Below are 56673 nucleotides of genomic sequence, written 5' to 3'. Positions count from 1 at the left end.
CCCCATAGACCTGGGCGGCGAGGGTTTCGATCACTACACTCTCGTAGGGAACAATCTCCATCACCAGACCCCGTACTGTCGCCTGAAGGCGGTACTCGGTCGGATCGGGGGCAATCGTGACATAGCCCGTCTCCGAGTCGATGTTCGCGATCATGCCGCTTACCGGAGCCAAGCAGTTTCGCCCCAGAATGCCCGATGAACGTGCCAAGACCTGACCAGCCTCAACCTTGTTGTGGATCTCGCGGCGCATAGCACGGTAGACTTGGTTGGGCGGAATGCCGAGCGCACGGGCTATGTTGATAATTTGGGGTGGCTCAGGTTTGAGCGTTTGGGCAATAGTATCCTCAGGCTCGACTCGGCTGCCCTGGCGCACTAAGATCTCGCCAGGATAGGGCAAGTGGCGTTCAATACGCGCCATTGCATTCGGAATGATGGGCGGAAGGCTCTCTGGGATGTACAGCGACATAGATTGGTTCTCGCTGTGTTCGCTTTCTGGAGGTGGGATCGGGATTGGGTTTCAGGATGTAGCGTTGTTGTACTATTTGTATGAATCGAACCTGGAACCACATCTTTCATACGTGTTCGGCTATTCATTATAGCATAGCCCTGAACGTCGTATCGCTGGTATAATTGGAGACAATTGTAGGGGCACGTTGTGGCGCGCCCTATAGAACTCAAGCTACGCTCGTAGCGGGGGTATGGGGGCTGCAGTCCCCCATGGAAAAGAGTATTTTGATGGTGTGGTTGGCCGCAAAGCGGCCAACCACACCATCAAAACCATGGGTTTGGTGCGTAGCCCCAAGAGGAAACGTTCGCCTATGGCCGACGAATCATTGGCTTACCGTGTGCGCCAGTTTAGTGCCGCGCTGCATGCCCGCGTCTCCGATGAGGAACGGCACTTAGTGGCGGCGCTCTTGCCCCGATCCGAACAGCATCTCTTCGCCCAGATGCCCGCCTACGATCAGCGCCACTGTCTCGATGTCTACCATACGTTGGTGGCGGCCAAGCATACCGATCCGCTGCTCTTGCGTGCCGCGATCATCCATGATTGTGGCAAGGTGGATGATGATGGTCGCCCGATGGGCTTGCTCTGGTATGTTGTGGCGACGGTGATCAAGCGCTGGCCTGCGCTCTACCTCGCGCTGGCCAAGGATGGCTACGGCCTGTTACGCCCGCTGCGCATTTATGCGGAACATGCCTGGCGCGGGGCGCAGATGGCAGCCCAGGCAGGCGCACCAGCCGCGATGATCGCGATCTTGCGCCACTATCATGATCCCGTTCCACAGGGTATGGCGGCGCTCTTGCAGTGGGCTGATGAGCAGCATTAGGCTCTATGTATACAATTACGCTGCCTACGTTTGCTGGTCCGCTCGATCTCTTGTTGCGTCTGATCGAGCGTGCCGAATTGGATATTACGACGATTGCGCTGGCGCAGGTCGCGGATCAGTATCTCTTGCATGTGCGTACCATGGAAGAGCCAGATCCGCACGCGCTGGCTGAATTTGTCAGTATGGCGGCGCGGCTGTTGCTGATCAAGTCGCGGGCGTTGTTGCCCCGCCCCACTAGCGCTGGGCGCACCACCTCCAACGATGAGGATGCCGACGCGGAGGCGCTGGCACGCCAACTGCGTGAGTACCAGCACTATAAGCAGTTGGCCACGATCCTGCGTGGCTGGCAAGAAGAAGATCGGCGCACCTTTCTGCGTACTGCGCCGCCGGTGCGGCCTGATCTCCCGCCGCCGCCATCTACCTTCACCCATACCGTCAGCGAGTTGATCACGGCACTCCAGCGCCGCTTACAACGCACCCTGCCGCTCGAACAACCCAGCGAGGTGGTGCTGCCGCCCCGCCGCACGGTGGCCGATGTTGCGGCCACCGTGCGCCAACGCCTCGCCCGTCAGCATTGGTTCAGTTTCGATGATCTCTTGATTGAACCGATCACCCGCCAGGATCTGATCGTGGCCTTTTGGGCGATCCTTGAACTGCTCAAACGCCGCGTGATTGTGGTTGAGCAGGATCAGACCTTCGGGATGATCAGTATTGGTCGCGGTGCGGCGCTAGATATTGAGCCACCGCTGGCTGAGCTTGGTGAAGCCAGTGACGAACATCTTGAAGCGCTACCAGAAGAGGTACTTTTATGAGTCCTCAGACTTCCGGCACAGCACGGAACGAGGGCAGTCGCCAACTGCCCCTCAGCGATCTGCTGGCGCTGGGGAGCCAGATTCGTACCGATGATACCCCGGAGAGTATTCTGCATGAGGTGGCCGAGACTTTGCGCCGCGTCGTGACCAGCCCGCAGGTCTATGTGCGGCTGCGCAATGTGGAGAGTGATGCCTTTGAGGCGGCGGCCTTTGCGGGTGTGGCTGCCGAGGTTGAGGCGCGCCTGTGCGCCGAGCCGGTGCTCCCCGGTACCTACCCGACCCTGCTGCGTCCCGAATTGCGCCTGAGTGATTCGTTCTTGCTCCCGCCGGGTAGCCCGGCCCCCAACGCCGCCGATGCCGCCGCCGCGCCCCCCGATATGGCGACGCTCTTGGTGCCCCTGCGTGGCCGTGGCGACCGTCTGATTGGGGTGATCTATATTGCGATCTCGACGCCCGCGATCTTTGATCAGGCGGCGGCGCATGTGATGGAGGCGATTGCGCGCCAAGCGGCGTTGGCGGTGGAGAATGTGCGCCTCGCGGAACGGAGCGCCCGACTGCTGGCCAAGGAGCAACTGCTGGCCGAATTGGGCCGCGATGTGAGTGCGACGCTCGATCTGAACGACATCCTGAGCCGCACGGTGGAGCGGCTGGCGTTGGCCTTCGAGAGTGGCTCGCTCTGTCTGATCGAGCCAGATGGAATGTTGGTGGTCGCTGCCGCTACTCCCGATGAGGTCGCGTTGATCGGGCAACGGATTGCGGTCGGCGATGGTATGGTGGGTTGGGTGGCTCAGCAGGGCCGTTCGTTCTTCACCGCCGATGTTACCAGTGATCCTTCGTTTGCTCCGCTCAACCCACGCCACCGCGCATGTATTGTTGCGCCGCTGCGCAGTGGCGGGCGCATCATTGGGACGCTCAATGTGGGCAGCCCAACTCATGGGGCTTTTTCGTTCGAGGATGTCGATCTCTTAGAGGCGATTGCCGCCCAGGTGGGCGGGCCGATTACGGGTGCCCAGCTCTACCAGGAATCGCAGCACCTCGCTGCCCATATCCAGCGCCACGCCGATCAACTGGCGGTGTTGAATGCGATTGCGCGTACCGCCAGCGCCACACTGGAGCAGGAGACGAGTCTGCCGGAAGTTACCGCCCAGATCCGCAACGGCTTCGGCTATGATCAGGTGGACATCTTTCTGGTGGATGACGAGACCAACGAGATGGTCATGGCGGCTTCGTGTGGTATCCTGCCCTCGATGGAGGGTAGTTACCGCCAGCACCTCAACCTGGGCCTGATCGGGCGGGCGGCGCGGAGTGGCCAGACGGTGCGGGTTGATGATGTGCATGCCGAACCGGGCTATTTTTCGGTGGCTGAGCGCAGTTCGACCCGGGCTGAGTTGTGTGTGCCGATCATGGCCAGTGGGCGCACGCTGGGTCTGATCAATCTGGAGTCGCCGCACCTGCACGGCTTCCACGATGAAGATGTGGCGATCTTGGAGACCATCGCCGATGTGCTGGCTGGTACGCTCGAAAATGCGCGCCTCTACCGGCGCGCGCAGGCGGCGGCGGTGCTGGAGGAGCGTAACCGCTTGGCTCGCGAACTGCATGATAGTGTCTCGCAGCAACTCTTCAGTATGACGCTGACTGCCCAGGCGGCGCGGGCGCAGTTGGAGAAGAACCCGCAGCGGGTGGCGCTGCAACTCGAACGTCTGCAAGAGACCGCGACCGCCGCGCTGGCTGAGATGCGCGCCCTGATCTTCCAACTGCGCCCACCGGCACTGCGCGACCAAGGGCTGGTGGCGGCACTCCAACAGCACGCCCAGGCGCTCTCGCGCCGCGAAGGCTTGGCGATTGCGCTCAGTGTCGTTGGCGATGATCGCCTCGCCCGTGGCCTCGAACAGCCACTCTTCCGGATTGTGCAGGAGGCACTCAACAATGTGGTTAAGCACGCCAATGCCCGCAATGTGGCCGTCACTCTCGAATTTGGCAGCGAGCGCATTCTCTTGCGCGTCAGCGATGATGGCCAAGGCTTCGATCCCGCAGCTACGCCATCAGGGCGCGGGCGGCATTTGGGGATGATCAGTATGCGTGAACGCGCCGCCGAGATCGGTGGCACCATGGATCTGCGTTCGATGATCGGCGGCGGCACCGAGGTGATTGTGAGTGTGCCGCGCGCCGGGCGAGTAGAATGAGAGCAGGTATCTGTTCAGACTTCTCCTAGAATCCATGTTTTGACGCAAAGACGCCAAGGCGCAAAGCTTTCAAGATAGCCCCCAAACAAAGTCTTTGCGTCTCTGCGCCTTTGCGTCAACACGAAAATTCTGTTTACCCCAAGTGTGAACAAGTACAAGAGCAGAAGGAGCCACGTATGGATATGATTACTGTCATGCTGATTGACGACCACCGTGTCGTGCGCCAGGGCTTGCGCGATTTTCTGGAATTGCAGGGCGATATCGAGGTGATCGGCGAGGCCAGTAGTGGTGCCGAGGGCGTGCAACTGGCCCGCGATCTGTTGCCCGATATTGTGCTGATGGATCTGGTTATGCCAGGGATTGATGGCGTCGAGACTACCCGCCAGATCAAGATGGTCAGCCCCAGTAGCAAGGTGATCGTCCTCACCAGTTTCAGTGACGATAACAAGGTCTTTCCGGCGATTAAGGCGGGTGCGATCTCCTACCTGCTCAAGGACATCTCACCGGAGGAGTTGGCGCATGCCATCCGTGCCGCGCAGCGCAACGAGGCGGTGTTGCACCCAGAGGTGGCCGCCAAGCTGATGCAGGAGTTTAGCGCCCCGCGCTCCTCCGAAACGACCGTAGACCAGCTTACCCCACGCGAGATGGACGTGCTGCGCCTCGTGGCCAAGGGCATGTCCAACAAGGAGATCGCCGACACGCTGATCATCTCCGAGAAGACCACCAAGACCCATCTTTCCAACATTCTCTCCAAGCTGCACCTCGCAGATCGCACCCAGGTGGCGATCTATGCGCTGCGCAAGCGGCTGGTGCCGATGGATGATGGAAACTAAAGGAGCCACCACATGCCACGTATGATCCTGCTCGGCACCGGCACCGGCGTCCCCGATGCCGACCGCGAGAATACCCACATGGTCTGGGATGCGCCGGGCGGCCCGCTGCTGATAGACGCGGGCGGTAGCACCTACCAGCGCCTGTTACGGGCGGGCCTGAACCCACAACAGCTACAGGGCATCTTGCTGACCCACAGCCACTGCGATCACATCAACGGTCTGCCGGGGTTGCTCTTCAGCATGCGGCTGGCCGGGCGCACCGATCCCTTGCCGATCTATGGCCTTGCCTCCACGCTCCATTTGGTGCAGGCGATCTTGGCCGCCTTTGCGTTAGAGAAGTACCAACCTCCGATCATCTGGAATGAACTCAGCCCCGGCCAGGAGATCGCGCTGAGTGAAGGTTGGCGCATCCACACCGCAATGACCGCGCATAGTCGGCCATGCCTTGCGTTACGGATTGAGGGATCGGGGCCGAACGAGGTGCTCTGCTACTCGGCGGATACCGAGCCATGCCTGGAGGTCGCGGCGTTGGCGCAGGGGGCCGCCGTGCTCATCCACGAGGCGACCACCCCCGCGCCCTTCCCCGGCCACACCTCGCCGCGCCAAGCGGGCGAGGTGGCGCAGGCAGCCGGGGTCGGGCGGCTCGTGCTGGTTCACTATAGCCCACACTGGACAATGCCCGAAGAGGCGGTGCTGGCTGAGGTTCGCGTCAGCGGTTATACGGGCGTGGCTGAGATTGGGCGCGAGTATCAGGTGGTGGAGATGTGACTATTCACCCACACACACGCCCAGTTGGCGGGTACCCCAACCGCGATCTTGCCGCCAGCAACCACCACCACCTGCTCAGGATTGAGCGCGTCGTGGAGCCGCGTTCCATCAGGGAGATCAACCCGCAGGTGTAGGTGGTGCGGCGTGGTGGCAGCATTCAGGGCAACCAGCGCACGCTGATGCTCCCAGCGGCGCACAAAGGCTAGTTGTTCGGCTGCCACATGGAGTTGCTGGTAATCGCCGTACCGCAGCGCCGGGGTTGCATGGCGCACCGCGATCAGGTGCGTGATGAGCGCAGGCAGATGGGGGTGTGGGGCGTGCGCTTGGGTCGTCGCCAACTCCAGCCGGGGGCGCAGGGGCCAGTCGTCGTGCGCCTTGACCCCACCCAAGCCCCATTCGCTCCCGTAGTAGATTGACGGAACCCCTGGGGCGGTGAGGAGCAAGGCGTAGAGTGGTGCGAGGTGGCGGGGCTGCCGTAACAGACTGGCCACACGAGCCACATCGTGGTTATCGGCAAAGTTGTAGAGCGGCAGATTACGGTACATCCCACCCATACCAAACTGGCGGTTGAGCGCATAGGCTACCTCAAAATAGTTCGCATCATTCAGGCTCGAAAATAGCCCTTTGTACAACTCATAGTTGGTTGCCGAATCAAGGTTGGCTCCATCCGTCAGCCGCCGATAATCACCATGAACCTGCTCGCCCAGCAGCCACGCATCGGGGCGCATCGAGCGACACAGCGCCGCGAGGTCGCGCAGGAATGCGGGATCAATCTGCTCGGCCACATCAAGGCGCAGGCCATCAATCTGAAAGGTGGCGAACCAGGAGCGCACCGCCTCAAACAGATGGGCGCGCACATCGGGGTGCTGGAGGTTCAGTTTGACCAGATCGAAGTGGCCATTCCAGGGCGTGTAGGTGAAGGGATCACCGTAGGGGCTGGATTGGGAGAAATCAACCCCCGCAAACCAATCGCGGAAGGCCGACGCCGCCCCATTGGCCCGGAGATCGCGGAAAGCCCAAAAATCGCGCCCGACATGGTTGAAGACCCCATCAAGGATGAGCCGAATCCCCGCCTGATGCAGCGCCGCCGCAAGATCGGCGAGATCCTGGTTCTGGCCGAGACGCCGATCCACCTGGTAGAAGTCGGCGGTGTCATACCCATGCGCACTCGACTCGAACACCGGGCCGAGGTAGAGCGCATTGACCCCTAGATCGCGCAGATGCGCGATCCAGCCGTGTAGCTCTTGCAGACGCGGGGTTGGCGGGCAGTGGAAATCGTTCTGTTTGGGGGCACCACACAGCCCTAAGGGGTAGATGTGGTAGAAGATGGCATCCTGTGACCAGTGGTTCATGGGTGTTTCTCCATTATACATACCAGTAGGTATAGTGAGGGCGAAGCAGCGCCCTCTAGCTGCGTTCGTCTTCTCCTGCCGCATAGCGGGCGATGCTGCGCCCCTCCTAGGAATAGATCCCATAGGAGAACTGGCGCACCGCCTGATACACCGTCTCAGCATCGAGCTGCCCATAGCCATTCAGGGCAATCCCGGCGTAGGTGTTCAGGGTACCAATAAAGGTCGCCGCATACACGCGGTGACGCCCGCGCATATTGCCATGATCCGCAACCGCCGCCTCAAACATCTGCGCAACCATGCGCTGTTGTTCGCTATTGAAGGCCAACACCACCTGGAACGCCTCGTTTTCGGGCACCATAAACCAGAACCCGATCAAGATGCGGTAGAGCAACGGCTGCTGCGCGGCAAACTCGAAGTAGGCCCGCGCCACCTGTTCTAAGCTCAGTGGCATGTCGCCCGCATAGGTGGTGGCCACGGTCAGTGCGGCGAGGAACGAGCGCCCGCGTTCCTGCACCAGCGTTTCGAGCAGGCCGCGTTTGCTGCCGAAGTAGTGGTAGAGCGTCGGCTTGGTGATGCCTGCGGCGTTACAGATCTCCTGCACGCCTACGCCGTCGTAGCCGTGCTTGGCGAAGAGTTGTAACGCTTGATCAAGAATATGGCTGCGGTTATCTTTCTCCATACACCTAGTATACCGAAAGGTATACTAGGTGTCAAGTCATGGTACAATGGCGCCCATGGAGAGATCACCATCCAGCATTGCGATTGACGCCAGCCGGATTGCCGTGGCCCAGCGCACCGGCACCGAGCGCTACACCTACGAACTGATCGCCGCCTTGGCGCGGATTGACCGCTTCAATACCTATACGCTCTACACGAATGGTCTGCCGCCTGCATTGCCGCCGCTGGGGCCAAACATGGCGCTGCGCAGCCTGCGGCTGCCGCGCCTCTGGACGCATGCGCGCCTGGGGCCAGCGGTGCTGCGTCAGCAACCCGATGTCTTCTTCGTTCCGGCGCATGTCATCCCGCTCGTGCATCCGCCCGCCTCGGTCGTCACCATCCATGATCTGGGCTACCTGGCCTTCCCGCAGGCGCATACGGCTCGCCGCCGCCTGGAACTGCACCTCACGACCGCCTGGAGTTTGCGGGCGGCGCGGCAGACGATTGCGATCTCGCAGGCCACCAAAGATGATCTGGTGCGCCACTACGGCGCCGATCCGGCGCGCATCCGGGTGGTGCATCACGGCCTCAACCCGGCCTTCCAGCCGGTGCGTGATCCGCAGGTGCTCGCGGCGGCTCGTGAACGCCACGCGATTGGGCGGCGCTACTTCTTCTATGTGGGCACACTTCAGCCGCGCAAGAACCTGGAGCGCCTGATTGACGCCTTCGCCCAGGTGGCGGGGCTGCCCGAACTCGCCGATGTGGAGTTGGTGATTGGTGGCGGGCGTGGCTGGCTGAGCGCGGGCATCGAGCAGTGCGCCGCCCAGCACGGCCTCAGCGGGCGGGTGCGGCTGTGCGGCTACCTCCCCGATGCTGACCTCGCGCCGCTGATGAGCGGGGCTTTGGCGTTTACCTTCCCCTCGCTCTACGAGGGCTTCGGCATGCCGGTGCTAGAGGCCATGGCCTGTGGGGCACCCGTGCTCACCAGTACCACCTCGTCGCTCCCCGAAGTGGCCGGAGATGCCGCGCTACTCGTCGCCCCCACCGATACTGCGGCGATTGCAGCGAGCCTGCTGCGCCTTGCCAGCGATGCCGATCTGCGCGACGAGTTGCGCCAACGCGGCAGCGCACGGGCGGCCCAATTCACCTGGGAGCGCTGCGCCCGCGAGACGTTGGGGGTGTTGTTAGAATCGTAGGGGCGCGTCGCGACGCTCCTCCTGGCGGGGGCTTGGGGGAGGCGAAGCCGCCCCCGAAGAACTTTCTTTCTCGTATGTTGGCGGCGAAGCCGCCAACATACGAGAAAAAAATAAGATCTCCCTAATCCAAATATCCGCGCAGCTTCTTGCCCAAGTGCGGGTGGCGCAACTTACGCAGTGCGACCGCCTCGATCTGGCGGATACGCTCACGGGTGATCCCGAACTCAACCCCGACCTCCTCAAGGGTGCGGTAGCGCCCATCCTTGAGGCCGTAGCGCAGTTGAATGATCTTGCGCTCACGTTCGGGCAACTTCTGCAACACCTCTTCGATCTGCTCACGCAGCATCGCGGCGGCGGCGGCCTCCGAGGGCGTCGAGATGCGATCATCTTCGATAAAATCGCCCATCCGCCCCTCACCCTCTTGGCCGACCGGCATCTCTAGTGAGAGCGGGTGCATACTGGCCTCTAGGGTGCGGCGTACCTTCCCGGCTGAGATCCCCATCGCCTCGGCGATCTCTTCGGGGGTTGGCTCGCGCTGCATAGATTGTTGGAGTTTGTGCGACGTGCGCTTGACTTGGCTGATTGCCTCGCCCATGTGGACAGGCAAGCGAATCGTGCGGCTCTGATCGGCAATTGCGCGGGTGATCGCCTGCCTGATCCACCAGGTCGCATAGGTCGAGAACTTATGCCCCTTGGTATAATCAAACTTCTCAACCGCGCGCATCAGGCCGATATTGCCCTCCTGCACCAGATCCATCATGGTCAGGCCATAGGAGGTGTATTTTTTGGCAATCGAAACCACCAGACGCAGGTTGGCCTGGATGAGATGCTGGCGCGACTCACAGCCGAGCGCATAGGAGCGTTCAAGCTCCATCCGCTCACGACCACTGGTATACTCTTCGCGGTCAATGCGGTGGCGGGCAATATCACCAGCCTCCATACTCTTTGCCAGCTCGACCTCCTTTTCGGCGGTGAGCAGCGGCACTTGACCGATCTCCTGAAGGTACATACGTACCGGGTCATCAAAGGCAATATCGGCCAAATCGGGTAATTCAGCCAGCGCCTCATCATCGGCAGGCTGGGGTGCCTCCAACTCTGCTGCCGACTCGACCACCTTCAGACCCTCAGCCTGCATGGTAGCGTAGAGTTGGTCAACTTCGGCCACATGCAGTTCCGGCTGTGGGAACGCCTCAAGGATATCGTTGTAGGTAAGATAACCGCGCGCACGCGCCATCTCAAGTAAGCGTTCCATCATCGATCCCAACTCCTGTACGGGCGGTTGAATGAGCGTGGTCATCCCTTGCCTGTCGCAATGATCTGACAATCCCAGGCTATAATGCGTAGATGCAGCTATCTGTATGCGCCCATGTGTGGGTATTTCCTGCTACTAGCATACGGGATATGTCAAGTCATGTGCGCTTCATAGAAGCATCCTGCGGGGGGACGCGAGCTATACCAATATGCCAGTGGGGTGCTACCTCATGTACGATACAGCGTCGTATCAGGTGTGGAGATGTCGAAAGGCCGGAGCGCAGTTATCCCACGCTCAGGCCCCTCTCGCTGGCGTGTGTTGCCATAGCGGCAATAAGATGGGGCTGAGCGTAACCTCAAACCCCAGCAATATCCACACAATGGAGGGACGCAGACAGGGCACCCCATTGGTCTTTCTTTGGGTACTATAGCATTATGCAATGGTTAAAGTCAACCCCCTAGTTTGCTATCGTTTGGTAGTTATTGGTTCTAAACCAACAGGATTTCGCGGTACAATGGATCATGCTCGCTTCTACGACGCCAGATAGAGGCGATCATACATACGAACGAAAGGCTCTGCTTCATGCTTCTGACTGCTGCCCGCCGTGCCTACCTTGATGAGTTGCACTATGCGGTCATTGCTACGGTGAACGCCGATAACAGTATCCAACAAACGGTGGTCTGGTATGTATTGGATGATAGTGATGAGATCCGTTTTAGTGTCGGTGCGAATAGTGTCAAGGTGCGTAACCTCGTGCGTAATCCAACAATTAGTGTGATGATTGCTGATGGTAAACGCTATCTGACGCTCCAAGGTCAGGCGACGGTTGAGACCTTTGACCCCGATCTGCGGCGACGCTTAGCATTGCGCTACCTTGGCCCTGAGGGTGCTGAAGTGTGGCTCCAGCGCCGCCCCGATGCGCCACGGATGAGCGTGCGGGTGCGGCTTGAGAAGGCGTATGGGCAGGGGGTTTGAGGGGTTCATGACGAGGGTACACAGACGTATCCGCTGCGGCGCTTGTGACGCTATACTATAGGGGGACTTATGCCGGTCGATCATGCACAGATCGTTTTGGAGCGCTGCTCGAAGTTGGGAACCATCAGTGAGGAAGAAGGGCGGCTGACGCGGCGCTCCTTCACCCCCGCGATGCGCTCTGTTTATGGTCTGATAACGGGATGGATGCGAGCGGCGGGGATGGTGATCCACGAAGATTGTATTGGGAATCTGGTGGGTACCTATACGGCTAATCGCTCGGCAGCACGGACGCTGATCATCGGTTCGCATCTCGATACGGTGCGTGATGCGGGCAAGTTCGATGGCATCCTGGGTGTGATGATTGGCTTGGCGGTGGTTGAGCGGCTTCACCAAGCTAAGCGGCGCTTGCCCTTTGCGATTGAGGTGGTTGGTTTTATTGATCAAGAGGGTCTGCGCTTTGGTAGCTCCTTTTTGGGCAGCCGGGTTCTGGCCGGGAGTTTTGATCCGGCGGCGCTCTTGCTGCATGATGAGAATGGCACAACGGTGGCTGATGCGGTGCGCGAGTTTGGTGGTCATCCCGACTTGATCGTGCAGGAGGCGCGGCGTCGCCAAACCTTACTCGGTTACCTTGAGGTGCATATTGAGCAGGATACGAACCTGGAACGTATGAACCTGCCGGTGGCGGTTGTGAGTACGATTGCCGGGATTAGTCGGGCTACGCTGACCTTTATGGGCACACCGGGCCACGCCGGTACGATGGCGATGGATCAGCGCCACGACGCTCTGTGTGGTGCTTCTGAGTTTGTCGGCGCGGTGGAGTCCTATGCGCGGGAGATTTCGGGTTTGATGGCGACGGTGGGTGAGTTGTGTGTTGCGCCTGGCTCGCGCAATGTGATTCCTGGCACCGCGACGTTGAGCCTCGATCTGCGCCATCAGGATGATCAGGCGCGTTTGAGCGCGTTGGCCCATCTGCACTGGCGGGCCAGGGCGATTGCTTCGGAACGCGGCCTGAGCCTGCGGTGGGATGAGGCGCAGGTGCAGGGTGGCACGACGATGGCTCCCGATATGCGCAATCGGCTGTCTGCTGCGATTGGTGCCGCCGGGTATACCCCGGTGGAGATGCCGAGTGGGGCATGCCACGATGCGTCGGTGATGTCCGGGATTACCGATTCGGCGGTGCTCTTTGTGCGTTGTAAGGGTGGGATGAGTCATAATCCTGCCGAGTCGGTGACGCTTGAGGATGTCGCGGTGGCGATTGGTGTGCTTGAGCGGTTTATGAATGATTTGGCGGGGTAGGGTTGTGGTGAGTTTCCCGGAAGCCTCAGCTTCCGGGAAACTGGCTGGAAGGGTGGGTATGATGCGAAATAACCCGGTTTTCCTGTTTATATTGCTCTGGCTCCTAACTGCCTGTGGCACGGCTAGCCCTCCATCTGTCACCAGCATTCCACCCACGCCACTTCCACCCACCTCGCTGCCGCCCACCAGTACCAGCATCCCGCCTTCCCCGGTGCCGACGTTGGCGCAGAAGCCGACCGATTCGCCTAGTCCTCTTCCGGCGACTCCTGTGCCTGTGCCAACCGCGACGCTGGCGGTGGCGACGGGTTTGCCCGCGCCGGTCTATCTGATCAACTATCTGAACCCCAATGAACAGATCGTGCGTCTGGAACCCGATGGCGCTACGCTGACCCAGATCAGTTTTGAGTCCCAGCCGGTGCGTGATCTGAGTGTGGCGCAGCGCACCGGCACGCTGGTCTACTTGGTGGGTGACGAGCAGCAGCAGACACTCGTGGCGCTCGATGGCTCCGGGCGGCGCGAGTTGCTCAGCGGGCAGTTGGGGTTCCCACGTATTAGCCCCGATGGCCAGACGGTGGCGCTGCGCATCACCGGGCAGCCCGATGCCCCCGATGGGATCTGGGCGCTGCCGGTGCGCGGCGGGCGGCCTAGCCTCGTCCTCGCCGATGGGCCGAATGCTTCTAGTGGCGATGAGGTGTGGATCTATACGCCGGTTGCTTATGCGCCCAATGATTCACGTCTGTTGCTGTGGGCCTATGATGCGGCTGGCCCGGCGATTCCAGGTGGCCAAGCGGTGGTGATCGCGGCGGGCCAGATCCGCTTGCGTACCTGGACATGCTGCGAGTGGCCGGTGTGGAGTACCGATGGCACGGCGATCACCGTCACGGGCGGTGGCCCCGGCCCCGATATGCGCTATGGCCTGGTGGTGATCGATCTGGTGAGCGGGGCGGAGCAGCCCGTTTTGGAGCAGAGCGAGGATTCAGTGCCGTTGGTGACCGGGGCACGCCAGTTGGCCGATGGCCAGATCTATGCGCTGCACCAGCAGGCTTCGTATGATGATTTCAGTTGGGAATTTCCCTTCACGCCCCAACTGGCGCGGGTGGCAATGGATGGCCGAGTGATCCCAGTACATCCCCAATCCTTCCCGCTGAGCGATGCGCTCTGGCGCGAGGATGGTAGCGGAGCCTTGTTGACGGTGTGGGACGCGGTGTTGGAGAACCCGATTGCCGGAACATTGACCTGGGTGCCGAGCATGGGCGGGGCGGCGCTGCGTACCGAGGTGGTTGGTTCGCAGGCCCACTGGGCCGACACCGATCAGCCGCTCTATGCCGGGGATTGCAGTCTGCTGCCGCAGATTGGCTGGCAACCCCCGGCCAGCCGGGTCTTTTCGGCGGGGGCTGCCGATCTGCAAGCGCGCCTGAATGCCCTCGGCTTGCAGGCCGGGGCGCCAGATGGCTACTTTGGCGATCAAACCCGCACGGCGCTCGAAGCATTCCAGGCCAGCCGTAACCTGCCCACCAGCCCCACCCTGGATTGTGCGACGTGGCAGGCGTTGTTGGGGCGGCGGTGAGTCTACTCCACCGTCACCCGGCACCCACAGGCAAGATCAATGCTCACCGGGGCAGTGAGCATGCGCCGGGGGCAACCCGGACGCTCGTGGTAGACCTGGCCATTCCGGGGGTCGGTGATGACGACATCCTGCACGCCATAGGCGAGATAGAAGGGCGCACCATCCGGGCCAAGGTCTTTCTCTTCGTAGCCCAGACTGATCACCTCAACCACGGCTGCGGGGATGATCTCTAGCGCCTCGTCGGAGTCGGGTGGCTCGCTACAGAAGATGGCCAGATCGGGGCGCTTGATGGATCGGTCGGGATCGCCAAAGCGGATGAGGGTATCGGCAAGCGCAAAGCAGCCACAGCCGCCCGGATGGCCGGGAATAGGATGTAGTGAGCGTTCAATGCGCTGGAGTGCCTTCTGGTGGCGGCTTGCGGGTGATGCCTCCCACTTGGCATGCCCGCGCACGTACTCTAGCCGCACGGGCGCTTTGGATGCGTCGGTCTGAGCAATCAGCTCGGCAATGTCAATACTGATGGTCATAGCGCCTCCTTAACTCTGTCTGGGTAGATTTTCTGGTTCTGATAGGTTATCGAGTAAAAAACCGGGTAGACGTATGCTACAATAGAAACGAATGTTTGGCCTATCTATAGGATAACCCACAGAAAAGAGGTTGTCATGACGGCAGTGACTATCCGCGAAATTGATGAGCGTCTACGACATTTATCGCCTGAGAAACTCACGGTCGTCTACGATTTTATCTCTTATCTAATCGAACGTGATGCCATAGCGATTGTATTCCAGGCTGAACCCGATCTGCGAGAGACGGCTCTGATGAGCGAGTCGGTGCTACATCACGATTGGAGTCGCCCCGAGGAGGATTCTGCATGGGCGCATTTATAAAAGGCGATGTGGTCGTGGTTCCCTTCCCCTTCTCTGACCTCAGTGCGAGTAAACGCCGCCCTGCGCTGGTGTTGGCAGATCTGAATGGCGATGATGTCATTCTTTGCCAGATCACCAGTCAGGCCATCCGCGATTCCTATGCTATTCCCTTGCGTGAGACGGACTTCGTTCATGGTGGGCTGCGTCAGATGAGCAATATCCGCCCGAATCGCCTCTTTACTGCCGATAGCGCATTGATTCTGTATCGCATCGGACGGATTAGCGACGCAACAAACGAAGCTGTGATCGCGGCAATCCTCACGATTCTTCGAGCGTAGAGATGCAAGTCGAGACGCAATACCTTGCATCTCTACCTCTCTCCCCGCCCCACCGGCATCCTCGGTGGCGCGCTGCGCCATAGGAGTTCCACGTCTTCGGGGCTGAGGCCGTAGGCGCTGTTGACGAGCGCGGCGATGCGCCGCTCTAGCCCCAATGCTTCACCTGCACGTGCTTGCACGGGTGGGACTTGTTCGTTGTACCCCGTCCGTAGTGCCTTGAGTGTGGCGGGGGTAGTGACGCAAGATGTTGCACCACTACCCTTCGGGCGGCGTTTCTTTACTTCGGCGATGAATTCGTCTGCGCTTAGGCTGGCGAAGTTCTCTAGCTTTTGGCCCGCTTGCTCAACCCCAAATTCGCTGCGTAGCCAGTCTAGGGTGTCGCGCCGCGCCTCCTGCTCGGCTTGGGTGATGGCGATGAGCCGCGTTACCGCTGGCTCGATTTCGGCGCGGATTGCGTCGCTGGCTGGGGCGATGGGGAGTTGTTCCATCAGAAAGCCAGCCGGGTTGAGTGCCTCGTCCTTCATGTGGGGTAGGAAACGCCAGTTGTGCCACCACATCAGCGGTGAGTTGAGGACGGCGAGAAGCCACAGGTTGCCAGTGGGAATCAAGAAGGTTTTGTTATTCCCATAGAATCCTTGATTATCAAAACAGTATCGTGAGTGATACTGAATTTCTTGATACATCAATTTAGGTTGGGCAAACAGATGATGAAAAGCTGTTGTAGCTTGGGTTTGCCACCATTCTTGGCTCCCGGCTCGTCTCTCTAGCGCAGCGCGGAAGGGCGTGAGATGGGTAAGAATGGCAGGGTAATTGGAGATCTCGACCCCATGCCCAGTAAAAATCAACCACACGCCATCCCACTCCGGCGACCAGCGTTTGATGTCTTGGCCGCGTAGGTAGGGCTTGATGATCTCCGCCGAGCGCGGATCTTCACGGATGAGGCGCTCTTTGGTGGCGGTGTCAATCAGGAAGGCTTCGTTGAAGCCAGTTAGCACGCCGCGATACGGCTTGATCCCGGCAAATTCGGTTAGCGGCACACCTGCCCGGCGGATCTTCGCCATCAACGCCTCGATCTCGGCGGTCTCCAGGCTCCAGGCGCTGCGCCTCAGGCGTATTTGGGGCACAGGGTAGCTATGTGCGGCCTCGTAGTCGGCAATGCTGTGCAGTTTGAGCGCCTCGCGGGGGAAAGCCGTAACGTTGATGGTATGGGTGTCGCTCGTCGCGTCAGATGCGGCGGGTTTTTCTAGCACAATAATACAGGGAAAGACATCCGCATCGGCAAAGATCGGCGCGTGGCCGAAGTCAATCAGGCGTTCGATGCGGGTATGTTGGGTGAAGTAGCCACGTAGCGCCTCGCCATAGCCCGACCTCAGCCACTTGTTGGTGACGATATAGCTCAGCCGCCCCCCGCTACGCAGCAGCCGCAGCCCCTGGTGGTAGAAATAGACAAAGAGATCCGCTGCGCCGTGGTAGGTCTCGCTGAAGGCCGCCGCCAGAAAGCCCTTGTAGGGCGCGATCTGTTCCTGGCGCACATAGGGCGGGTTGCCGATCAGCGCATCGAACCCGGCTTTTTCGCCCAACGGACGCCCGAAGCGGTCGAAGAAGACCTCTGGGAACTCCAGATCCCAGTGGAAGAAGCGCTGCGCCTCGGCCATCGCCGCAGCCTGCGCGAGCAGCCGGGTAATCGCGGGCAGCATCAGCGCCTCGTGGCCCCGGCTGGCTTGGCGCACCAGTTCGGGCCAGAGCGTGCGATCAACCGCCAGCCCGAAGCCCTGCGCCGCCGTCGCCAGATCGGCAATATGGGCATAGCGCTTGCTCAGTTCGGCGCGCACCACCTGGTAGGTCTGCTCCTGCTCCTTCACCTCTGCCAGCGTATTGCCCGCCGAGCGCTCAATCAGCCACATCGAATCGACCGCCGTGGACATACTGCGGGTAAAGTCGTGATCGTCGAGCATCGAGAGCTGCCCGGAGGCCACTGCTGCCTGGGTCTTCTTCGAGGGGCCACGCTTGGTCGGAGCCGTCCCACTCAGGTCGAGGTCACTCAAGCGCACCCCAACCACCGCGTTCCCACAGCGCAGGTGGTGGTCGAGGAACGAGAGCGGCTTATCCTTCGCCGCTGTACTCAGCCAGAGCGAGAGCTTGGCCAGATCCACCGCCAGCGGGTTCAGATCGACGCCATAGATACAGTTCTGGGCCACGCGGCGCTTCCAGTAGGCCAGATCGGGTTCAGCCGCCGCATCTTCTTCCAGCGCCGTAATGCCCAGATCGATCAGATAGCGTGCGATATACTCGGTAGCCGCGACCGGAAAATGGCCCGAACCCATACTCGGATCGAGTACATTCAGTGCCAGCACCGCCGCGACCTTGGCCTGATCGCTCGTCTGATCAGCCACCGCCGCATCAAGCAGCGGCCTGAGGGTCTGATCAATAATGTAGTAGACCACAAAATCGGGGGTATAGTAGGAGCCAGTGCGATGGCGCTCACCCTCGCTATTGACGAGTGCGACCATAAAGCCCGCATCCTCATCGTTACGCGCCACCTGCCCGTCCGTCGGCGTTGCACCGGGAGGAGCGAGTGCAGCCAGATGATACTCCAGCAACCCCTCATAGATCGTGCCCAGGTGGCGTTCGGCCAGATCGCGGTAATCCACAAACTGCCGTTTCACGCGGGTGAGCAGATCGAGCGCTTGGAGCAGATGGGCATCACCGATGCTATGCTGATCTAGGAAGGGATAGCGCGATGGATCAAAAAGCCCGCCATTAAAGGTACTAATCTTGAGGTGCGGCTCACCCTTATCAATCAGGCCGAAGAGCGTGTACAAGCGTATCCAGAAGATCGCACTGCTCGTCAAGAGCGGCAAGCCACTATCAATGTTCTCTGCAACTTTGCGTTTGATCGCATCGAGACTATAGTTGTGGCGGTAGATCGCACTCTCACGCAGCGGCAACAACTCACGCGCCTCGGCATAGAGCACGAAGAGCAAGCGATAGAGCACGATCAGACTGTGATCATAGATCAGCTTGAGCGTCGCCGGGTCAGGTCGGAGCGCATTAGGGGCATAATCGAGGAAGCCCTGGGCGACGTGGCGTAGCGCGGTATAGACCTGCTGTTTGATATTCTCGCTGATGCCACGGGCGAAATCACTACTCGCCTGGAGTAGCGTACCAAGGCCAAGCGGATGCACCTCAAACGCAGCGCGGCGGAAGAAGGCATAGAAATAGAGGAACGCCGCCGGATCGTTACGTTCAAGCAGACTGGGCAGATCCACCTCATAGAAACGGTCGAGCTTATGCGCCGTCTCCTTATGATAGAGGCGCCAGCGGCGGCCATTGGTCAGGATACCCCACTCCAACCCGGAGTGCTGGATATAGAAGGCAATCTGGTAGCCGGGATTCCGATTGGTAAACGGGTCGCCGGTCTTCAACTTGAGCGCCACATCAAGCGGGCGATCCCAATACTTGGCATCACCCACCGCAAACGCAGCCTGCGCGGGCAGCGCATCATCAAGAACGCGGCCCTTATTGGCATCGCGGGCGGGCAGATCGCGGTAGAAGACATAATCCGGCTTCTTGGTACCATCGGGCGTCTTCAGCGCCGCCTGCACCTCGAAACTATGCCCAAGCGCCGCCAGCACCGGCTTAATCAGATCATCCTCAGTCTGCGCCTCGATACTACTCGGCGTAAAACCGGCATAGATCGCCCGAATCTTGACTAGCACCGCCGCCGCCTCATCAATTAGCAGACGCCAATCGGTATGTTGAGGCAGAATCTGATCGAGGTAGTAATCGGAAAAGAGCTGCTGATTGAAATGCAGTTGAGCGGCTGCGAGTGGTAATTGGAGTGTAGACATGGGCGGAATAACCTCGTCTGAAGGAAAAGACCCCTTGCCCTATGGTATAATTCACTCTACAAGAATGCGTTCGAGATGAGGTATCTATGTTTAATCGACGCTGGACGATACAAGATCGTTATGGGTATCACATTTATCTTACCGAAGAGCGATGGAATCATATCATTGAAGACATAAATCATCCGGAACTGGCCGACTACGAAGAACACATAAAGGATACCCTTCAAACGGGACGCCGCAAACAGGATACATTGAACCCGCAAAAATACCGGTATAGCAAATCATATGATGATCTCGTTGAATATAATACTCATATTGTCGTGATTGTTCTCTTCCGTTTTAGTGAAGACGAACAAGGGAGACCTGAACCAAATAACTACATCGTTACTGCGTATATGAAGGAGGTGGGATGATAATGATCGAACCAATATATAATTACGACGAAGAGAGTGATACGCTTTCGGTTGTTTTTGAACCAGCAGTAAAAGCAACTGGTATTGAACTAACTGATCATATCTTGTTGCGTATCAATAAAACAACACAGCAGATAGCAAGTATTACCCTACTTGACTACTCATTATTGGTTCAAGAAACAGCATTTGGGCCACGAACATTTCCACTGACAGGGTTAGCTGACCTTTCCGAAGAAACGCGCGATCTCGCACTTGATATCCTTCGTGCATTACCGGTGCGAACCATTTTGCGTATTGCAGCCTATACACCAAAGGATGGGCACATTATCCCCGTTGTGCTTGTTCAGCCGGTTATGGCAGCAGCAAGCACGGTATAATTCCTACCCCGTATTCTTCAACCCGGCTGCCAAGCCATTGATGGACATCAAGACGGTGGTTTCGAGTTGCTCCTGTTCATCCGGATCGGCTTCGCTCCGTAGGCGACGTAGCAATTCGATCTGAATGTAGCTCAGCGGATCAATATAGGGGTTGCGGTGCTGGATGGCGTGGCGCAGTGCGGGGCTTGCGCCGAGCACTTCATCCACCTCGGCAATCGCACAGATCATCTCGCGGGTCAGGTTGAATTCGGCCTCGATGATACCAAAGACGCGCAGTGCCAGTTCCTGATCGCCGACCAACCCGGCATATTGGCGCGCAATCCCCATGTCGGCCTTTGCCATAATCATCTGGGCGTTGTCGAGCAGGGTGCTGAAGAAGGGCCACTGGCGGTACATGGTGCGCAACAGGCTGAGCGCCGATTCCGCTGGGGGCATGTGGTGGCTCGCTGCTTCGCCACTTTCAACCTGCTGCTGCACAAACGTGGCCAGCCCCGAACCTAGCCCGAACCAGCCGGGGATGGTGTGGCGGCTCTGCATCCAGCTAAAGACCCACGGAATGGCGCGTAGATCTTCGATGCGGGCGCTGTTGCGGCGGCTCGCCGGGCGTGAGCCGATGCGCAGGCGGCTGATCTCGGCAATTGGAGTAGCCTCGCGGAAGTAGGTCAGAAATTCGGGGTTGCCGTAGATCAGATCGCGGTAGGTGGTGCGGGCATGATCAGCGATCTGCTCCATCACCTCCAGCCATGCCGCGTCGGGTGCGGGCAAGGTTTCGGGGAACCCGGCGCGCATGACGGCATGGACCACTTGCTCCAGATGACGGTGGGCGCTACGCGGATCGAGATACCGATCCGAGATCATCTCGCCCTGGTCGGTCATCTTGATCTGGCCCTTGAGCGTACCGGCGGGCTGCGCCAGGATCGCCTGGCCCGCCGGGCCACCGCCGCGCCCCACCGCGCCGCCGCGCCCGTGGAAGAGGCGCAGTTGGATGCCGTGGTGCTCCGCGAGCGTGTCGAGTTCGACTTGGGCGCGGTAGAGCGCCCAGTTGGCGGCCACAAATCCGCCCTCCTTGTTGCTGTCGGAGTAGCCCAGCATGATCTCCTGCACATCGCCGCGCAGCCGCAGATGCTCGCGGTAGGCGGGTAGGGTGAGGCAGCGCTCCATGATCGCCGGGGCATGAATCAGATCGTCGCCAGTCTCAAAGAGCGGGACAACATTCAGCAAACTGAAGCGCCCCGGCTCGTAGAGGCCGACCTCGTGGCAGAAGAGGAGCACCGCCAGGATGTCGCTGGCATCCCCCGTGGTGCTGATCACGTAATTCTCGATCACCTGCGGGTCAATCTGTTCGAGCAACGCCGCCAGCATGCGGAAGGTCTGGATCACCTCGGCGGTTTCGGGGCTATAGTTGGAGAGCCGCGTCTCGGAGAGCGGGCGTGGGCTGGCGATCTCGGCACACAGCAGCGCGATCTTCTCGGCCTCGCTTAACTCGACATAATTATCGCAAACCCCGGCAGCACTGAAGAGTTCGTGCAATGCCGCGCTATGCCGCCCGCTATGCTGGCGAATGTCGAGCGTGGCGCTATGCAGGCGGAAGATCGCCACCTTGGCGATCAGATCGCGCAGCAGCCCATCGGCGACCAGAGCCGCGCCGTTGGCATTGAGGCTGGTACGCATCATCTCCAGATCGGCCAGTAACTCATCGCTATGGAAATAGATGTCGGGCTGCGGCTGGGGCGGCGGGTCTTGACCCCAGTGGATCGGGGTGTGGCGGGTATGATCGAGGGTGCGTTCCAGCCGGGCGCGGATGAAATCGATCAACTGGCGATAGGGCTCGCGGGAGTGGTGCGGGCTAATCTTCTGGGCTGTAGCGGGCAACAGATCGCGGTAGTAGGCAATCCGTTCCAACACCTCGCGGCTCACCGGCGCTTGTTGCAGCGACTGGCTCAGGTCGGTATGGAGCGGAGAGAGACATGCGATCAGGTGGCGCAGCATGGCACTGCGCATCAGGCGCACGGTGGCGACCGTCACTTCAGCCGTAACAAACGGGTTGCCATCGCGGTCGCCGCCCATCCAACTGCCAAAGCGCAGGATGGGGCGTAGCTGCCAATCCTGTTCGGGGTAGTGTTCTGCCAACGCCGTAGCCAACTCGCGGTCAAGTTTAGGCAAGAGATCCCAGATGACGCGCTGGAAGTAGTAGAGGCCATTCTCAACCTCATCGAGCACCGAGGGCTTCTCGACGCGCACATCATCACTCAGCCAGAGACCCACAATCTCGCGCTCGATCTGGGTGATCGCGGCGACATGTTCGTGGGGCAACATCGGGGTTGTGCGCAGGGTCAACTCGATCAGCGTATCGAAGATGCGGCGCAGTTTATTGAGCGTGGTACGCCGCCGCGACTCGGTGGGGTGGGCGGTGAGCACCGGCATAATCAGCGCCTGATTGAGCCACGCCTGGATGGCCTCGGCGCTAACGTTGTGGCTACGCAGTGAAGCAACGGCGTCGGTGACACCCTCGGCGCGTGGTGCGGGGTAGCGTTGGCGGTCGCGCACACTCAGCATGCGCAGGCGCTCGACACTCTCGGCCAGATTGACCAGCCCAAAATAGAGTGTCGAAGCCTTGACCAGATCATAGAGTTGAGCCACCGGGCGCTCGGCAATCAGGCGGGTGAGGCGCTCCGCCAATTCGGGGCTGGGCTGGGTGCGCAGTTCGCGTGCCATCTGGCGCACCTGGGCTTCAAGTTCGAGCGCCCTCGCCCCGCTCTGGTTGGTCATCACGCGGCGCAACGCCATTCCCAGGGCATGGATATTGGTCGCCAGCGGGTCACGCTCGGTATTCATGGGTGTCGTTCTCCCCTACTCGGTAACAGTTCACACTACTCGTAGCATCCAGATATTGACGCAAAGACGCCAAGGCGCAAAGCCTTCAATACAACCTTCGCGCTTTCGCGTGAACAATAACGATTCTCTTACCCCACGTGTGAACAACGCCCCTACTCGCCGCCTTCAGCCACCAGATCTTCCAAATGCGCCGCATCATTCAGGCGTACCAGACGCCAACCGTGGCTGCCATAGCGAATCTCAGTCAGCGAGCCATTATCGAGCCACATCTTGCCGAAGTTGCCCAGATCGAGGTCAATGATATGGCAGAGTAGCGCGCGGATGGTGCCACCGTGCGAGACGGCGATGATCGTCTCGCCGGGGCGATGCGCGGCGGCGATCTTCTCTAACGCCACGAGCGCCCGCACTTGCAGTTGGGCGTAGCTCTCACCACCGAGGCGCACCGTGCGCGCCGGGTCGCGCTGATACTCGGCCATGTGGTCGGGGTAGCGCCGGTAAAGCTCTTCGGGGGTCAGACCCTCCCACTTCCCGACATCAATCTCGCGCAATTCGGGCATCGGGATGGGCGTTTTGCCCAGATGCTGGCCAATAATCGCGGCGGTCTCGGCAGCACGGGCAATATCACTGGTATAGAGGGCGCTGGCATCGAGGCGCACCAGTCGCTCGGCGGTGAGGCGCGCCTGGGTCTGGCCGCGCTCATTGAGTGGCACATTGACGTGGCCCTGGTATTGCAGGGTGACATTCCACGGCGTCTCGCCATGGCGAACAAAGATGATGCGCATGAGATACTCTTGGGTATGAGGATCTTGATCGGGGCGACACTGCCGGGGGTATTATACCATCCCCTCTACCCCCCCCACGTCTGCTCCAACACGCGCACCCAGTTGGCATATGCCAGCTTACGCAGATCCTCTGGCCCGAAATGCTCGGCGAGCGCCGCCATCAGATGCGGTAACCCGGCCACATCGCCGATCTCCTCCGGGATGCTCGCGCCATCAAAGTCGGAGCCGAAGCCGACCCGATCTATCCCCACATGTTCTACCAAGTAGCGCACGTGATCCACCATGATGCTGAGCGGCGTTGCTGTGTCATTCCGGCCATCGGGGCGCAAGAAACTCACCGCAAAGTTCAGCCCGACCATCCCATCCGACTCGCGGATCGCCGCGAGTTGCTTGTCGGTCAGGTTGCGGCTGCTGGGGCAGAGGGCGTGGGCGTTGGAGTGGGTGGCGACAAGCGGCGCGGTGGAGATGCGGGCGACATCCCAGAAACCGGCTTCGTTCAGGTGCGAGAGATCGATCATGATTCCTAGGCGGTTGCAGGCGCGGATGAGATCCTGCCCCGCCACGGTCAGGCCGGGGCCAGTAGCGGGGCTGTGGGGGTAGGCGAAGGGCACGCCGTGGCCAAAGGCGTTGGGGCGGCTCCAGACCGGGCCGAGTGAGCGTAGCCCTGCTTGGTAGAAGAGGTCTAATGCCTCTAGCCCCGGATCAATCGCTTCGGCACCTTCAAAATGGAGAATGGCGGCCAAGACGCCCTGTTCCAAGCATGTGCGCAGTTCACTGGCCTGCCGCACCACCTTCAGCGCCCCCTGGGATTCGGTCTCTAGCCGGAAGAGCAGGCCGCTCATCCCCAGCGCCATCTGCTGGCTATAGGCCAGATCGAGGGGTGCGGGCAGGGGCATGCAGTACGCCCCTTCGGGTGGTCGGTCGGGCGTGGTTTCGGTGGGCGGATTGGTGATATAGACCGCAAAGAAGCCGCCCCCCAGCCCCCCGGCGCGCGCACGCGGAAGATCGAGATGCCCGACGTTGCTCTGGGTGAAGAAGCTGCGCTCGCGGCCCGGCTGGGGCCGATAGAGTTCTGCGAGTACATCGTTATGCCCATCAAAGATTGGCCAGTGCATGAATCAATCTCTTCCCAGTGACCCACGTTCCTCCCAGATGGCAAAGATGCCACGCCAGCCGCAGAGGATGAAGAGAGCCACGATAAAGGTGACGAAGTAGAACGAGAACTCACTAAAACGCCCGATCATGGTGGCGCGGATCACCGCCCCCAGCAGCAGCGCGGCGACCCAGGCGATGCTGGTTGTGCGCAACATCTGGAGCGGGTTGGCGGTGGTGTGTGGGCTAAACGCACCAAAGAGCGGCGCACTGATCAGCCAGCCCAGGAGGAAGGGTAAGGCGGTGGTGAAGACCTGGGCGAAGGCCGCTGGGCCAATTGCCGCGCCGTGGCTGTTCCGCCCAATCGCGGCAAAGATCAGCAGGGCGATGATGTCGCCGACGAGGAGCATCAAGAGTCGGTTGGTGGTGGGCATAGATAGTTCTTTACACACGTAGCAGGCTCCAAGAACTATGGTAGCATGCCTCTAGCATACTATAAGTCCAGCTTCCCGGAAGTTTAATAAAGGAGCCTTCTGATGACGACCCAGGATCTACGTGCTGATCTTCAAAGCTTACGCGCCCGTTTTGCCTCGATCCGGGGGCATCTTTGACTTAGCGAGCAAGCAGGATCAGATCGCCACGCTGGAGGAGCGCTCCGCTGATCCCGATCTCTGGAACGACCCGCGCACGGCCCAGGGGGTGATGCAGCAACTCACGCGCCTGAAAGATGACGTTGTGCATTGGACGAACCTTGAGGCCCAGTTGATCAGCCTGGATGAACTGATCGATCTGATTGAGGTCGAAGGTGATGTGACGCTCTATGCTGAACTAGCGTCTGAGTTGCGTACTGCCCAGCGGGAGTTGGCGCAACGCGAACTGGCGCTGTTGCTGAGTGGCCGCTATGATGACCGTGACGCCTTTGTCTCGATCCAGGCTGGGATGGGTGGCACCGATGCCCAAGACTGGGCCGATATGATGCTGCGGATGTATCTGCGCTGGGCTGAAACGCGGGGCTATACCGTCACGATTGTGGACATGAGCGCAGGTGACGAGGCCGGGATCAAGAGTGTCACGCTGGAGTTGCGCGGCCCGTATGCCTACGGCAACATCCGCGCCGAGGCGGGGGTGCATCGTCTGATTCGGCTCTCGCCCTTTAATGCCTCGCACACCCGCCAGACCTCCTTTGCCCGCGTGGAGGTAGTGCCGGAGGTGGATGATGCGCCGGAGGTGACAATCAAGCCCGAAGATCTGCGGATTGATGTCTTTCGCAGTGGTGGTCATGGCGGCCAGGGGGTGAATACAACCGACTCCGCTGTGCGCCTGACCCACCTTCCCACCGGGGTTGTGGTGACGTGCCAGAATGAGCGCTCGCAACTCCAGAACCGCGAGACGGCGATGCGGGTGTTGCGCGGGCGTCTGCTTGAACGCGAGTTGCAGCGCCAACTTGAAGAGCGGGCGCGGCTGCGCGGCGAACATCGCGAGGCGGCTTTTGGTAGCCAGATGCGTACCTACTACCTGCACCCTTCGACCTTGGTGAAGGATCATCGTACCGACCACGAGACCAGCAACGTCTACGCGGTACTGGATGGGCAGCTTGATCCCTTTATCGAAGCCTACCTGCGTTGGAATGTGAGCCAGTAGGGGGAACCTATGCACTATCATTGGCGCGCACTTCTTGGCATTCTGATGCTTCTCTGTGTTATGGCCAGCCAGCCACTTCATGCGCAGACGAGTGAAGCCATTCAGGTGATCAGCAGCAGCGCCCGCCCCGATTTCCCCAACGAGATCGTGTTTGCGTTGGAGGCCACGAGCAGTGCAGCGGCGATCAGTACGGTGCAACTGCTCTACGGCCCCACCCGCAGCGAGGCGGCGCTGATTGTTGATTTGGAACCCCCGGCGCAGCCCCAGGTACGGCTGGAACACCGCCTGGACACCCAGGTCTACTACTACCCACCCGGTACAGAGATGAGTTACCGCTGGCTCATCCGCGATGCCGACGGCAACAGTATCGAAACCCCGGTGCAGCAGTTTGTCTATACCGATGAGCGGTTCGGCTGGCAAGAGCGCACCGTGGGTGAGGTGACGATCTTCTGGTATGCGGGGGGCGATGCGTTTGGTGACGCAGTGGCCGGGACGGTCGAGCAGACATTGAGCAACCTGAGCAACACGCTGAAGGCGAGTCTGCGTGCGCCGGTGCGGATCTACATCTACGCCAGTATCCCCGATATGTATTCGGCATTACAGGCCAACTCCGCCGAATGGATTGGCGGGCAGGCCAATACCGGGCTAGGGGTGATTGTAGCGGCAATTGCCCCTGACAACGAGCGCGAGATTCGGCGCATGATCCCACACGAACTGAGCCATCAGGTACTCCACCAGCACATCGAGAACCCCTACGGCAACCTGCCGCGCTGGTTGGATGAGGGGTTAGCGGTGCATCACCAGGAGGTGCGTGACCGCGAGTACGACCAGTTGCTGATTGAGGCGGCGCAAGAGAACCGGCTCATTCCACTTGAAGCGCTCGCTTCGAGTTTCCCGGCTGACCCTGATCAGGCGCAGCTCTCGTATGCGCAAAGCCGCAGTATTGTCGAGTACATCCTCGACACCTACGGCGAAGAACCGCTTCAGACGATGATCATGGCGTTTGCGGAGGCCACCCCAGTGGAAGAAGCTGTACAGAGCGCCTTGGGGATGAGTGTGGATGAACTGGACGCCGCGTGGCGCAGCGAACTTCCTGCTGCAACCATGCCCGCGCCCGATCTGAGTGGGCCACAGGTCGCCCCGCAAGATCGCTTCCGTGATCCGCCGGTGCTGCCCGTAGGGGCGATCAATCCCGTGCCGACTCCCACCCCCGCCCCAACCACGCTTGGAGATCGGGTGGCGGCACTGCCTGCTTGGGTCACGTTGGGAGGTTCGGCGCTCTTCTGTCTGACCGGGGTGGTGCTGTTGGCGGTGGTGCTGTTGGTGGCGTTACGCCGAATCGGTGTGGACAAGCGCAATTAAGAGCGAGACGAGGACATGGAGACCAAATTCACCCCTTGGCGGATGAACTACATCAAACGCGGGGACAACCCAGAATCGGGCGGTTGCGTCTTTTGCGCGATTGCCGCCGCCGAGCCCAACCATGATGCCCAGAACCTCATCCTCTACCGGGGTGAACGTTGCTTTGTGGTGATGAACCTCTACCCCTACAACACCGCCCACCTGATGGTGTTGCCTTATCTGCACACCTCAGACATGCCCGGTCTTAGCGCAGCGGTGGCGGAGGAACTCTTCAGCCTGACGCAGCGCTGCGTGCGTATTCTGGGCGAAGTCTACGCGCCGCATGGCTACAACATTGGTATGAACCTAGGTAGCATCGCCGGGGCAGGGATTGCCGAACACCTGCATATGCACATCGTCCCGCGTTGGAGTGGCGATGTCAACTTTATGCCGATCATTGGTGGAACCAAACTCATCCCCGAAGATCTGGATGGTACCTACCAGCGTTTGCAACCGGCATTTCGGTGATGGCGTGGGTAGAGACGCAATATCTTGCGTCTCTACCCACGCAATATCTTGCGTCTCTACCCACGCAATATCTTGCGTCTCTACCCACGCAATATCTTGCGTCTCTACCCACGCCATTACCCCAACATCGTATTGATCAACCCGATCAACCGATCCACCTCAAACGGCTTCTGAATAATTACTGCGCCTTCGGCCTCTAGATCGGCAAACCAAGGCTTGCGGTTAAGCGCCGTCATGATGATGATCGGAATACCATCATCCTGCAAGCGTTGTTTGAGATGTTGGAAGGTCTCGACGCCATCCATATTGGGCATCATAATATCGCTGATCACCAGATGAGGTGCGAGCGTTTCTAGGCGCTTCAGCCCCTCCTGACCATCGCGGGCGACAAGCACATCATACCCGGCATTACGCAGCGCATATTCAAGCACCGTCTGTAGTGCCATGTCATCATCCATAATGAAGATGGTGCCTTTATACTGAGTCATGGGCCACCTTTCGGCCTACCATAGGACGATCCAAGATCGCCTGTGCGGGCATGGTTCTGTGGTATTGACTGTCTCTGCATGAACGCTCGCCATTATACCAGAATGCTTCATAGGCAGATACAAGCCACCTTTATGCTATAATCGCCCCGATGCAACGTTCGCGCGCACAAGTCGCACTTGTCTTTTTGGTTGCCCTGCTGTTGCGGGTGATCGGCTTGGCCGATTTCCTCACCGCTGACGAGGTTCACCACTGGATCACGCGCACCGAACGCTTCAGTGCGGCGATCAGTGGAGGGCGCTGGGCTGAGACGATCCTGACCGGGCACCCTGGGGTGACGCTGATGTGGTTGGCGAGCCTGGGGCTGCATCTGGAGCGCACCGCGCTGGCATGGGGCTGGATCATGGCCCCGGATCGGCTCGGTCATCTGGCGTGGTTACGGCTCGGCCCGGTCTTGGCGCATGCGCTTCTCATCAGTGTGGGGTTCTTGCTTTTGCAGCGCCTCATGCCGCGTCATGCTCTGTTAGCGGCACTCTTGTGGGCCTGCTCACCCTTTTTGGTGGCCCATGGTCGTCTGATCCATCTCGATGCGCTGCTGGCCGATTTCTGCACGTTGAGTCTCTTGGCGATCATCCTGGCCTACCGCGAGCCACCGCAACGCTTCTGGCTGGCCCTCTCCAGCCTCTTCTGCGGCTTAGCGCTGCTCACCAAGGGGCCAGCGCTGATCATGCTGCCGAGTATCGGGCTGAGTATGGTGGCGTTGGCCCTGCCACCTCCCCCGACATGGACGTGGCCTAGCGGCAGCACCTGGGTTGTGCGGAGCATCATGGGGGCGATCCCGCGCTACTTGGTGTGGCTCGGCATGGCCTTGGTGGTGGTCGTTGCGCTCTGGCCCGCACTCTGGGTGGTTCCCGATCAAGCCTTGGGGCGCTACTTCAGCGAGATCATCGGCAATGGTGGGCGTGCTAATGGCGATGGCCAATTCTTCTTGGGGCGCAGCGATGCTGATCCAGGGCCGCTCTTTTATCTCATCTCAAGTGCCTACCGCCTGACACCTATCGAGTGGTTGGGTTTGCTGTGCATCCCGCTGTTCATGTGGCACCAGCGCGGCACGTTCGATTGGCCGATGGGGTTGGTGCTGGGCGGCTTCGTGCTCTTTTGGTTCTTTATCATGACCAGTGGGCCAAAGAAGTTTGACCGCTACGTGCTCCCGGCGTGGCCCACACTGATGATCCTGGCCGCTTGGGGGCTGAATAACTTCAGCGCCTGGATGCGCCAGCAGCGCCCTGCCCTGCGCTGGCTCAGCCCTGTGCTGCTGGCCTTCCAAGGTGTAACCCTGGCTTGGTACCACCCCTACTACCTGAGCTACTATAACCCACTGCTTGGTGGTGGCCAAGTGGCGCAACACATGTTTCTGATCGGCTGGGGCGAAGGGATGGATCGGGTTGGTGCGTGGCTCACTGCTCAGCGCGACATCAACGAGGGCCAGGTACTCTCCGCCTTACCCCACACCCTACAACCCTTTTTGCCGGTTCCAGTGCAGGCAGTCGAAGCCCTGGATCGTGCCAACGCCAACTACGCCGTCGTCTACCGCGAGTCGCTTCAACGCGAGGCCAACCCCGACTACTATGCTCGGATTCAGGCGGGCACACCTCTGACTACCATCACGATTCATGGGATTGATTACGCCTGGATCTACCAACTTCCCAAAGCGTATACGACACCCTGGCCGGCGCAGTTCGGGAGCGGTCTGTATCTGCGTGGCTACAGCCTGAGCCACACACCGCAGCAACTGACCGTCACCCCCGCGTGGGATGTACGTAGGCCAATCGGCGCGGATCTGCTACTCTTTTTGCACCTGTATGACAGTACGGGGACGCGGGTCGCCGGGGTTGACGTCACACCTGGGGGAGATGCCTTCCCACAGACGAGTGATTGGCGCAGCGGGCAGCAGATCGCAGTCCCCATCCCACTCGTACTCCCTGCCGACCTCTCCACCGGAACCTACACCCTCGTCATGGGCCTCTACGATCCGCGTAGTGGAGAACGGCTGCCCCTCAGCATAGGCGAAGCTGCCAACCCTGGGATGGCCGGTGCCAACGCGCTCTGGTTAGGGGGCATCGAGATTGCCAACGATTCCTAATTGGAGAACCAACGCATGAGTGCCCCCGAAACCGAGGTAGCCGCGTCAGCGCAGCGTAGCCAGCGCAACCTGCTGCTTGCCATCCGCTTTTTCGTCAGTGGTGGGTTACTCACCTACCTGATCTGGCAAGCCAACCCGGCCAACATCTGGGCGGCGTGGCAACGCGCCAACCCCTGGCTGATCGGGTTGGCGATTCTGCTACAGATGCTCTGCATCGCTCTGAGTGCGCTGAAGTGGGGGGTGTTGTTACGGGCGCACAACCAGCAACAGCCCTATCGTTGGCTGCTGGGCACCTACCTCGTGGGCCAATTTGCCAACAACTTCCTGCCCACCTCGGTCGGTGGCGACGCGATACGGATCGTCCAACTTGGCCGCCGAATCAACAGCTATGCCCAATCGAGTGCCTCCGTCTTTATGGAGCGGCTCACCGGCTTTTTGGCGCTCAGCCTGATTGCCAACGTAGCATTACTCTTCACCTCAACCAACCTCTTTGGAGCGCGGCTCGTCACCGACCCCACCTTAACGCTCCTGGCGCTAGGTTTTGCGCTAGTGGCGATTCTGGCGGTGGTGGTCTCGTTTGCGTCACCATGGTTGCTGGGCCATTTTGGGCGTTACCTCCCCAAGGCGGTGCGCAACCCGCTCCAGAAGATCGCGGACGCCTTTGGCATCTACGCCACTGATCGGCGCACCATGCTGAAGGCGATGGGGCTTTCGTTACTCTTCCACCTGCTCTGGATCAGCCTGCACTACATCTGTGGGCGAGCGCTCCACATTGACGCACCGCTGCTACTCTTCGCGCTCATGGTACCCCTGACCGACATTGTCGGGCTGGCACCGATCTTCTTCAACAACCTAGGGGCGCGTGATCTGGTCTTCACGCTCTACCTAAACCAGATCGGAATCGCCACCAGTACGGCCTTAGCGCTGGCCTTCACCGCCTTCAGTATTCGCCTGCTGGTCAGTTCGTTGGGCGGGCTCGTTATCCTATTTGGTGGGCGAGGTAAGAGTTCACACTTCTCCTAGCTTCCAGGTTTTGACGCAAAGACGCAGAGGCGCAAAGCCTGCAATACAACCTTTGCGTCCTTGCGCCTTTGCGTCAATACGAGATTTCTTTTACCCCAAGTGTGAACAGTTACTGGGCGAGAGTAAGTTGCAGGCTTAGGCCGAATATGGTACATTAGCGGTGTGCGGGTGTAGCTCAGTGGTAGAGCATCTGCCTTCCAAGCAGATGGTCGCGCGTTCGAATCGCGTCGCCCGCTCCACCTAAAACGCCCCTGGCAAACTTGCCAGGGGCGTTCTTCGTACAATTGGTCGCCTTCTCTGCTTGTGGGTTGCTCGCCCACCACAGGCTGTTATGAACCAATCGAGTGGGTCATAGGCCCGACTTGATAAAGTGCTTGCGCAGCAGATTCGCGCCGACCCAGCAACCCAAGGCTGACAGGGCCGCGCCAAACAGCATGATTTCCACCACCAGCAGTGGGTTGAAGTAGGCCGCCTTCATCACGGCGATCTGCTCGGCGGAGTACTGTCCTCCCATGCCGCACGCTTGCAGAATGTTCTGCGTCACGCTGCGTCTGGCGCCTATCTCGCCCTTTGTGTCACCGTTGATCATGATCGAGCAAGTTTGTCGATCATTGACCGGGGGCCGGGCCTCGCCGCATGCAGTATCGCGCCAGCATCGACAGTGGATCACCAGCGGCGTCTGGCCTGACCTGGGCTTGATTGGGCAGGTTGATTTCTTACCGCTGCTGGCGCCTATCAGTGCGATCCTCCTCTGGCTCGTGACCTTCGGGCTCGGTGAAGAGATTGGATGGCGCGGCTTTGCCATGCCACGACTGTTACAGCATACCGAGCCGATCCGCGCCTCGCTGCACTCTGGCATCTACCGTACTTCCTCTACCAGCCATCGTATCAGGCAATGGGGTGGCCGGGCCTGCCGGTGCTGGGGCTAAGCTTCGTGGCGACAGCGTTGGTCTTCACCCATATGATTGAGCGCATAGCTAGAGGATACATCCCATCAAAGAACTTATAGAAAGAAGCAAACGATGGCCGATATGTTGGTCAAGCTCTACCATGTGACGCCCGATCCTTTGTTGATCGCCCGGCTTGCGCAAGAGCAGATCACGCTCAAGCGTGTGCTTGCACCCGACGCCCTGCGCGTCATTCACTTCATCGAAACGAATGCGGAGGCCCACTGGCCCCAGGAGTCCAAAGAAAGCTGGATGGCGGAATGCGCAGCGAGTATGGCGAATCACCCACCAACCTGCTTCGTTGCGGTGCAGCAGCGCACGATCATCGGGTTCGCCTGTTACAATGCCACCGCGAAAGGCTACTTTGGCCCGATGGGTGTCTTACGCGAGGCGCAGGGCAATGGTGTCGGCAAGGCCCTGTTGATCACGTCCTTGCTCGCCATGTGGGACGAGGGCTATGGCTACGCGATTATCGGCTGGCCGGCGCGCAGCGCGATGAATTTCTATGCCAAGACGGTGCAGGCCCAGGTCATTGAGGACTCCTCACCTGGGATTTACCGACGCTTGATTGATGGCTAGCCGCACGGGAGTCGGCTCCAGCCGTGGCGGTGGGCCGCCGGTGCTGCCGTCCGGCACCAGTGAGCCGTTCGGCACCCCGACTCCGCCAGTTTGTCGGCAGCACCGTTGGCTGGCTCGGCCAGACCGGGCGGCTCATTCCACCTGCACCTCGGCCTGGATATTGGTGTGAGTACCGACATGTGCCGCTGGCCACTCCAGGCGCCGGGCGTCGCTGAGAGTCAGCCGCCGCCGGGCGCGTATGTACCTGGGCCGACCCGCTCCAGTTCCTGCCGCAGGCCAACCCGGACACCCTGGCGATGGAGAACGGCACGCTGGTTCTCGTCGTCACTGGCTCTGGCGACCCGACCCTCAGCGAGGCGCTGGTACAGTTGCCGCCGCCGGGCCACCCCGCCGCGACACTGCTGGATCTGGCCGATCCGGAGCGTCTGCTATGAGCGGGGCGGTCCATCCCTACGATGCGGCTCTGGGTGCCCTTCTTCGTGAGCAGCGGCTCGATGCACTCGTCAAACAGCGCGATCTCGCCGAGGCGCTCCATGTCACGCGGGCGACGGTGACACGTTGGGAGCAAGGCATCCGGGGTCTCAATGTCGCAACCTTGCTGACACTCGCTGATACGCTTGGCATTCCCGGCAGCCATCTCCTGCCAGAGGCCCATCGTGAGCGCCTGGATCCGACGCTGGCTGCGATTGTTCACATACTCCTCACTCGACCGGATCTTGTCCCGACCGTGCAGGCGATGTTGGAGATGTTGATCGAGGATGATGCAGGCGAGTAGTTGCTGGCAGCACAGTGGGCAGAACCAGCACTGACTAGACGCAGAGCCTCAACGACAACGACCGTGCCAGAGATACCGACGCGCCTGGTAGCTTGGTGCTCTTGTACTGGCTGACCTAGCTGTGGTGCTTCCTCTTCGACTGGTTTATGAGGCATGATGAGAACCATCTGCCCGGGCTCTGTAGCCCGCATTCTCGGTCGTAAGCGCCAAAGTTGGACTAAGACACCTCTATCTCCTGAGATGAGTTGGTGCGGCAGTTGATCGGGCAGAGGTTCATTTGAGGGAAAAGCGGACAGCCCGATAAACAGTGCGAACGGGTCTGACACTCAGTGCAGCCGCCTGCCGCGTGCTGTGCACGAATCCGTGCGAATGCAGGGTGCTGTTGCCAGATTTCACGCAGTGTTGTTCCACGCAATGGGACGCCTTTGTAGCCCGCTTCGACCATGAATGAACACGGGTAGACTCTGAGATCCTCTGAGACGAATAGCGAGAACCTACCAGCGTCACAACCTTCGAGACTAACGTCGTGCGCATTTCCGAAACGCGCAAGACCTGTGATGGTACAAGTGTCGAAACCTATCCGCCATGGATGTCGCACAGTCGTCGCGAGTCGGAAGAACTCCTCGATTCGTGGGCTCCGATTGGCAAGTAGCCTTTCGTTTGCATGCCGCCCGATCGGCTTGTAATTCAAGAATACCAGTGCATGTGCCCGAGTTAGGAACGTCGGCGGATCTTGCAACCAGGTGATCGCAGTATTGATACTCCGACTCGAGAGAATGAAGTGTATGTTTGTAGTTATCTTGTGCTCTGTAAGTCGTTCGATAGCATCTGCGGTTTCTCGATAAGGCGCATATGCACTCACTGCTACTGCCCCGCAATAGCGCCGTGTCGCTTCGAGCACCGCTTCAGTAAGGCCACGACCGTTCGTTGTGTAATTGGGAACGATCCCAAAATCCTCTCTCGTGAGACGCAGGATTTCCACGAAGTCAGGATGCTGGTTCGGGTTTCCGCCGCCGAGCGCTACCTGGAAGGCATGCATCACTTGTGCTTGCCGGATCACCTCGCGATAGTCGTCCAGGCCCATATGGCGGCCCATCTCGTCCGACTTGCGATAGCAGAAGAAGCAGCCGTGATCACACCAATTTGTGATCGCGATGTCCAGCAGTTCTGGCCCGTGTTCGGCCCAGAACGGCTCCGGCGCACCCACATCTTCGATCCGGGCGAAGAATCCGGAGTGGGGATTGAACATCGCAGTGTACCGCTGCTTCGGAAACCGCTTAAGGATGATTGTAGATGGCCGCTTCGTCACCATGCACACTCCAGGTAGTTGAAGTAGATTCGCTCATTCTCGAGTTCGAACGCATCCGTACAGAAGAATGTCTGAACCATTGTGGTTTCGCTGTCCAGAGTGCCAAAATATGCCTTAAGCCCTTGTCCAGCAGCCTGCTGGAGACGTGCAATCATGGCTGGGGATAGCCGATCTGTGTTGAACCAAGCTTCTGGCGACACCCGTGTGTTGACATGTTTGAGGTCAACATACTGACTCGCGTTGATGACATCGCTGAAAAGTTCACGGAATAGGTCTGCAATCGGCGAGTCGGATGTGACCCCCATGAGTTCAAGGAATGCTCCTTCCTTCAGTTCGTCGTCCGTGATAATAAGGAAGGATGTCGACGAACTATTGGACACGAACCCTGTGCGTATTCTCATGATAATTCTCCTTGAGGCATATCCTCAACGAGGCGTGTCAGAAACTCGAGGCCGTAGGTATCGGTCAGAAACGCATACCCCAGCTTATAGTAATACATCCCGATACTCATGTCGAAGGCTTCTGCAAGCCTAGCTACTATCTCCAACGGGAGGCGTTCCCGGCGGCGTAGATAATCAAAGAAAGATGCGTACTCACGGGCGAAGTATATCGCATAATCTGCCTTGAGATCGAGGGATCGAATAAAGATTTGAGCGTGTAGGTTGTCGATGAGTTGATATGCATAAGAGCCTTGGCTTACTTTGGCGCGCTGTAGCATACGCTCACGAAGCTCCGCGACTGTCATAGGTGAGCGGAGGCAGATGATGTACTCGTCTTGCCCGTGTTCGCTTGTTTTGAAGGGGATAATCATAGCGTGCGCTCCGCAGACACACAAGTGATAAACCTTTCCGATTCGCGGCGAATCAAAGTATCCGATCTGTCGCTAGTGGCATCTGCATGTGCCAGGACGATAAAAGGGGCAGGATCGGGGATGCTGGCAACGGCCACGCTGAGCAAGCGCCACACGAAGGCGCGGTGCCAGCGCAAGCCGTCATGGAGGGCTTCCTGCAAGAGACCGAGCGCGTATGCAGGGTGGCCCGCGATTAACTGACGGAAAACGGTAACTGCTGGCGAGTCAAGCGTTGGGTTTGCACCAATGGGAAGAAGGAGCAGCAGCAAGCGGAATATGGGATCGTAAGGATGCTCCTCATTAGGTGCGAACTCAGGAAGCACCCTGGTCTCGACAAAGCGGCAAAACTCTTCACCCAGCGTATTCTGACCGTAGGAAGCATGGCCAAACGTCGGAACGAGTACATCTGAGAAAAATGACTGGTCTGCGTGCCTAGCGACAGTAAGTAGCATTTCCAAATTGAGAATCGGGAAGACGGAAGTTTCCCAGCGCAACGCGATCTCTCGAGCAAAGTGCTGAGCACGCGCATCGCCAGATGTTAAGACAGCCTCGACGATCTGCCGATCTTCGGCGTCTAAGTACATCGGCGGTACGGCAAACACCTCAGTGTCATAGACGGCTCCGTACCACGAGTGTGTGCGGTAGCTTTCGAAGAACGAACGGTTGGTAGGTATGCGCGACGCATAGAAGAGAAAGCGCTGCATGCCTTCTACGCCCTGGGTGTGCGTTGGTTGTTGCAATGCCACAAGCCGTGCGAACTCACCCGGATTCCGTGCATGCACGTCAAGCAGGTGCTGCGCAAGCAGAAAGTCCCGCATCTCATCGAACGTGAAGCTCAGCACCTCGTTTGGTTCAGCAAGCAGCGAGGGTGCTGGGCCGAGATCGTGGCGCAAGACGAGTTCCTCATCAAGCAAGGCGGTAAGCTCTGCATCCAGTGCAGCCGCCACCACGGTACGGGAGACATTTGCATACTGCCCAGCATCGAGCATGTGTGCGGCGACGAGTGAAAGTACGCGTCTCAACTCTACTCGGTGAACCAACGGGCGTGGCATTGAGCGATCGCTCACAACGGAGTGCTCGGCACGACCCAACTTATCCTCGACATAGCGGCGGAAGATCTCATCGCGGTAGATGCCTGCCACTACAGGTTGCTTATACTGACTATTACGGCCTCGTGCGCCATAAGCCTCGCAGAAAAACCGAAGCAGTAGAACATCCCGCTGGAGAAAATCGATGACGCGACGGGCAACACGACTCGGCCGTACTTTGAAGAATCGGAAGTAGCGTGCAACAAGCTCGCGGTGCTGCTCCTGGTCAAACCGCTGCCCATGGGCCTTCGAAAGGTGAAGGATGGGTGCGAGCGGACCAGACAGCAGTGTACCGAAACGCTGCTCCAGGAACTCGGAGCGGCAAGTCATGAGCACGCGTATATAAGGGTAGCGAACAAGAGTTTCGAGGAAATGCTCGAGTTGCCCGGCGAATGTGCGAACATCAGGATGCTCATTCAGACCGTCAATGACGAGTACGAAGGGCTGTTGTCGCTCGGCACAAGGGGCGGCCAGCGTGGTCAGTCCTTCCTCAAGAGTTGTGACGGCCGACGGAAAAATCAGCTGACGAACAACGTCGTTGAGATCTGAGTAGGGAAAGCGGCTGATCTGACGTGCGGTGATATACGCACACGGAATATTGTGTCGAAGCAGAAATCGCTCGGTGAAGTCGCACAGAAAGTTGGTCTTTCCCTGTCCTGCTGGACCCGTGAGCAGGAATACCCGGGCAGTCACACATCTGAGCTCTGTACTACGATTTCGCAGACGGTATTTCGTTCCCTCGGCAGTCATTTCAATATAATACTGCGTCTCATTGAGGACATGTGCACGAGCCGTGTCGCGCGGTATTGCCGCCCCTCCAGACCTGCCGATCTCGGAGTAGGGCGTCAGCATCATGTCAAGATTCTCGATGTCTTTCATGAATGCCTGCGCTGCGGCAACGGCACGTTCCAGTGTGTCGGCCGCGACCAATGCTTCAGTAGATGGCATGCTAACGGTCGGCACCCCACTCATCGTAGCGAGGCGATTCAAACCCGCTAACGGTTGGCGATTGAACCAGGCGGCAATGCGTTGTATGAACAGCGTGGGGTGAGCAAAGCAGCGGGCTTGATATTTGGTGTCTTGCGTTTCGACAAACACATTGGGGATGTACCGGGCGATCCGTTGCTCCTCTGCAAGCTGTGCCTTTACCTGATTCTGGAGGTGCGGTACCAAGTGGATCTGATGCGTGCCGCGTACGAGGGCTTGCAGTTCGGCATCGATAGCTGAAATATCAGCCATCGGTAGATGCTGGATGCGGGTGAGCAGGTCGTCGAAGGCTAGCACATCTGCCTTAGGATCAAAAGTGAAGCGCCCCTTGGTCGATATTCTCCACTTCGCACGCGTCTCGGTACGGTATCTCGGGACGGTATTGGCGGCAAGCGCGAAGACAAGCCGTGTGAGCGGGAAACTCCCTGCGACCAACGTCTCTATCGTCTGGGTGATCTTGCCAGCCGTTACCTCAGACGTGACTTGCACGCCAAGCCCTGATGATGAATCGTACAAGTCTATACCAGGAAAGTTCGCCGCAAGCGCGTTGGTGTTAGCCAATCCTGGTGCGTTGTACATGCGTCGGAGCACCGGAAGCAGAACGTGCTCTGCCACCTTGTTCCGCGATCCAAGGCCGGCCAGCGCCTCGGCGCGGATTTGATGCGCCAAAATCGCCAGGGATGTACTGATACTGTTGAGCGTTTCGAGCAAGCTAAGCGTCATCGTCTATCTCTACAAGGAGTTTTGTTGACTAGAATTTGAGGGCATCAACCGTCACCTGCACGGAGTGCAGACAGCGACATGGTAGCATAATGCGCTGGCCCTTTGAAATACTCGCTAAAAACGATACATTTACTCCCCCACTTCCTCACCTCCTACCGATGTCCCGCCCCCTCCTAGCCCATCAGCATCCGCTGAGTTCCTGGTTCGCGGCGAGGAGGTGGTGCCTATGGAGCAGCAGCGCATGCATGCCCGCGCCGGTTCATGTCGGTTCGCTTGGTTTCGTCGCCCAGGGAGAGCGCCGGACAGGGGCGCTCGTCGGCATGCCGCCCGTCACTCCTGCGCCTTCTTACTCGCCATGTGGAATGGATTGCCCGACCTCAACGCGCTCCTTACCCCCGTGCTGACCTGGGCGATTACGGCGATCACCACCATCGCCGCGATCATCCTGATCTGGAGCATCTACGAAAACTGAACCCAGAGCCCAAATGGGTTCACCTTACTTGTCATAGGCTCATACCTCCCAGTAGATCGTTGCGAGGACGGTGTTATTGTTCACTAAGAGCCTGCCGTCCGTAGCGAGATGCGCGATCAGATCCTCGAAGCCTAGTTCTTTGCCCTCCATCACAAATGACTGGCTGGCAAAGCGCCCACCATAGCGGGCGATGGCTTCCTCTTTCGGCGGCATGTAGCGCCGCATGGCCCTCGCTCGTGCTCTGCTCACCCAGCCCGTCGTAGTCGTCCTCGATGAGCCGATTCTGGGTGTGGATATGCACTCGCGGGCAACGATCTGGGATCGTGTGCGAACGATTGCTCGCGAGGGCGGAACCGTACTGCTCACCACTAACTATCAGGTCTGCTGTGCGGCAACCACGTGCTCCAGCGGTAGCTCCTCCATGCAACATTGAGGGCCACTTGGAGCGCCGTTGTGTCAAGATCGCCCGGCGTGCTCAGAAAGACCAGATGGGTGCAGGGTGGCTCCTCGCCCCAAGGTTCGCCCAGAGTGACGCTTACACGTGGGCCGACTACCTGGAGGACGGCGCGACGTAAGGGAGCCTCGGCTAGGTAGAGCAGACCCTTCGCACGGAAGACCGCCGCCGGTAGGCTCAGTACCAGATCGCGCAATGCCTTGACCCCAAACGGCTGCGCATTGGTGTAGCTCCAACTCTGGAAGGCAGCCCCGTGGTCGTGTTCGCAGCCACAACTCGCGTCATGCTTGTGGTCGTGGTGTGTCCGTGCTGGCGCGAGATCCAGTTTGTACTGCCCGACACCGAGTAGCAGGTTGAGCGGCACTTCGCCGTGGACTGCTGGCAGGATGCGTGCCCGTGGTACGATCTGGCGCACCCATGCCTCGATAGCGGCTCGTTGCTCGGTATCCACCAGATCAATCTTGCTCAGTACGACGATATCGGTGGCAGTAACTGTTCACACTTCTCCTAGCCTCCAGGCTTTGCGCCTTTGCGTCTTTGCGTCAAAATCGGAATGCTAGGAGAAGTGTGAACAGTTGCTGCTGCCGAAGTCGTTGACCATAACCGCAACCTTAAGACCGTGGTCGGCCCGCAGGATGCGGTTAAGCAGCGTGGTCTTTCCAGCGCCAAGAAAACCGGTCAAGATCGTTAGCGGGATTGGCTGGTCAGGAGCCTCGATGGGCATTGTCACCTCCTCCACGATAGATGCGGGCGGCGCGTTATCGCCGAACCGGGCGGCAGCAGTTACAGTTAGGGCCGTAGGCCGCACGGGCCACCTGCTGGGGCGAGGCGTAGATCGATGTCTGGGATGAGTTCCGCGAGCGTGTGCTGAATGTGCTGAACTCGCGTGTGCAGAGCCCGTGGCAGATCAGGTACTCTATAAGTTCGTTGGCTCGCGACGCGCCCACCGCGCCGGGCGGCCCTCACCCCCTAGCCCCCTCTCCCACGCAGTGGGAGAGGGGGGATCGAACCCATCGCGCTGCGGAATCACCCCGCTCCCGCACGCAGGAACAAGGCCGGGAGTGAGGGCCATCCGGCAGCAATGGGTCACATTGCTACGAACCATGTTTAAGAGGGAAAAACCAATGCATGATCTCGATTCGCTGCGTACTCTCCTGCTGGCTATGCCCGGTGCGGAGGAGAGCTTTCCGTTCGATGCGGTGACTCTGGTTGCTAAGGTCGGTGGCAAGATGTTTGCACTCTTGGCGACAACCGGCACGCCTCTGCGGCTCTCGCTTAAGGTGGACCCCGACTATGGTGAGGTGCTTCGTGCGACATTCCCGGCCATCCAGCCGGGCTACTACCTCAATAAGCGCCATTGGGTGACGCTCACGCTGGATGGGAGTCTCGATCCTGCGCTGGTGCAGGAACTGATTGATGGTTCCTACCAACTGGTTGTACGGGGGTTGCCGCGTGCTGTTCGCGAGCAGTTGGCCGCAGGAGACGGGGGGGCGTAGGGGCGCAGTATCGCCCGCCAACTGCTCCATGGCGGTAACTGTTCACCCTTGGGGTAAAAGAAATCTCGTATTGACGCAAAGGCGCAAGGACGTAAAGGATTGTTGCAGGCTTTGCGCCTCTGCGTCTTTGCGTCAAAAACTGGAAGCTAGGAGAAGTGTGAACAGTTACCCACGGCGGGCGATGCTGCCCTACGGGATGCTCTCTTGCACTTCCGCATGAAATGAGTATAGTACGAGGTGAAGAATCTCGGTAGCCGTTAAGGAGCCATGTCATGACGAACCAACGCCGACCGCGTGCGACCATCATTATCGAGTGGGGGCCGGATCGAGAGATCCTCGTACATGCTGATCCCAAGGGCTTCTGGATGCTACCGGGTGGGCGGATTGAACCGGGTGAGGATTCGTTGATGGCCGCAGTGCGCGAGTTACGTGAGGAGTTTGGCTTACAGGCGCGGTCGGTACTCTTCTTGTTCCACCATCTATCGGTCAACACCGATCACGCAGTCTTCTTGGTGCAAGTTGAAGGCACCCCGCAGATCATCAATCCCAAAGAAGAACCAGCTATCGGCTTGGTTGATCGGCAGATGCGGGTGGCATGGTTTGCGGTGGCAGCGGGATTCAATACGACGAATCTCGAACCCACCGGTGGAACACGCTCGATACTGGCGCACTACTATGAATTTATGATTCAGAATCCCGCGATTCGTACCGGCTTGGCCGCGCTGATCGCAAGTTGGCGCATACCGAATCCACCGGCCTTGAGTTCCGTAGCGCCAGTGATCCGCATCCCAATCGGTACTGCACTGATCGAATTAGTATTGGGCGATATTGTGACCCAAGATGTTGATGCGGTGGTCAATGCGGCGAATGAATCTTTGGCCAATGGCGGCGGCGTGTGTGGCGCTATCCACGATGCAGCCGGAGCCGAGCAACTAGAGGCGGCGTGCCGTGCAATTGGCGCGTGCCCCACCGGCGAGGCACGCCTTACTGCTGGGTTCCAGTTGCAGGCCCAGCATATCATCCACGCGGTTGGGCCGATCTACTCGCGCTATACCCCCGACCATGCCGCACGTCTGTTGGCAAGCGCCTACCATGCCAGTTTAGCCTTGGCCAGCGAGCATCAGATTAGTCGGATCGCCTTCCCCAGCCTCAGTACGGGTATCTTTGGCTACCCGGTGGAGAAGGCGGCTCCGGTGGCGATTGCGACGGTAGTCGAATATCTGCGTGAGCATCCTGAGATCAAGTTGGTACGTTTTGTATTGAATAATGATCGCCGCAAGAGTGACACGCAGAACCGTGAAGTTCATGCCCATTTTGAAGTCGCATTGGCGCAATATGCGATCTAATATGGTACTACCGAGATGCTACAATAGCAGCGACCATATTGGTAGTCACGGATACGAACGAAAGGGGTACGATGATGTCTCAACTTTCTAGTCTCAAACCCTGGTTACGTGGGAGTATCGTGCTGCTGCTCTTGGCGCTTGCTGTTATTATTCCGAATGGTGTTGCAGCGCAACCTAGCGCTGTCTACGAACCAAATCTGCGTCTCGGTTGGGTTGTGAAGGGCGATATTGATCTGAATACGGTGCTTACGTATACGGTAGTGGTTCCGAGTGGTAAACAGATTATCGTTGGGGCGATCAATGTGGATGCCATTCAGGTTCCAGCAGGTGCAGCGGCTCCGCCTGAAGTGGCAGTCACCTGCCCAATGCTGAGCACCACCCAGACCATAACGGCCCAGAATAGTCAGGCTATCTACTGTCGCCCCGCATCGAGTACCGGCTCTGATGTGACCGTGACCATCTCCCTGAAAGGGACGAGTCGTAGCGAATCGGCGGTAAGCTATGCGCTCTTTGTCCATCGCTTAGACTCCTCAATCGCTACAACCTTTGATAGTCTACTCTTTGAGAATCTCTATTCTGCGCCACGTCATATCCAGACTTTCTTCATGTCGAATAGCGACAACTCGCTCACTCAACGCAACCTCGTCTTCACGCCTTCGCTCAGCTATCGGGCGGCCGCGTTGCTCTATCGTTCAGATGGGAGCCTGATGTGTGGCACTCTGGCACCTCAGACCTGCCAGACCTATGATCAGAATGGGGACTATTTCGACTATTACTTGGTTGTGCTGAATACTGGCGATATCAGTTATACCTATGGTGTGGACTTTGTACAACCCTAGGGTTGTTTCTCGAAGGGCAGTTGCTATGCACCGCATTCAACGTATGCTCCTTGTCGGTATGCTCGGTTTCTTATGGGGGTGTTCAGGTAGTGGCCCACCATCACCCAATGCTGATCTGTTCCAAGACATAAAGCAGTTGGGCAACAGTATCTCTCAGGTAGAGATCCATACGCGGGAGCGTGATGTTGCGACGGCTGAGAGTCTGAATCCTGGCCAAGTGGGGCTGAGTAGCGAAGAGGGTGGCCAGTATCGGCTCAGTATAACGAGTGGTAGCACGCTATTGGTGGGGGCGATTCAGGTCGCTCCCTTCTCTCTCAATGCATTTCCTCGGATCAGTGTTGGTTGCCCAACCGGATCAGGGGGCAGCAACCTGATCAATAGTCTCGAATCAAGTGGCATGGCGATCTGTACCCCGCAGAGTAGTGCTGAGGTACAGGTGAGCATGGAGTATCCAGGGAGTGCTGCGCTCTTCACTCTGCTGATCAATCAATCCATGCAGAGCACCTTTGATAGCCTCAATCTTGTGGGGGTGCCGCTGGCAGCCAACGCAGCGCAACTCTACCGTATCAATAATACAAGTACTGATGTGAAGCAACGGCGGCTGATCTTTCGTAGTGCATCGAGCAGTAGTGCGGCATTGCTCTACCGCGAGGATGGGCGGCTGATCTGTAGTAGTTTGGATGCCAACACGTGTGGCGTGTATGATGACGATTGGTCGCACTACTATCTGGTGGTGTTTAATGCGGATGCGACCAATACGACCTACGAGGTGCGCTTTAGTTCCTAGAAGTATGCTATACTCTGCGCCATGCGACATGTCATGATCAGCAATTGCCAGCAGCAGCGCCGCTCCCAGTGGTTGGGAGGTAGGGCGATCTGACGCGGTGCATTTCGCTGATCTCACACCCGCTGGGTTATTCCCGGCGGGTGTTTTTGTTTACCCTTGAAGGAGGGGTGTTATGTTGGAGTGGGGCTTTTTGTTGCGCGGGATGCTGATCGGGTTTGCGATTGCGGCTCCAGTCGGGCCCATTGGGGTGTTGTGTATTCGGCGCACGCTGGCTGATGGCCGCGCTACCGGGTTTGCGTCGGGGATGGGTGCGGCAACCGCCGATCTGATCTATGGGGCAATTGCGGCACTCGGCTTGACGACGGTTGCCAACGTGCTCACGGGCATGAGCTTTTGGACGCGCCTCGTGGGCGGGATCTTCCTCTGCTACTTGGGAGTGCGTACTCTGCGTGAGGCTCCCGCCGAGCGTCCAGCGGAGGCGCGGGCACGCGGCCTGCTGGGGGCGTATGTCTCGACCTTCGCCCTGACTATTACCAATCCGGCGACGATCCTCTCGTTTGCGGCGGTTTTTGCGGGGATGGGGGCAGCGAATGGGGTGGCGAGCTATGTGGATGGGATCATGTTGGTGGTGGGGGTGTTTAGTGGCTCGGCGCTCTGGTGGTTGTTGCTGAGTGGTGGGGTGAGCCTGCTGCGCAGCCGCGTGACCCCGCAGGTCTTGCGTTGGGTGAATGTGCTGGCTGGGCTGATCATCCTGGCATTTGGGCTAGTAGCCTTGGGGAGTCTGGTCGGATAGTTTATACTGAGGTGGCGTGATTCTCTCAGCCATGAGGTGTTGCATGACCGAACTGAACAAGGTGGCCCTCTTCACCAATGAGTACCCGCCGAATGTCTACGGTGGTGCCGGGGTGCATGTCGAATATCTGAGTCGTGCGTTGGCCACGTTGGTGGATGTGGAGGTACGCTGTTTTGGTGATCAGCAGGTGGATGGCGAGCATCTTACGGTGCGCGGCTACCCGCTCTGGGACGAGGTGAAGCGCAACACCGATCCACGTTATGTGGGCGCGGTTGATGCCTTCAACCGCTCGCTGATGATGTCTAAGGATACGCTTGATGCTCAGGTTGTGCATTGCCACACCTGGTATACCGATATGGGCGGGTTGCTGGCGGGCAAGCTGTGGGGCATCCCGTATGTGTTGACCATCCACTCGCTCGAACCATTGCGCCCCTGGAAGGTGGAGCAACTGGGTCACGGCTACCATCTGAGTTCGTGGATGGAGCGCACGGCGATAGAGCAGGCCGACGCGATCATTGCGGTCTCGAAGGAGACCCGTGAGGATGTGTTACGCCACTTCCAGATTGCGCCGGAGAAGGTGCATGTGATCTATAACGGGATTGATCTGGCCGAGTACCGTAAGGCCGAAACCACCGCAGCCTTAACGCGCTACGGGATCGATCCTACGCGACCCTTCGTGCTCTTTGTGGGCCGCATTACGCGCCAGAAGGGGATCATCCACCTCGTCAACGCCATCCCCCAGATTGACCCCGAACTCCAAGTCGTGCTGTGCGCGGGCGCACCCGACACGCCAGAGATCGCCCGCGAGATGCAGGCGGGTGTGGCGGCGGTGAGTGCCACGCGCCCCGGCGTGATCTGGATTCAGGAGATGCTGGCGCGCCCCGATGTGATCCAACTCTACTCGCACGCGGCGGTCTTCTGTTGCCCCAGTGTGTATGAGCCGTTCGGCATCATCAACCTGGAAGCCATGGCCTGTGAGACGGCGGTGGTGGCTTCGGCGGTGGGCGGGATCAAGGAGGTGGTGGTTCCAGAGGAGACCGGCATCCTGGTACCGTTGGAACTCCAGCCAGGCACCTTCACCCCGGTGGATGCGGCGGCCTTCGAGGCGGATCTGGCGGCGGCGATCAACCGGGTGGCGCGTGACCCTGCGCTCCAGGCGCGGTTTGGTGCGGCGGGGCGCGAGCGCGTTGAAGCGCACTTCAGTTGGGATGCCATCGCGGTACGCACGCTAGAGTTGTATCGTTCGTTGGTGGAGGGGTAACGGAGGCTGGGGTGATTGAACTTCCGGGAAGCTCAATCACCCCAGGGAATCAATCTCTAGCCCAACCAAAACCCGCTCAGTATCGGAGAGATCGCCAATAACCTTACGGATGGGTGGCGGGAGCTTACGTACCAACGTGGGCAGCGCGAGGATCTGATCCTGACTCGCTAACTGGGGATTCTGCATCAAGTCAATCACTTCGATAGTATACCGACCTTCGAGGTGGGCCTCGCAGATCGCACGCAGATTGGCGAGGGTCTTGATGGAGCGCGGGGTCTTTCCAGCAACATAGAGTCGCAGGCACCAAGTTGTGGTGGGTTGAGATGCTTGCTCGTTCATCATACATCTTCCTCAAGGCTGATTCCATCTGAGGAGAGTTGGAGTACCTGTACCTGATTCGAGTGGGCCATACCGCGTGACTTGAGAATGTAGAGACCACGGGTACGGGCATGGTTCGTTTCAATGTTGCGTACCAATAGCCACGTATCAACCAGTGATGAGACCCCCAAATCGGTACCTTCGGGGTCTTGGCCGGGGCCAGTCAGGCTGGTGAGCAAGAGCGTCACGCTATGTTGCTTACAGAGATCAATCAAGCGGGTGAGCAATGCGCGCACTTCACCATGAAAGCCCTGGCTCATCAGAGCGGTGACGGGATCAATGACCACCACATGGGGATTGAGGCGCATGATGCGGTCGGCAATCATGGCGAGGTGCAATTCGAGACCTCCCGTCGTCGGGCGGATGGCGTGGAAGTGGAGTAGCCCGGCCTTGATATTGCGGTGCAGATTGATCCCAATCGAACCCATATTGCGGGTGATCTGGGCCGGTGATTCTTCAAAGGCGACAAAGAGGGCGGTTTCACCCCGCTCGCATGCGCCGCTAACAAAGGCTGATGCGAGGCTGGATTTGCCGGTACCGGCGGTACCCGAAAGAAGAACTGTGCTCCCGCGATAATATCCGGCACCACCCAGCATCGCATCAAGCGCGGCTACTCCACTGCTGACCCGTTCATTGGTAACATGATGATTGAGGTCGAGATTGGTGATCGGCACCACCGTCAGGCCGTTGGTATCAATCAGGAAGGGATACTCGTTGGTGCCATGGGTGGAGCCACGATACTTGACGACCCGCAAGCGGCGGGTGGAGATCTGGTCATGGACGCGGTGATCGAGCAAGATGACACAATCGGCGACATACTCTTCGATCCCGTGGCGGGTGAGGGTGCCCTCACCGCGTTCGGCGGTGACGACGGCGGTGATGCCACGCTCCTTCAGCCAGCGGAAGAGGCGGCGTAGCTCGGCGCGCACAATACCTTCGTTCTGAAGGCCACCGAAGAGCGCCTCGATAGTATCGAGGGCGATACGCCGCACCCCGATCTGCTCAATGATATGACCGAGGCGAATGAAGAGGCCATCGAGGGTGTAATCACCGACCTCTTCGACATCATTGCGATCCAGGAAGATATACTCGACCGCGAAGAGATTCTTCTGTTCCAGGTCAACCAGATCGAAGCCCAGGGCGCTCACATTACTAATCAGTTCCTCGCGAGTCTCCTCGAACGAGACAAATAACCCCGGCTCACCATACTCCATGGCCCCGCGTACCAAAAATTCCATGGACAACAATGTCTTACCACAGCCAGCATTACCACAGACCAGCGTGGGCCGCCCACGGGGCAGACCGCCATCGGTAATGACATCAATGCCATTGATACCGCTCGGAGCTTTCGGCAGCGGTGTGAGCGTGTGTGGGATTGAGGTGGTGGGCATAACAACGTCCTTGGTGGTTTCCTCCTGCCTGGAGGTGTACGAGTACCTTAGTGTACACCATCTAGGAGATAAGCGCACACCATGATTAGCGAATCAGTGATGGCGTGTATAATGTAACCCGCTGTGACGCCACTGCATCATAGGCGCAGGGGTGGTGTGTTGCCGATGGTATCTGCGAGGAGGGCAGATCGGTATGGATAATCTGTTCAAAATGGGTTCATTGGATCGCGTACTACGCTTGGTCTTGGGAGTCTGCTTTCTTGGTAGTGCATTGATCTTCATGAGTGGTGCCTGGCAGGTCTTCTTTGCGCTGGTGGGCATCGTTGCGATTGGTACGGCCTCGATTGGCATTTGCCCGGCCTATATCTTCTTGAATATTTCGACCAAGGAATAGCATCCTGACGGATTGAAGTACGGGATCTGGCATGCCTCTGTTCTTTGCTGGAGAGTCGGGGTGGCATCGGCGCCGCTGGGCGGCGCTGTTTGCCCCGGCTCTACTATTGCTCCTTACCTGCATAGCGCTGTTGCTAGGATCAATCCAGGCTACTCCTGGATTTCGGCTCCGGGTTGATGATCCCGACATCTTGCGCTATCTGGTGCAGGTCTTTCCGCTTGAGCGGAATGATTCTGAAACCTACCGTTGGTCGCAAGGGCAGTTTGGGATCTACCTGTACGGTTTTGATGGTCGCGCCGCACTTGTTTCGTTGCGTATGACCTCACCCCGTCCTGAAGGGGTGGCGACACCTCAGCTTACTTCACCCACACTTCAGAGCGATCTTGGTGAACTTCCGTCTGGTCGTGGGTGGGTACGGTACCATCTGCTCGTTCCTACAGCGGCATATGGAGAGACGGCGCTGCTATTCCACGTGCCGCCATTTCAACCGAGGAATGATCCGCGTCCTTTGGGGGTGGCGCTGGCTGATATTGCGGCCCAACCAACGGCTGAACGCTTCTTCTTGCCGCCGCTGGTGCGGAGTATCTTTTTGCTCAGCCTGCCGTTGATCCTCTGGTTGTTGGTGCTGCGCCTCACCGGGCGGCGTGGCTGGGCGTGGGGCGTGGGCTTGTTGGCGGTGCCGGTGATGGGTTGGGCAAGTGCGAATCCAACCCTAGCGAGTTACCTTCTGCCCACGTTGGGCTGGCCGTGGTGGCCGCTGTTGCCGCTGCTCGGCTTGATCTTCACCCTCCAGATCGCCGAGGGGCTACGGGCCAGTCGGGCATGGATCACGGCGCGGCCACGATTCGCCTGGGCGTGGCTGGGCGTGGCCTTGGGGTGCCTCGTGGCTATGCGGGCGGGCCTGCCCTGGCCAGTCGGGATGCTTGGGTTGGGCTTGGGGGTGTGGGTGGGCAGTAGCGCACTGCGCGAGGGTGAAACGGAAGTCCGGGTAACGCCGATCATCCTGCTGCTGATCGTGGGGGTGAGCTTGGGGTTACGCCTCGTCAACCTCGACGGGCAACCGCTGGCGTTATGGCGCGATGAGGCGCGCCATGGGCTACAGGCACTCAAGATCTGGAACGACCCCGCCTACCGCCCAGTCTATGTGGCCGAAGGGGCCGATCTACCGGCACTGCTCTTCTACCTGATGGCCCCGGTGCTGGGGTTGCTTGGCCCCCAGGTCTGGACGGTTCGGCTCGTCTCGGCGCTGATCGGGGGCTTGACACCGCTGGCGCTCTACTGGGCAGCGCGGCCACTGATCGGGCGGCGTCCGGCGCTTCTCGCTGCTGCCCTCTTGGCCTGTTCGTCCTGGGCGCTCAGTATGAGTCGCTGGGCCTTCCCGGCTACCCTCGATCATCTGCTGACGCTGACAGCGGTAGGGTTTGCGTGGCGCGGCCTTGATCCGGCGGCCAACTGGCGCCGCTCCAGCCTCCTGCTCGGTATGGCCGGGCTATGTGCCGGGTTCGCCACCTACGCCTACCACACCGGGCGGGTGGCTCCGCTTGCGCTCGCACTGCTGGTGCTGGTGCGCTTGGGGCTTGATCGGCGGGCGTGGCTGCGGGCGCTGCCGGGGTTGCTGGTGGCTGCCACCGTGGGCCTGTTGACGATGGCTCCGCTGCTCAACTACATCCTCCACAACTATGCCGACTACAACCGACGGGTGAGTCAGGTTGCGATTCTCAAATCCGACTATCTGGATACCCATACCCCATTGGGGTTGGTGCTAGAGAATACCGGGCGCTACCTGCTCATGTGGCATGTTCAGGGCGAACTGAATGGGCGTCACCACATGCCCGATGTGCCCATGGTTGATCCGGTGCTCGGATTGCTGATGCTACTGGGGTTGGGGCTTGCCCTGCGTCGCCCCTACCAACCACAACGGCTGGCGTTGCTGGTGATCCCAGCGGTCTATCTGCTCCCGGCGGTCTTCAGTACCGATGCGCCGCATGCCATGCGCGCCTTGGGGATGCTGGCTCCGGCATGTATGTTGGCGGGCTTAGCTTTGGATCACCTCTTTCTCCAGCCCCAACGCCGGGCGGGGTATCTGCGGGCAGCGCTCGTGCTGCTCCTCAGTTTGGGGATGAATAGCTGGCTCTACTTCGGCCAGATGCGGATTGATGCGCGGGTTTATGGCGAATTTGATCTGGTTGAGACTGCGTTGGGCCAAGCGCTACAAGCACCGTACCGCAGCCACGATCCTGAACTCCAGGCAGTACAGGTCTATACCCCCGATAAGTTTTTGGCCACCGATACGGTACGGTTTTTGGGGTATGGGCTTCCTCTTTACGCCTATACAGGTGACCGATTGCCCAGCGATGGCCCGATTCTGCTCCTCCTTCCCGTCACTGCTTCGCCAGTGGCACAAGCGGCGGCATTAGAAGCCTTGGGGCCAGCGGGGCGTAGGTTGCCCCACCAGCCCTACGAGCCGGATGGCGCAACGCCCATCCTGCTGGTATTTGGACGTGGTGCGGCAGCGGAACGGTTAGCGGCACAACTATGGCCATGAAGATGAGGACATAATGCAGACCTGGCGATTTTTACCGCAGAGTGACGGGGACGCCCAACATGAGTTGGCGTCCGCCGAGGCGATGCTGGTGGGGCTGAGTGAGATCGGGCAACCCGTGCTGCGCTGGTACCACGCACCAACCCCCGCCCTGGTAATCGGATCGGGTCAGGCATTGCACGAGATCAACCGCGCTACCTGTGCGGCGGCGGGGGTACGGCTGCACCGACGGGCAAGTGGGGGCAGTGCGGTGCTCTTCGGCCCCGATCTGCTAATGCAAGACATCGCGCTACCTGCCGGGCATCACCTAGCGATCTCGGATGTGAGCGAGTCCTATCGTTGGCTCGGCGAGGCGTGGCTGGCGACCCTGGCACAGTTGGGGGTTGCGGCGAGCATGGTGAGCATTGCCGAAGCGCGTGAAGATCGCCAGACGCTCCCGCTGTTGCTGCGGCGGGTCTGCTTTGCGGGGCGTTCGCCCTACGAAATTCTGAGTGGTGGACGCAAACTGGTCGGCTTTTCGCAGGTACGGCGGCGCCAGGGGATGTTGCTCCAGGTGGGCGTCTATATGCGCTGGTCGGGGGCGGCACTCGCGCAGTTGCTTGAACTTAGCGCTGTAGAGGCGCAGGCGCTCGTGAGCGAGATGCAGGAACGGGTAGTAGGGCTGGATGAGATTGTGCCACAACGCCCCACCCCCGCAACAATCATGGACGCATTTGCGGTTAGTCTGCGCGAGCAGCATCAGATCAGCCTCGATCCGCAGGGCTGGCATCCAGCGGAGAAGGTAGGGTTACAGGCGGCATTGGTGCGCTACGCGCCGATCAATGATTGACACGGCGCGTGCTGTGCGCTATACTACCCGACGTTGAGACCCCGTAGCTCAATTGGATAGAGCGTCAGCCTCCGGAGCTGAAGGTTGTTGGTTCGAGCCCAATCGGGGTCGCCAAACTGCATTACAGGGCTTTCCAAAGCCGCAAACCGCCCCTATCGCTATGGCTATTCATAGCGATTTTTTCTTTTGGCATGAATCCATATCCGCGCAATCCACGTACCGGCTTCATGCAGCGCCGCCACTTGTTCGGCTATCAGGTCGGCCCGAACCCACTCTAACATATCGAAATGACGATCTCTGCTAAACGCCGCTAACTGTAAATGCTGCCCAGTAGTATGGGTGTGCAAACGGACTGCTCGTGGAGTCTTGCTCAGCCAACCGACTATACTGGCGCCGATCAGTCCAGAGCAGAATCTCCGTCTCCTTCGTGACCCCTGATTGGCGTGCCTGTTGGTATGCCTTATCAACATAACGCACGACATCACGGATGTTCATCTCGCGTAGCCACTTCTGGGCGCTGTGGAGCGCCTCGATAATACTCATCCCATCACGATGGTGGTTGAGATAGAACTGCTCCATCAGGAGTGCGGTTGAGATATCGGGCACTGACCAGAGGCTGCTCACAACACACGGCACCCCGGCGGTCAGGAATCCGGCGGGAAGGCCAATATACTCCTCGGCAAGTTCACCGTGTGCATCGCTTAGACCCGTTTCGCAGGCTGAGAGCGTCACCAGCCTTGCTGCTGAGAGATCTACGATCTCCTGCTGGAGTTCTGCGAGTGTCAGTCGGCTATCTGCCAGTGCTAGGCCAGATGTAGACGGATCATTTCGATCATATATTCCATGACAAGAGAAGTGTAAATACGTACACTGTTTGGTCTCTGTTTTTACAGTCTCTTTTTGTCCAAGTCGCCCATTGAATATCCTGTGCGTAGAGAACAGTTCGCTTATCGCCAGACCTTCGATGGGACTATATGCCAGATTGCTGTCTTCCTGCGGATTGATCACCGCAAATAGCGCTTGCCCGTTTGCGTGAGAGGCTCTCACATAGCATGTGGCAAGTACCTTCACCGAGGGTGCATAGCTGACCTGATATCGGTCACAGAGGCGCGTTTGCGCACTATCTGGCAGAAGCGCGGCATGGAGCGGGAGCAGGTATAGACCACCGGAGGGAAGCATGATCAGGTGCTTTATCGTTGGTGGTAACATCGCAACTACGGGGGCCAGAAGATCCGCGCCAACTCTCGCCAACGTAGCATCCATCGAATCGTACCAGTGGGCTTTATTGGAATAGTAGCTGCGTACCCAGCCACCCCTCACGCCTGTCTGATCCAGCATCTCTCCAAACAGTAACTGGGTAAGGTTGCTCTCGGTAAAGCTAGGTATGTCTACGTGAACAACACCCTCGTGGGTAACGATGAGCGCAACACTGCCTTGGTCGGTCATACAGAACGCTACCAGAGCCATGCTGGCATCGGGCAAAGCCGCACGCCATGTGGCGAGGTCAGAGTCAGCCAGAAAGCCCGGCACGAACTGACGCACCTGGCCTATTGCGCTGTTCATGCTCTCATTTGCTACCCTTTGCCGCTGCTCTAGGAGAGCGTAGTGTTCAGTCAATTCTTGCTGATCGATATTTGAAAATGAATTTGTAATTTGATTTGCACTATCTCGCAGCGGCTGGCCCATGGCCTGGGTTTCGCGATACACAGCTACTGATTCTTGGTAGTGAATCCAAACATCATCTGGCACAGCATCTGGTCGCCGAATACGCAAGCGTAGCGTATCCGCCAGCAGGCGAGTCTTGCCGCTATCCAGGATTGATAGCGCCTGAGCCAGTTCTCCGGCCTGAACAGCAGCATATGCGGCGTGACGGTAAAACCGAGCATTCTCGGCGATCTCAGATGTCTTGCTCTCCACTGAGAGACCGGCGCGGTAGATCTGCTCACCGGCAACCATCGCCGTCTGATATGCCGCAAGCGCCGAAGGCCAGTTTCGTTGTGAGAAGAACAGATTGGCCAACTGTCCGCTCGCCAAGCGGCAGAGATGCGGAGTGACCTCTGGCTGATAGACGCGCAGTGCCGCCTGATAGTAGTTCGCCGCCCGCTCGGACATGGCCGGTGTGTTACCCAGGTAGCGACTATAGATCAGACCAAGTTGGTATTGAATCGTAGCCCAACTTGTAGGAAAAGCCTGAAATGTGTAGACCTGAAGCGCATCCTCGTAACAGCGAATCGCCTGCCGGATATTCTCAGCGTGATCACCATACTCGCGCTCCATATGAGCATTACCCAGATCTAAAAGGGTCATCGCCCACTTCTCAGGTAGATTCGTGCGCGTACGGACTTCCAGCGCATGTTCGTAGTGTTGAATCGCCTGCTCAATATTATCCGCTTTGCTGCCTGCCAATCGTTTAGAGTACGCATATCCCAGGTTATGCTCGATCACCCCCCAGTGTTCGCAGTACGCTGATCTCGTATACACCTCCAACGCCTCGTGATACTGGCTGATCGCCTGTTCAATATTCTGGCTGAGGTCGCCGCGCAGGCGCTCAATATAAGCTAGGCCAAGGTTGCTTTTGGTCATGGCCCACTTCTCGGGCTGTGCTGCACGTGTCCGCACCCTAAGGGCGATCTCATAGTGCAGGATCGCCCGCTCAATATTCTCTGTGCGGTCGCCGGCAAGCCTGATCCGATACACCTCACCGAGGTTATTATGGATCATGGCCCACTTATCGGGGGCGTGTGGTTGTGTGTAGACCGCCAGCGCCTGATTGTAGTGCTCGATAGCGTGCTCGATATTCGCCAGAGGGCTATCAAGGATGCGATAACGATAGGCAATCGCCAGGGTGAGTTGTACTTCAGCCCAATTATCTGAATACTGCTCCAGGGAGCATACTGCCAGCGCCTGCTGGCAATGTGAGATGGATCGCTCGATATTCTCAGCCCGGCTGCCGCGCCGCCGCAACTCATAGGCTTTGGCAAGATTGGTATGAATGATCGCCCAGTTGTCGGGGTCATCCCTCGGATCTAACCCAGCGAGCGCAGCTTCCAAGTGCGAGATAGATAGCTCTAGGTTCTCGCCCGGATCACCCTGCACACGCAAGCCATAGGCCATCGCCAGCAGATTATGTACGGTGAACCACTCGCGGGGCGTGCTCTGCGATCTGAACTGCGCCAGCGCTGTTGTCAGATGGCTGATTGCGTGCTCTAGGGACTGCTCGCGATCCGTGTAGGCAGAATCGAGATACGCCTTGCCGAGGTGCCACTGTGCGCCCGCCCACTCTGCCGGGTAGGTCTCAGGTGTCAGTAATGCGAGCGCCTGCTGATAGTGGTAGATAGCACGTTCAAGATCAACGGCCTGGATCTGACGCACATGATCCGCATAGGCGTCTGCCATGTTGATCTGAGTCACTGCCCAATCACGAGGTCTTGCCTGACGGTCTATCAGTTCTAGATTCGCGGAGTAGTAGGCAATTGCCTGTTGTAGGTTCTGTTGCTGGTCGCCAACGATCCGCTCGGCATACGCTGAGGCGAGCCAGTTCTGAACCCACACCCAATCGCTTGGAGTGGACTCAGGTGTGTACACCTGGAGCGCCTGTTGTCCGTGATAGATTGCCTGCTCAATCGTCTCGGCCCGATCCCCACCCCTCGAACTGTGGTAATAGAGTTCAAGCAACTCACCATGAACACTGGCCCACTTCTGGGGGTCTTTATCGCGCGATAGATACTCCAACAGTTGAAGGTAATGGCGAATCGCCTGCCGCTGGTTCATTGTACACTCACCAAAGGTGCGCAGCTTGTAGCAGCGTGCCAGCCGCTCATGCAGCGCACGGTAATCGTCGGGGTAGTTCTGACGGGTGCGCACCATCAACGCTTGCTCATAGTACGAGATGGCTTGCTCCAGGTTATCGGTCGGGGTGCCATTGCCGGATAGAATCGATGAGCACCGCCAGATCATTCTGATTATCCATAGGTCTCATCAATTCTGTGCGGCGATCTGTTTCTGTGGTACAGTGATCCACCCTCTCTTTGTCATGATAGTCATCAATACATACGTTATCCCTGCCTCATCTAAATTACCAATGATAGGTAATTGATCAGGAAGGATATCAATTCCAAAGAAGGGATTGAGTAGGTAACCTACACATAACACTGCTACAGCAATACCTCCGAGCGACTTGTCCGAAAGATTTCGTGCGGGCAACCGAATCCATCCAATCCTCGACATGTTGCTAATCAGCAAATAAATTATCCCTGCATCATCTAGGTTTCCAAATAGCGGAAAGTAGTCGGGAATAAGATCTATCCCAAAGAAGGGATTGAGTAGATACGCTGAACATAATAACTCACCTTACGCACCCAGAAAATCAGGGATATGCTACAATCTGAACTATGAAAAACGATGAACTGTTCGACCTCTATAGTGATTATCTCATTAGCTCCTTCGGTCAAACGACGGCAACCGGGTTGTCCGCATTGATGGAAGGGGAAATCAGTCA

The 56673-nt window shown here is 58.8% G+C and carries 54 protein-coding genes and 2 tRNA genes (1 of these 56 only partly in view); 34 read left to right on the top strand and 22 right to left on the bottom strand.

Annotated elements, in window-relative coordinates:
* On the bottom strand, window positions 1–466 hold the 5' end (the start) of the coding sequence (locus EKD03_RS07965; RefSeq protein ID WP_129629353.1) for a hypothetical protein. Its footprint begins 680 nt before the window's first position; the window shows 466 of its 1146 coding nt (coding positions 1–466); it begins with the start codon at window positions 464–466; its stop codon lies off the left edge, out of view.
* A 352-nt stretch (window positions 467–818) separates the two neighbouring features.
* On the opposite strand from EKD03_RS07965, the gene EKD03_RS07960 reads away from it, so the two are divergent.
* From EKD03_RS07960 to EKD03_RS07940, 5 genes are all read left to right on the top strand, one after another.
* Window positions 819–1328 (top strand): hypothetical protein, encoded by a 510-nt coding sequence (locus EKD03_RS07960; RefSeq protein WP_129629351.1) that lies wholly within the window; start codon window positions 819–821, stop codon window positions 1326–1328.
* A 5-nt stretch (window positions 1329–1333) separates the two neighbouring features.
* A complete protein-coding gene (locus EKD03_RS07955; RefSeq protein WP_129629349.1) occupies window positions 1334–2140 on the top strand; it encodes a segregation and condensation protein A in 807 nt (268 codons plus the stop codon).
* Complete coding sequence (locus EKD03_RS07950) at window positions 2137–4323, top strand: sensor histidine kinase (protein WP_129629347.1); 2187 nt, start codon at window positions 2137–2139, stop codon at window positions 4321–4323. The genes EKD03_RS07955 and EKD03_RS07950 overlap by 4 nt, the downstream gene beginning before the upstream one ends.
* Before the next feature lie 176 nt (window positions 4324–4499).
* Window positions 4500–5156 (top strand): response regulator, encoded by a 657-nt coding sequence (locus EKD03_RS07945; RefSeq protein WP_129629345.1) that lies wholly within the window; start codon window positions 4500–4502, stop codon window positions 5154–5156.
* A 12-nt stretch (window positions 5157–5168) separates the two neighbouring features.
* On the top strand, window positions 5169–5924 hold the full coding sequence (locus EKD03_RS07940; protein ID WP_129629343.1) for an MBL fold metallo-hydrolase: 756 nt from the start codon (window positions 5169–5171) through the stop codon (window positions 5922–5924).
* Here EKD03_RS07940 and EKD03_RS07935 read toward each other — a convergent pair.
* Together EKD03_RS07935 and EKD03_RS07930 are read right to left on the bottom strand one after the other, a co-directional pair.
* Entirely contained in the window at window positions 5906–7276 is a 1371-nt protein-coding gene (locus tag EKD03_RS07935) for an alpha-amylase family glycosyl hydrolase (protein WP_129629341.1), read from the bottom strand. The genes EKD03_RS07940 and EKD03_RS07935 overlap by 19 nt on opposite strands.
* 106 nt (window positions 7277–7382) lie before the next feature.
* Window positions 7383–7955 carry a TetR/AcrR family transcriptional regulator gene (locus EKD03_RS07930; protein ID WP_129629339.1) on the bottom strand — a complete coding sequence of 191 codons (573 nt, stop codon included), beginning with the start codon at window positions 7953–7955 and terminating at the stop codon, window positions 7383–7385.
* Between the two features lie 55 nt (window positions 7956–8010).
* Here EKD03_RS07930 and EKD03_RS07925 point away from each other — a divergent pair, with 55 nt between their 5' ends.
* Window positions 8011–9129, top strand: a complete 1119-nt coding sequence (locus tag EKD03_RS07925; protein WP_338030935.1) for a glycosyltransferase family 4 protein — start codon at window positions 8011–8013, stop codon at window positions 9127–9129.
* A gap of 121 nt (window positions 9130–9250) precedes the next feature.
* On the opposite strand, the gene rpoD is transcribed toward EKD03_RS07925, so the two are convergent.
* Entirely contained in the window at window positions 9251–10384 is a 1134-nt protein-coding gene (gene rpoD / locus EKD03_RS07915; protein WP_129629398.1) for an RNA polymerase sigma factor RpoD, read from the bottom strand.
* Window positions 10385–10963: 579 nt separating this feature from the next.
* Between rpoD and EKD03_RS07910 the strand changes: the two genes are divergently transcribed.
* From EKD03_RS07910 to EKD03_RS07900, 3 genes are all read left to right on the top strand, one after another.
* Window positions 10964–11356 carry a TIGR03618 family F420-dependent PPOX class oxidoreductase gene (locus tag EKD03_RS07910; protein WP_129629334.1) on the top strand — a complete coding sequence of 131 codons (393 nt, stop codon included), beginning with the start codon at window positions 10964–10966 and terminating at the stop codon, window positions 11354–11356.
* Window positions 11357–11425: 69 nt separating this feature from the next.
* On the top strand, window positions 11426–12652 hold the full coding sequence (locus tag EKD03_RS07905) for an allantoate amidohydrolase (protein WP_129629332.1): 1227 nt from the start codon (window positions 11426–11428) through the stop codon (window positions 12650–12652).
* A 58-nt stretch (window positions 12653–12710) separates the two neighbouring features.
* Complete coding sequence (locus EKD03_RS07900) at window positions 12711–14219, top strand: peptidoglycan-binding protein (RefSeq protein ID WP_129629330.1); 1509 nt, start codon at window positions 12711–12713, stop codon at window positions 14217–14219.
* Between the two features lie 2 nt (window positions 14220–14221).
* Here the strand turns inward: EKD03_RS07900 and EKD03_RS07895 are convergent, their stop codons facing one another.
* Complete coding sequence (locus EKD03_RS07895) at window positions 14222–14746, bottom strand: Uma2 family endonuclease (protein WP_129629328.1); 525 nt, start codon at window positions 14744–14746, stop codon at window positions 14222–14224.
* A 135-nt stretch (window positions 14747–14881) separates the two neighbouring features.
* Here EKD03_RS07895 and EKD03_RS07890 point away from each other — a divergent pair, with 135 nt between their 5' ends.
* Both EKD03_RS07890 and EKD03_RS07885 read left to right on the top strand, forming a co-directional pair.
* Window positions 14882–15106 (top strand): hypothetical protein, encoded by a 225-nt coding sequence (locus tag EKD03_RS07890; RefSeq protein ID WP_202976778.1) that lies wholly within the window; start codon window positions 14882–14884, stop codon window positions 15104–15106.
* Window positions 15091–15423, top strand: a complete 333-nt coding sequence (locus EKD03_RS07885) for a type II toxin-antitoxin system PemK/MazF family toxin (protein ID WP_129629326.1) — start codon at window positions 15091–15093, stop codon at window positions 15421–15423. Before EKD03_RS07890 ends, EKD03_RS07885 begins: the two co-directional genes overlap by 16 nt.
* A 32-nt stretch (window positions 15424–15455) precedes the next feature.
* Here EKD03_RS07885 and EKD03_RS19170 read toward each other — a convergent pair whose 3' ends face one another.
* Entirely contained in the window at window positions 15456–19274 is a 3819-nt protein-coding gene (locus EKD03_RS19170; RefSeq protein ID WP_129629324.1) for an Eco57I restriction-modification methylase domain-containing protein, read from the bottom strand.
* A gap of 86 nt (window positions 19275–19360) precedes the next feature.
* Between EKD03_RS19170 and EKD03_RS07875 the strand changes: the two genes are divergently transcribed.
* Together EKD03_RS07875 and EKD03_RS07870 are read left to right on the top strand one after the other, a co-directional pair.
* Complete coding sequence (locus EKD03_RS07875) at window positions 19361–19687, top strand: hypothetical protein (protein ID WP_129629322.1); 327 nt, start codon at window positions 19361–19363, stop codon at window positions 19685–19687.
* A 2-nt stretch (window positions 19688–19689) separates the two neighbouring features.
* Window positions 19690–20064 carry a DUF2283 domain-containing protein gene (locus EKD03_RS07870; RefSeq protein WP_129629320.1) on the top strand — a complete coding sequence of 125 codons (375 nt, stop codon included), beginning with the start codon at window positions 19690–19692 and terminating at the stop codon, window positions 20062–20064.
* Window positions 20065–20067: 3 nt separating this feature from the next.
* On the opposite strand, the gene ppc is transcribed toward EKD03_RS07870, so the two are convergent.
* The 4 genes from ppc to EKD03_RS07850 all read right to left on the bottom strand — a co-directional run bounded on the left by ppc (window position 20068) and on the right by EKD03_RS07850 (window position 25207).
* A complete protein-coding gene (ppc, locus tag EKD03_RS07865; RefSeq protein WP_129629318.1) occupies window positions 20068–22899 on the bottom strand; it encodes a phosphoenolpyruvate carboxylase in 2832 nt (943 codons plus the stop codon).
* Window positions 22900–23051: 152 nt separating this feature from the next.
* Window positions 23052–23681 (bottom strand): histidine phosphatase family protein, encoded by a 630-nt coding sequence (locus tag EKD03_RS07860; protein ID WP_129629316.1) that lies wholly within the window; start codon window positions 23679–23681, stop codon window positions 23052–23054.
* Window positions 23682–23746: 65 nt separating this feature from the next.
* Window positions 23747–24796: a dipeptidase gene (locus EKD03_RS07855; RefSeq protein ID WP_129629314.1), complete on the bottom strand. Its 1050-nt coding sequence runs from the start codon at window positions 24794–24796 to the stop codon at window positions 23747–23749.
* Window positions 24797–24799: 3 nt separating this feature from the next.
* On the bottom strand, window positions 24800–25207 hold the full coding sequence (locus EKD03_RS07850; protein WP_129629312.1) for a DUF3054 domain-containing protein: 408 nt from the start codon (window positions 25205–25207) through the stop codon (window positions 24800–24802).
* A gap of 102 nt (window positions 25208–25309) precedes the next feature.
* Here EKD03_RS07850 and prfB point away from each other — a divergent pair.
* The 3 genes from prfB (at window position 25310) to EKD03_RS07835 (ending at window position 28283) form a co-directional block, all read left to right on the top strand.
* Window positions 25310–26414, top strand: a protein-coding gene (prfB, locus tag EKD03_RS07845; protein WP_174842837.1) for a peptide chain release factor 2 whose coding sequence is annotated in 2 segments (ribosomal slippage) — window positions 25310–25381 and window positions 25383–26414 — 1104 coding nt in all. Because the reading frame shifts where the segments join, the coding sequence is not laid out codon by codon here.
* Between the two features lie 45 nt (window positions 26415–26459).
* Complete coding sequence (locus EKD03_RS07840) at window positions 26460–27776, top strand: peptidase MA family metallohydrolase (RefSeq protein ID WP_161569214.1); 1317 nt, start codon at window positions 26460–26462, stop codon at window positions 27774–27776.
* 15 nt (window positions 27777–27791) lie between these two features.
* Window positions 27792–28283 carry an HIT family protein gene (locus EKD03_RS07835; protein ID WP_174842836.1) on the top strand — a complete coding sequence of 164 codons (492 nt, stop codon included), beginning with the start codon at window positions 27792–27794 and terminating at the stop codon, window positions 28281–28283.
* 116 nt (window positions 28284–28399) lie between these two features.
* Here the strand turns inward: EKD03_RS07835 and EKD03_RS07830 are convergent, their stop codons facing one another.
* Complete coding sequence (locus EKD03_RS07830) at window positions 28400–28771, bottom strand: response regulator (protein WP_129629307.1); 372 nt, start codon at window positions 28769–28771, stop codon at window positions 28400–28402.
* Window positions 28772–28920: 149 nt separating this feature from the next.
* Here EKD03_RS07830 and EKD03_RS07825 point away from each other — a divergent pair, with 149 nt between their 5' ends.
* From EKD03_RS07825 to EKD03_RS07815, 3 genes are all read left to right on the top strand, one after another.
* Window positions 28921–30912: an ArnT family glycosyltransferase gene (locus EKD03_RS07825; protein WP_129629305.1), complete on the top strand. Its 1992-nt coding sequence runs from the start codon at window positions 28921–28923 to the stop codon at window positions 30910–30912.
* Between the two features lie 15 nt (window positions 30913–30927).
* A complete protein-coding gene (locus tag EKD03_RS07820; RefSeq protein WP_129629303.1) occupies window positions 30928–31935 on the top strand; it encodes a lysylphosphatidylglycerol synthase transmembrane domain-containing protein in 1008 nt (335 codons plus the stop codon).
* A 164-nt stretch (window positions 31936–32099) separates the two neighbouring features.
* Window positions 32100–32174, top strand: a tRNA-Gly gene (locus EKD03_RS07815).
* A 110-nt stretch (window positions 32175–32284) separates the two neighbouring features.
* On the opposite strand, the gene EKD03_RS19065 is transcribed toward EKD03_RS07815, so the two are convergent.
* The gene (locus EKD03_RS19065; protein ID WP_420808792.1) at window positions 32285–32449 is read right to left on the bottom strand and encodes an MptD family putative ECF transporter S component; all 165 of its coding nucleotides are present in this window, start codon (window positions 32447–32449) and stop codon (window positions 32285–32287) included.
* On the opposite strand from EKD03_RS19065, the gene EKD03_RS19060 reads away from it, so the two are divergent.
* From EKD03_RS19060 to EKD03_RS18390, 5 genes are all read left to right on the top strand, one after another.
* Window positions 32448–32864 carry a CPBP family intramembrane glutamic endopeptidase gene (locus EKD03_RS19060; protein WP_420808791.1) on the top strand — a complete coding sequence of 139 codons (417 nt, stop codon included), beginning with the start codon at window positions 32448–32450 and terminating at the stop codon, window positions 32862–32864. The genes EKD03_RS19065 and EKD03_RS19060 overlap by 2 nt on opposite strands.
* A gap of 93 nt (window positions 32865–32957) precedes the next feature.
* Entirely contained in the window at window positions 32958–33461 is a 504-nt protein-coding gene (locus tag EKD03_RS07805) for a GNAT family N-acetyltransferase (RefSeq protein WP_129629299.1), read from the top strand.
* On the top strand, window positions 33454–33630 hold the full coding sequence (locus EKD03_RS18400) for a hypothetical protein (protein ID WP_161569213.1): 177 nt from the start codon (window positions 33454–33456) through the stop codon (window positions 33628–33630). Before EKD03_RS07805 ends, EKD03_RS18400 begins: the two co-directional genes overlap by 8 nt.
* Window positions 33631–33757: 127 nt before the next feature.
* Window positions 33758–33895 (top strand): hypothetical protein, encoded by a 138-nt coding sequence (locus tag EKD03_RS18395; RefSeq protein WP_161569212.1) that lies wholly within the window; start codon window positions 33758–33760, stop codon window positions 33893–33895.
* The gene (locus EKD03_RS18390) at window positions 33892–34236 is read left to right on the top strand and encodes a helix-turn-helix domain-containing protein (RefSeq protein WP_161569211.1); all 345 of its coding nucleotides are present in this window, start codon (window positions 33892–33894) and stop codon (window positions 34234–34236) included. The genes EKD03_RS18395 and EKD03_RS18390 overlap by 4 nt, the downstream gene beginning before the upstream one ends.
* 217 nt (window positions 34237–34453) lie before the next feature.
* Here the strand turns inward: EKD03_RS18390 and EKD03_RS07795 are convergent, their stop codons facing one another.
* The 7 genes from EKD03_RS07795 to EKD03_RS19165 form a co-directional block, all read right to left on the bottom strand.
* A complete protein-coding gene (locus EKD03_RS07795) occupies window positions 34454–35485 on the bottom strand; it encodes a radical SAM/SPASM domain-containing protein (RefSeq protein WP_129629295.1) in 1032 nt (343 codons plus the stop codon).
* A 56-nt stretch (window positions 35486–35541) separates the two neighbouring features.
* Window positions 35542–35946 carry a hypothetical protein gene (locus EKD03_RS07790; protein WP_129629293.1) on the bottom strand — a complete coding sequence of 135 codons (405 nt, stop codon included), beginning with the start codon at window positions 35944–35946 and terminating at the stop codon, window positions 35542–35544.
* Window positions 35943–36356: a hypothetical protein gene (locus EKD03_RS07785; RefSeq protein ID WP_129629291.1), complete on the bottom strand. Its 414-nt coding sequence runs from the start codon at window positions 36354–36356 to the stop codon at window positions 35943–35945. The genes EKD03_RS07790 and EKD03_RS07785 overlap by 4 nt, the downstream gene beginning before the upstream one ends.
* On the bottom strand, window positions 36353–39193 hold the full coding sequence (locus EKD03_RS07780) for an SMEK domain-containing protein (protein WP_129629289.1): 2841 nt from the start codon (window positions 39191–39193) through the stop codon (window positions 36353–36355). Before EKD03_RS07780 ends, EKD03_RS07785 begins: the two co-directional genes overlap by 4 nt.
* 511 nt (window positions 39194–39704) lie before the next feature.
* Window positions 39705–39890: a hypothetical protein gene (locus tag EKD03_RS07775; RefSeq protein WP_129629286.1), complete on the bottom strand. Its 186-nt coding sequence runs from the start codon at window positions 39888–39890 to the stop codon at window positions 39705–39707.
* 143 nt (window positions 39891–40033) lie between these two features.
* Window positions 40034–40570: a GTP-binding protein gene (locus EKD03_RS07770; RefSeq protein WP_174842835.1), complete on the bottom strand. Its 537-nt coding sequence runs from the start codon at window positions 40568–40570 to the stop codon at window positions 40034–40036.
* Window positions 40571–40675: 105 nt separating this feature from the next.
* Window positions 40676–40927: a GTP-binding protein gene (locus tag EKD03_RS19165; protein WP_238613437.1), complete on the bottom strand. Its 252-nt coding sequence runs from the start codon at window positions 40925–40927 to the stop codon at window positions 40676–40678.
* Window positions 40928–41243: 316 nt separating this feature from the next.
* On the opposite strand from EKD03_RS19165, the gene EKD03_RS07760 reads away from it, so the two are divergent.
* The 6 genes from EKD03_RS07760 to glgA all read left to right on the top strand — a co-directional run bounded on the left by EKD03_RS07760 (window position 41244) and on the right by glgA (window position 46641).
* Window positions 41244–41615, top strand: a complete 372-nt coding sequence (locus EKD03_RS07760) for an MmcQ/YjbR family DNA-binding protein (protein WP_129629282.1) — start codon at window positions 41244–41246, stop codon at window positions 41613–41615.
* A 272-nt stretch (window positions 41616–41887) separates the two neighbouring features.
* Window positions 41888–42961: a macro domain-containing protein gene (locus EKD03_RS18670; protein ID WP_129629280.1), complete on the top strand. Its 1074-nt coding sequence runs from the start codon at window positions 41888–41890 to the stop codon at window positions 42959–42961.
* A 71-nt stretch (window positions 42962–43032) separates the two neighbouring features.
* Entirely contained in the window at window positions 43033–43800 is a 768-nt protein-coding gene (locus EKD03_RS07750) for a hypothetical protein (RefSeq protein ID WP_129629278.1), read from the top strand.
* 25 nt (window positions 43801–43825) lie between these two features.
* A complete protein-coding gene (locus EKD03_RS07745; RefSeq protein ID WP_129629276.1) occupies window positions 43826–44587 on the top strand; it encodes a hypothetical protein in 762 nt (253 codons plus the stop codon).
* A 172-nt stretch (window positions 44588–44759) separates the two neighbouring features.
* Entirely contained in the window at window positions 44760–45380 is a 621-nt protein-coding gene (locus EKD03_RS07740) for a LysE family translocator (RefSeq protein ID WP_129629274.1), read from the top strand.
* A 43-nt stretch (window positions 45381–45423) separates the two neighbouring features.
* Window positions 45424–46641: a glycogen synthase gene (gene glgA, locus EKD03_RS07735; protein ID WP_129629272.1), complete on the top strand. Its 1218-nt coding sequence runs from the start codon at window positions 45424–45426 to the stop codon at window positions 46639–46641.
* Window positions 46642–46677: 36 nt separating this feature from the next.
* Here glgA and kaiB read toward each other — a convergent pair whose 3' ends face one another.
* Window positions 46678–46983 carry a circadian clock protein KaiB gene (kaiB, locus tag EKD03_RS07730; protein ID WP_238613436.1) on the bottom strand — a complete coding sequence of 102 codons (306 nt, stop codon included), beginning with the start codon at window positions 46981–46983 and terminating at the stop codon, window positions 46678–46680.
* Window positions 46980–48410, bottom strand: coding sequence for a circadian clock protein KaiC (kaiC, locus tag EKD03_RS07725; RefSeq protein ID WP_129629270.1), 1431 nt, complete (start codon window positions 48408–48410; stop codon window positions 46980–46982). Before kaiC ends, kaiB begins: the two co-directional genes overlap by 4 nt.
* A 193-nt stretch (window positions 48411–48603) precedes the next feature.
* Here kaiC and EKD03_RS07720 point away from each other — a divergent pair, with 193 nt between their 5' ends.
* The 4 genes from EKD03_RS07720 (at window position 48604) to EKD03_RS07705 (ending at window position 52289) form a co-directional block, all read left to right on the top strand.
* On the top strand, window positions 48604–48804 hold the full coding sequence (locus EKD03_RS07720; protein WP_202976777.1) for a YgaP family membrane protein: 201 nt from the start codon (window positions 48604–48606) through the stop codon (window positions 48802–48804).
* Window positions 48805–48835: 31 nt separating this feature from the next.
* Window positions 48836–51349 carry an ArnT family glycosyltransferase gene (locus tag EKD03_RS07715; RefSeq protein ID WP_129629268.1) on the top strand — a complete coding sequence of 838 codons (2514 nt, stop codon included), beginning with the start codon at window positions 48836–48838 and terminating at the stop codon, window positions 51347–51349.
* Between the two features lie 13 nt (window positions 51350–51362).
* Entirely contained in the window at window positions 51363–52175 is an 813-nt protein-coding gene (locus EKD03_RS07710) for a lipoate--protein ligase family protein (protein WP_129629266.1), read from the top strand.
* A gap of 37 nt (window positions 52176–52212) precedes the next feature.
* Window positions 52213–52289 (top strand) — tRNA-Arg (locus EKD03_RS07705).
* Between the two features lie 186 nt (window positions 52290–52475).
* On the opposite strand, the gene EKD03_RS07700 is transcribed toward EKD03_RS07705, so the two are convergent.
* Window positions 52476–56132: a CHAT domain-containing protein gene (locus EKD03_RS07700; protein WP_129629264.1), complete on the bottom strand. Its 3657-nt coding sequence runs from the start codon at window positions 56130–56132 to the stop codon at window positions 52476–52478.
* Window positions 56133–56673 lie beyond the last annotated feature (541 nt).

The organism is Candidatus Oscillochloris fontis, assembly GCF_004138135.1.
GTDB classification, from domain to species: Bacteria; Chloroflexota; Chloroflexia; order Chloroflexales; family Chloroflexaceae; genus Oscillochloris; species Oscillochloris fontis.
The sequence above is the reverse complement of the archived record's forward strand: the minus strand, read 5'-3'. Positions and strand labels throughout refer to the sequence as shown.

Bases quoted from the DNA above. Each gene is read 5' to 3' on its own strand.
- EKD03_RS07960 (WP_129629351.1), top strand. From the start codon at position 819: ATGGCCGACGAATCATTGGCTTACCGTGTGCGCCAGTTTAGTGCCGCG.
- EKD03_RS07955 (WP_129629349.1), top strand. From the start codon at position 1,334: ATGTATACAATTACGCTGCCTACGTTTGCTGGTCCGCTCGATCTCTTG.
- EKD03_RS07950 (WP_129629347.1), top strand. From the start codon at position 2,137: ATGAGTCCTCAGACTTCCGGCACAGCACGGAACGAGGGCAGTCGCCAA.
- EKD03_RS07945 (WP_129629345.1), top strand. From the start codon at position 4,500: ATGGATATGATTACTGTCATGCTGATTGACGACCACCGTGTCGTGCGC.
- EKD03_RS07940 (WP_129629343.1), top strand. From the start codon at position 5,169: ATGCCACGTATGATCCTGCTCGGCACCGGCACCGGCGTCCCCGATGCC.
- EKD03_RS07935 (WP_129629341.1), bottom strand. From the start codon at position 7,276: ATGAACCACTGGTCACAGGATGCCATCTTCTACCACATCTACCCCTTA.
- EKD03_RS07930 (WP_129629339.1), bottom strand. From the start codon at position 7,955: ATGGAGAAAGATAACCGCAGCCATATTCTTGATCAAGCGTTACAACTC.
- EKD03_RS07925 (WP_338030935.1), top strand. From the start codon at position 8,011: ATGGAGAGATCACCATCCAGCATTGCGATTGACGCCAGCCGGATTGCC.
- rpoD (WP_129629398.1), bottom strand. From the start codon at position 10,384: ATGATGGAACGCTTACTTGAGATGGCGCGTGCGCGCGGTTATCTTACC.
- EKD03_RS07910 (WP_129629334.1), top strand. From the start codon at position 10,964: ATGCTTCTGACTGCTGCCCGCCGTGCCTACCTTGATGAGTTGCACTAT.
- EKD03_RS07905 (WP_129629332.1), top strand. From the start codon at position 11,426: ATGCCGGTCGATCATGCACAGATCGTTTTGGAGCGCTGCTCGAAGTTG.
- EKD03_RS07900 (WP_129629330.1), top strand. From the start codon at position 12,711: ATGATGCGAAATAACCCGGTTTTCCTGTTTATATTGCTCTGGCTCCTA.
- EKD03_RS07895 (WP_129629328.1), bottom strand. From the start codon at position 14,746: ATGACCATCAGTATTGACATTGCCGAGCTGATTGCTCAGACCGACGCA.
- EKD03_RS07890 (WP_202976778.1), top strand. From the start codon at position 14,882: ATGACGGCAGTGACTATCCGCGAAATTGATGAGCGTCTACGACATTTA.
- EKD03_RS07885 (WP_129629326.1), top strand. From the start codon at position 15,091: ATGGGCGCATTTATAAAAGGCGATGTGGTCGTGGTTCCCTTCCCCTTC.
- EKD03_RS19170 (WP_129629324.1), bottom strand. From the start codon at position 19,274: ATGTCTACACTCCAATTACCACTCGCAGCCGCTCAACTGCATTTCAAT.
- EKD03_RS07875 (WP_129629322.1), top strand. From the start codon at position 19,361: ATGTTTAATCGACGCTGGACGATACAAGATCGTTATGGGTATCACATT.
- EKD03_RS07870 (WP_129629320.1), top strand. From the start codon at position 19,690: ATGATCGAACCAATATATAATTACGACGAAGAGAGTGATACGCTTTCG.
- ppc (WP_129629318.1), bottom strand. From the start codon at position 22,899: ATGAATACCGAGCGTGACCCGCTGGCGACCAATATCCATGCCCTGGGA.
- EKD03_RS07860 (WP_129629316.1), bottom strand. From the start codon at position 23,681: ATGCGCATCATCTTTGTTCGCCATGGCGAGACGCCGTGGAATGTCACC.
- EKD03_RS07855 (WP_129629314.1), bottom strand. From the start codon at position 24,796: ATGCACTGGCCAATCTTTGATGGGCATAACGATGTACTCGCAGAACTC.
- EKD03_RS07850 (WP_129629312.1), bottom strand. From the start codon at position 25,207: ATGCCCACCACCAACCGACTCTTGATGCTCCTCGTCGGCGACATCATC.
- EKD03_RS07840 (WP_161569214.1), top strand. From the start codon at position 26,460: ATGCTTCTCTGTGTTATGGCCAGCCAGCCACTTCATGCGCAGACGAGT.
- EKD03_RS07835 (WP_174842836.1), top strand. From the start codon at position 27,792: ATGGAGACCAAATTCACCCCTTGGCGGATGAACTACATCAAACGCGGG.
- EKD03_RS07830 (WP_129629307.1), bottom strand. From the start codon at position 28,771: ATGACTCAGTATAAAGGCACCATCTTCATTATGGATGATGACATGGCA.
- EKD03_RS07825 (WP_129629305.1), top strand. From the start codon at position 28,921: ATGCAACGTTCGCGCGCACAAGTCGCACTTGTCTTTTTGGTTGCCCTG.
- EKD03_RS07820 (WP_129629303.1), top strand. From the start codon at position 30,928: ATGAGTGCCCCCGAAACCGAGGTAGCCGCGTCAGCGCAGCGTAGCCAG.
- EKD03_RS19060 (WP_420808791.1), top strand. From the start codon at position 32,448: ATGCCGCACGCTTGCAGAATGTTCTGCGTCACGCTGCGTCTGGCGCCT.
- EKD03_RS19065 (WP_420808792.1), bottom strand. From the start codon at position 32,449: ATGGGAGGACAGTACTCCGCCGAGCAGATCGCCGTGATGAAGGCGGCC.
- EKD03_RS07805 (WP_129629299.1), top strand. From the start codon at position 32,958: ATGGCCGATATGTTGGTCAAGCTCTACCATGTGACGCCCGATCCTTTG.
- EKD03_RS18400 (WP_161569213.1), top strand. From the start codon at position 33,454: ATGGCTAGCCGCACGGGAGTCGGCTCCAGCCGTGGCGGTGGGCCGCCG.
- EKD03_RS18395 (WP_161569212.1), top strand. From the start codon at position 33,758: ATGGAGAACGGCACGCTGGTTCTCGTCGTCACTGGCTCTGGCGACCCG.
- EKD03_RS18390 (WP_161569211.1), top strand. From the start codon at position 33,892: ATGAGCGGGGCGGTCCATCCCTACGATGCGGCTCTGGGTGCCCTTCTT.
- EKD03_RS07795 (WP_129629295.1), bottom strand. From the start codon at position 35,485: ATGTTCAATCCCCACTCCGGATTCTTCGCCCGGATCGAAGATGTGGGT.
- EKD03_RS07790 (WP_129629293.1), bottom strand. From the start codon at position 35,946: ATGAGAATACGCACAGGGTTCGTGTCCAATAGTTCGTCGACATCCTTC.
- EKD03_RS07785 (WP_129629291.1), bottom strand. From the start codon at position 36,356: ATGATTATCCCCTTCAAAACAAGCGAACACGGGCAAGACGAGTACATC.
- EKD03_RS07780 (WP_129629289.1), bottom strand. From the start codon at position 39,193: ATGACGCTTAGCTTGCTCGAAACGCTCAACAGTATCAGTACATCCCTG.
- EKD03_RS07775 (WP_129629286.1), bottom strand. From the start codon at position 39,890: ATGCGGCGCTACATGCCGCCGAAAGAGGAAGCCATCGCCCGCTATGGT.
- EKD03_RS07760 (WP_129629282.1), top strand. From the start codon at position 41,244: ATGCATGATCTCGATTCGCTGCGTACTCTCCTGCTGGCTATGCCCGGT.
- EKD03_RS18670 (WP_129629280.1), top strand. From the start codon at position 41,888: ATGACGAACCAACGCCGACCGCGTGCGACCATCATTATCGAGTGGGGG.
- EKD03_RS07750 (WP_129629278.1), top strand. From the start codon at position 43,033: ATGATGTCTCAACTTTCTAGTCTCAAACCCTGGTTACGTGGGAGTATC.
- EKD03_RS07745 (WP_129629276.1), top strand. From the start codon at position 43,826: ATGCACCGCATTCAACGTATGCTCCTTGTCGGTATGCTCGGTTTCTTA.
- EKD03_RS07740 (WP_129629274.1), top strand. From the start codon at position 44,760: ATGTTGGAGTGGGGCTTTTTGTTGCGCGGGATGCTGATCGGGTTTGCG.
- glgA (WP_129629272.1), top strand. From the start codon at position 45,424: ATGACCGAACTGAACAAGGTGGCCCTCTTCACCAATGAGTACCCGCCG.
- kaiB (WP_238613436.1), bottom strand. From the start codon at position 46,983: ATGATGAACGAGCAAGCATCTCAACCCACCACAACTTGGTGCCTGCGA.
- kaiC (WP_129629270.1), bottom strand. From the start codon at position 48,410: ATGCCCACCACCTCAATCCCACACACGCTCACACCGCTGCCGAAAGCT.
- EKD03_RS07720 (WP_202976777.1), top strand. From the start codon at position 48,604: ATGGATAATCTGTTCAAAATGGGTTCATTGGATCGCGTACTACGCTTG.
- EKD03_RS07715 (WP_129629268.1), top strand. From the start codon at position 48,836: ATGCCTCTGTTCTTTGCTGGAGAGTCGGGGTGGCATCGGCGCCGCTGG.
- EKD03_RS07710 (WP_129629266.1), top strand. From the start codon at position 51,363: ATGCAGACCTGGCGATTTTTACCGCAGAGTGACGGGGACGCCCAACAT.
- EKD03_RS07700 (WP_129629264.1), bottom strand. From the start codon at position 56,132: ATGATCTGGCGGTGCTCATCGATTCTATCCGGCAATGGCACCCCGACC.